This window comes from Kineococcus gurbantunggutensis, assembly GCF_050871925.1.
Taxonomy (GTDB): domain Bacteria; phylum Actinomycetota; class Actinomycetes; order Actinomycetales; family Kineococcaceae; genus Kineococcus.
On sequence record NZ_JBJLSG010000003.1, the window covers coordinates 1 to 57,671 of the forward strand.

The 57,671-nt window shown below is 72.3% G+C and carries 37 protein-coding genes and 3 pseudogenes (1 of these 40 running past the window's edge); 14 read left to right on the forward strand and 26 right to left on the reverse strand.

All coding sequences use genetic code 11. From position 1 onward, the window contains the following. The coding region (locus ACRYR7_RS00715) for a hypothetical protein (protein ID WP_432570149.1) at positions 1-188 on the forward strand (188 nt) is incomplete at its 5' end. A gap of 96 nt (positions 189-284) precedes the next feature. Here ACRYR7_RS00715 and ACRYR7_RS00720 read toward each other — a convergent pair. Together ACRYR7_RS00720 and ACRYR7_RS00725 are read right to left on the reverse strand one after the other, a co-directional pair. Next, the gene (locus ACRYR7_RS00720; RefSeq protein ID WP_432570150.1) at positions 285-2,000 is read right to left on the reverse strand and encodes a diguanylate cyclase; all 1,716 of its coding nucleotides are present in this window, start codon (positions 1,998-2,000) and stop codon (positions 285-287) included. A 387-nt stretch (positions 2,001-2,387) separates the two neighbouring features. Continuing rightward, positions 2,388-4,796 (reverse strand): EAL domain-containing protein, encoded by a 2,409-nt coding sequence (locus ACRYR7_RS00725; protein ID WP_432570151.1) that lies wholly within the window; start codon positions 4,794-4,796, stop codon positions 2,388-2,390. A 573-nt stretch (positions 4,797-5,369) separates the two neighbouring features. On the opposite strand from ACRYR7_RS00725, the gene ACRYR7_RS00730 reads away from it, so the two are divergent. The 3 genes from ACRYR7_RS00730 (at position 5,370) to ACRYR7_RS00740 (ending at position 13,388) form a co-directional block, all read left to right on the forward strand. Beyond that, a complete protein-coding gene (locus ACRYR7_RS00730) occupies positions 5,370-7,838 on the forward strand; it encodes a diguanylate cyclase domain-containing protein (RefSeq protein WP_432570152.1) in 2,469 nt (822 codons plus the stop codon). A 409-nt stretch (positions 7,839-8,247) separates the two neighbouring features. After that, positions 8,248-10,002 carry an EAL domain-containing protein gene (locus ACRYR7_RS00735; RefSeq protein ID WP_432570153.1) on the forward strand — a complete coding sequence of 585 codons (1,755 nt, stop codon included), beginning with the start codon at positions 8,248-8,250 and terminating at the stop codon, positions 10,000-10,002. 665 nt (positions 10,003-10,667) lie between these two features. Next, positions 10,668-13,388, forward strand: a complete 2,721-nt coding sequence (locus tag ACRYR7_RS00740) for an EAL domain-containing protein (protein ID WP_432570154.1) — start codon at positions 10,668-10,670, stop codon at positions 13,386-13,388. A gap of 235 nt (positions 13,389-13,623) precedes the next feature. On the opposite strand, the gene ACRYR7_RS00745 is transcribed toward ACRYR7_RS00740, so the two are convergent. The 3 genes from ACRYR7_RS00745 to ACRYR7_RS00755 all read right to left on the reverse strand — a co-directional run bounded on the left by ACRYR7_RS00745 (position 13,624) and on the right by ACRYR7_RS00755 (position 16,416). Further along, positions 13,624-14,364 (reverse strand): hypothetical protein, encoded by a 741-nt coding sequence (locus ACRYR7_RS00745; protein WP_432570155.1) that lies wholly within the window; start codon positions 14,362-14,364, stop codon positions 13,624-13,626. A gap of 153 nt (positions 14,365-14,517) precedes the next feature. Continuing rightward, on the reverse strand, positions 14,518-15,414 hold the full coding sequence (locus ACRYR7_RS00750; protein WP_432570156.1) for a GGDEF domain-containing protein: 897 nt from the start codon (positions 15,412-15,414) through the stop codon (positions 14,518-14,520). A gap of 177 nt (positions 15,415-15,591) precedes the next feature. Further along, on the reverse strand, positions 15,592-16,416 hold the full coding sequence (locus ACRYR7_RS00755; RefSeq protein ID WP_432570157.1) for an ANTAR domain-containing protein: 825 nt from the start codon (positions 16,414-16,416) through the stop codon (positions 15,592-15,594). Between the two features lie 549 nt (positions 16,417-16,965). On the opposite strand from ACRYR7_RS00755, the gene ACRYR7_RS00760 reads away from it, so the two are divergent. Together ACRYR7_RS00760 and ACRYR7_RS00765 are read left to right on the forward strand one after the other, a co-directional pair. Then, positions 16,966-17,682: a Crp/Fnr family transcriptional regulator gene (locus tag ACRYR7_RS00760; RefSeq protein WP_432570158.1), complete on the forward strand. Its 717-nt coding sequence runs from the start codon at positions 16,966-16,968 to the stop codon at positions 17,680-17,682. 344 nt (positions 17,683-18,026) lie between these two features. Then, a complete protein-coding gene (locus tag ACRYR7_RS00765) occupies positions 18,027-19,340 on the forward strand; it encodes a sensor domain-containing phosphodiesterase (protein WP_432570159.1) in 1,314 nt (437 codons plus the stop codon). Positions 19,341-19,839: 499 nt separating this feature from the next. Here ACRYR7_RS00765 and ACRYR7_RS00770 read toward each other — a convergent pair whose 3' ends face one another. Together ACRYR7_RS00770 and ACRYR7_RS00775 are read right to left on the reverse strand one after the other, a co-directional pair. Then, entirely contained in the window at positions 19,840-20,919 is a 1,080-nt protein-coding gene (locus ACRYR7_RS00770) for a tartrate dehydrogenase (RefSeq protein WP_432570160.1), read from the reverse strand. Positions 20,920-21,047: 128 nt separating this feature from the next. Then, entirely contained in the window at positions 21,048-22,013 is a 966-nt protein-coding gene (locus ACRYR7_RS00775; protein WP_432570161.1) for a LysR family transcriptional regulator, read from the reverse strand. 270 nt (positions 22,014-22,283) lie between these two features. Between ACRYR7_RS00775 and dctA the strand changes: the two genes are divergently transcribed. From dctA to ACRYR7_RS00790, 3 genes are all read left to right on the forward strand, one after another. After that, entirely contained in the window at positions 22,284-23,789 is a 1,506-nt protein-coding gene (gene dctA / locus ACRYR7_RS00780) for a C4-dicarboxylate transporter DctA (protein WP_432570162.1), read from the forward strand. Continuing rightward, complete coding sequence (locus ACRYR7_RS00785; RefSeq protein ID WP_432570163.1) at positions 23,786-24,952, forward strand: glycerate kinase; 1,167 nt, start codon at positions 23,786-23,788, stop codon at positions 24,950-24,952. Before dctA ends, ACRYR7_RS00785 begins: the two co-directional genes overlap by 4 nt. 187 nt (positions 24,953-25,139) lie before the next feature. Then, a complete protein-coding gene (locus tag ACRYR7_RS00790) occupies positions 25,140-26,645 on the forward strand; it encodes a glyceraldehyde-3-phosphate dehydrogenase (protein WP_432570164.1) in 1,506 nt (501 codons plus the stop codon). 120 nt (positions 26,646-26,765) lie between these two features. Here the strand turns inward: ACRYR7_RS00790 and ACRYR7_RS00795 are convergent, their stop codons facing one another. Together ACRYR7_RS00795 and ACRYR7_RS00800 are read right to left on the reverse strand one after the other, a co-directional pair. Next, entirely contained in the window at positions 26,766-27,755 is a 990-nt protein-coding gene (locus ACRYR7_RS00795) for a zinc-binding dehydrogenase (RefSeq protein ID WP_432570197.1), read from the reverse strand. A gap of 38 nt (positions 27,756-27,793) precedes the next feature. Beyond that, positions 27,794-28,474, reverse strand: a complete 681-nt coding sequence (locus ACRYR7_RS00800) for a TetR/AcrR family transcriptional regulator (RefSeq protein ID WP_432570165.1) — start codon at positions 28,472-28,474, stop codon at positions 27,794-27,796. 69 nt (positions 28,475-28,543) lie between these two features. On the opposite strand from ACRYR7_RS00800, the gene ACRYR7_RS00805 reads away from it, so the two are divergent. The 3 genes from ACRYR7_RS00805 to ACRYR7_RS00815 all read left to right on the forward strand — a co-directional run bounded on the left by ACRYR7_RS00805 (position 28,544) and on the right by ACRYR7_RS00815 (position 30,922). Further along, positions 28,544-28,975, forward strand: a complete 432-nt coding sequence (locus ACRYR7_RS00805; RefSeq protein WP_432570166.1) for an MmcQ/YjbR family DNA-binding protein — start codon at positions 28,544-28,546, stop codon at positions 28,973-28,975. Next, on the forward strand, positions 28,972-29,331 hold the full coding sequence (locus tag ACRYR7_RS00810) for an MmcQ/YjbR family DNA-binding protein (RefSeq protein ID WP_432570167.1): 360 nt from the start codon (positions 28,972-28,974) through the stop codon (positions 29,329-29,331). Before ACRYR7_RS00805 ends, ACRYR7_RS00810 begins: the two co-directional genes overlap by 4 nt. 154 nt (positions 29,332-29,485) lie before the next feature. Then, the gene (locus ACRYR7_RS00815; RefSeq protein WP_432570168.1) at positions 29,486-30,922 is read left to right on the forward strand and encodes a carboxylesterase family protein; all 1,437 of its coding nucleotides are present in this window, start codon (positions 29,486-29,488) and stop codon (positions 30,920-30,922) included. Between the two features lie 87 nt (positions 30,923-31,009). On the opposite strand, the pseudogene ACRYR7_RS00820 reads toward ACRYR7_RS00815, so the two are convergent. From ACRYR7_RS00820 to ACRYR7_RS00845, 6 genes and pseudogenes are all read right to left on the reverse strand, one after another. Then, positions 31,010-31,342 (reverse strand): annotated as a pseudogene (locus ACRYR7_RS00820) (transposase); the annotation flags it as partial. Between the two features lie 6 nt (positions 31,343-31,348). After that, a pseudogene (locus ACRYR7_RS00825) lies at positions 31,349-32,207 on the reverse strand (IS5 family transposase). A 135-nt stretch (positions 32,208-32,342) separates the two neighbouring features. Further along, positions 32,343-33,410, reverse strand: coding sequence for a rhamnose ABC transporter substrate-binding protein (gene rhaS / locus ACRYR7_RS00830; protein WP_432570169.1), 1,068 nt, complete (start codon positions 33,408-33,410; stop codon positions 32,343-32,345). Positions 33,411-33,486: 76 nt separating this feature from the next. Beyond that, positions 33,487-34,548, reverse strand: a complete 1,062-nt coding sequence (locus ACRYR7_RS00835) for an ABC transporter permease (protein ID WP_432570170.1) — start codon at positions 34,546-34,548, stop codon at positions 33,487-33,489. Then, positions 34,545-35,639 carry an ABC transporter permease gene (locus ACRYR7_RS00840; protein WP_432570171.1) on the reverse strand — a complete coding sequence of 365 codons (1,095 nt, stop codon included), beginning with the start codon at positions 35,637-35,639 and terminating at the stop codon, positions 34,545-34,547. Before ACRYR7_RS00840 ends, ACRYR7_RS00835 begins: the two co-directional genes overlap by 4 nt. Further along, a complete protein-coding gene (locus ACRYR7_RS00845) occupies positions 35,636-37,108 on the reverse strand; it encodes a sugar ABC transporter ATP-binding protein (RefSeq protein ID WP_432570172.1) in 1,473 nt (490 codons plus the stop codon). The genes ACRYR7_RS00840 and ACRYR7_RS00845 overlap by 4 nt, the downstream gene beginning before the upstream one ends. Positions 37,109-38,316: 1,208 nt before the next feature. Between ACRYR7_RS00845 and ACRYR7_RS00850 the strand changes: the two are divergent. After that, positions 38,317-39,325 (forward strand): annotated as a pseudogene (locus ACRYR7_RS00850) (LacI family DNA-binding transcriptional regulator). A 488-nt stretch (positions 39,326-39,813) separates the two neighbouring features. Here ACRYR7_RS00850 and ACRYR7_RS00855 read toward each other — a convergent pair. Both ACRYR7_RS00855 and ACRYR7_RS00860 read right to left on the reverse strand, forming a co-directional pair. Further along, complete coding sequence (locus tag ACRYR7_RS00855) at positions 39,814-42,849, reverse strand: glycosyl hydrolase (RefSeq protein WP_432570173.1); 3,036 nt, start codon at positions 42,847-42,849, stop codon at positions 39,814-39,816. A 326-nt stretch (positions 42,850-43,175) separates the two neighbouring features. Continuing rightward, complete coding sequence (locus ACRYR7_RS00860) at positions 43,176-44,831, reverse strand: GH39 family glycosyl hydrolase (RefSeq protein ID WP_432570174.1); 1,656 nt, start codon at positions 44,829-44,831, stop codon at positions 43,176-43,178. A gap of 315 nt (positions 44,832-45,146) precedes the next feature. On the opposite strand from ACRYR7_RS00860, the gene ACRYR7_RS00865 reads away from it, so the two are divergent. Beyond that, positions 45,147-46,322, forward strand: a complete 1,176-nt coding sequence (locus ACRYR7_RS00865; RefSeq protein ID WP_432570175.1) for an ROK family protein — start codon at positions 45,147-45,149, stop codon at positions 46,320-46,322. 221 nt (positions 46,323-46,543) lie between these two features. On the opposite strand, the gene ACRYR7_RS00870 is transcribed toward ACRYR7_RS00865, so the two are convergent. The 9 genes from ACRYR7_RS00870 to ACRYR7_RS00910 form a co-directional block, all read right to left on the reverse strand. Beyond that, complete coding sequence (locus tag ACRYR7_RS00870; protein ID WP_432570176.1) at positions 46,544-49,987, reverse strand: pyruvate carboxylase; 3,444 nt, start codon at positions 49,985-49,987, stop codon at positions 46,544-46,546. A gap of 86 nt (positions 49,988-50,073) precedes the next feature. Then, on the reverse strand, positions 50,074-50,835 hold the full coding sequence (locus ACRYR7_RS00875; protein ID WP_432570177.1) for an SDR family NAD(P)-dependent oxidoreductase: 762 nt from the start codon (positions 50,833-50,835) through the stop codon (positions 50,074-50,076). Between the two features lie 60 nt (positions 50,836-50,895). Then, positions 50,896-51,906 carry a transketolase family protein gene (locus ACRYR7_RS00880; RefSeq protein WP_432570198.1) on the reverse strand — a complete coding sequence of 337 codons (1,011 nt, stop codon included), beginning with the start codon at positions 51,904-51,906 and terminating at the stop codon, positions 50,896-50,898. 41 nt (positions 51,907-51,947) lie between these two features. Continuing rightward, positions 51,948-52,715, reverse strand: a complete 768-nt coding sequence (locus tag ACRYR7_RS00885; protein WP_432570199.1) for a transketolase — start codon at positions 52,713-52,715, stop codon at positions 51,948-51,950. Positions 52,716-52,947: 232 nt separating this feature from the next. Continuing rightward, complete coding sequence (locus ACRYR7_RS00890; RefSeq protein ID WP_432570178.1) at positions 52,948-54,324, reverse strand: MFS transporter; 1,377 nt, start codon at positions 54,322-54,324, stop codon at positions 52,948-52,950. Between the two features lie 284 nt (positions 54,325-54,608). Continuing rightward, positions 54,609-55,271 carry a GntR family transcriptional regulator gene (locus tag ACRYR7_RS00895; RefSeq protein ID WP_432570179.1) on the reverse strand — a complete coding sequence of 221 codons (663 nt, stop codon included), beginning with the start codon at positions 55,269-55,271 and terminating at the stop codon, positions 54,609-54,611. Between the two features lie 153 nt (positions 55,272-55,424). Further along, positions 55,425-56,327: a sugar phosphate isomerase/epimerase family protein gene (locus ACRYR7_RS00900; RefSeq protein WP_432570180.1), complete on the reverse strand. Its 903-nt coding sequence runs from the start codon at positions 56,325-56,327 to the stop codon at positions 55,425-55,427. 46 nt (positions 56,328-56,373) lie between these two features. Further along, positions 56,374-57,150 carry an SDR family NAD(P)-dependent oxidoreductase gene (locus tag ACRYR7_RS00905; RefSeq protein ID WP_432570181.1) on the reverse strand — a complete coding sequence of 259 codons (777 nt, stop codon included), beginning with the start codon at positions 57,148-57,150 and terminating at the stop codon, positions 56,374-56,376. A gap of 102 nt (positions 57,151-57,252) precedes the next feature. Further along, on the reverse strand, positions 57,253-57,671 hold the final stretch of the coding sequence (locus ACRYR7_RS00910) for an MFS transporter (RefSeq protein ID WP_432570182.1). The gene runs 913 nt beyond the window's last position; only the last 419 of its 1,332 coding nucleotides appear in the window; the start codon falls outside the window, past its right edge; the stop codon is at positions 57,253-57,255.

A 57,671-nucleotide genomic window follows, 5' to 3' on the forward strand; every position in this document is an offset into this window, starting at 1 on the left:
AGAACCTGCGCCTGCGCGGCCACCAGGAGATCGGCGCGCAGAACCCCTGGGCCATCGGCGACACCGCCAGCGTCGTCGACTTCATCGCCCAGAGCCTGACCCGCAGCACCGGCAGGCCCGTCCAGCCTCAGGACGTCAGCATCACCAGCGTCTTCGCGCTGGCACCACCGCGCACCGGGCGGGTCTGACCCCACGGCACGCACCCACAGCGTGCGAGGCGACCGCGCGGGCTCAAGCAGGCACTCCGGTACACCGGTACTCCGGCATCCCGGCACCCCGGCCACTCAGCGGGCGGTGACGACCCGGTCGCGCCCGCCCGCCTTGGCCGCGTACAGCGCCCGGTCAGCTGCCACCAGCAGCTCATCGCCCGTGGTACCCCGCTCCGGGCAGGTGGCCACCCCCGCGGAGAACGTCACCGCAACCGCCACCCGCCGGCGCGGGGAGGTGCCCTCCTCGCCGCACGGCAGGTCCACCCGGGTCTGCGCGCACTCCCGGCGCAGCTGCTCGACGCGCCGCACGGCCTGGGCGGCGGTGGTCGCCGGCAGCAGCAGGACGAACTCCTCCCCGCCGTAGCGGGCCAGGGTGTCCCCCTGCCGGCAGCCCCGCTGCAGCCGGGCTGCCACGGCCTGCAGCACCGCGTCCCCGCCGTGGTGGCCGTAGGTGTCGTTGACGGCCTTGAAGCGGTCCACGTCGATGAGCACCACGCTCAGCGGCTCACCGGTGCTCCGGGCGTGGTCCACGGCCTCTTGGAGGACCTGCACCAGGTGGCGGCGGTTGTGCAGGCCCGTCAGCGCATCGCGCACCGCCTCCTCGGCCAGGCGCTGCTGCAGGGCCTGCGTCAGGGCCAGTTGCTCGGCCAGGCGCTGGCTGGCGCGCTGGGCCAGCTGGCGCTGCTCGACCAGCTCGCTGACGTCGCGCAGCACCAGCACGCGCCCCAGCCCCTGCCCGCGCGCACCGCGCAGGGCGCTGACGCGGGCGTCCAGGTGCACGCCCTCGGCCAGCCGCACGTGCTCGCGCCCGGTCCCGCTGCTCAGCAGGGCGCTGAGCTGGGCGGGCAGGACCTGCACCGCCAGCTGCCCGACGACGTCGCTGGACGTCACCGGCACACCCGGCACACCCGGTGCGTCTGGCACGTCCGACGCAGTGCATGTGGAGGTGGGGATATGGGTGGTGGGGGTGGAGCTGGTGCGCGTCAGCAGCGCCATCGCCGCGGGGTTGACGTCCACGACCCGCCCGTCGGCATCCAGGACCACCACCGCGTCCTCGATGGCCTCCACCACCTGCGCCCGGGCCACCGGCACCAGGCGCAGCAGGCCGTGGCGGAAGATCGCGCGGGCGTAGATCAGCCCGGTCAGGGCCAGGAAGAGGGGGGTGTAGTCCACAGCGCGCTCACCGCGCTGGTCGTGCACCAGCGCCACGGCTAGGACCGTGAGGTTGCCGATCACTGGCACGCACGAGGCCAGCAGCAGGTGGCTGAGCTGGTGGCGGAAGACGGAGCGGGCGCGCCACCACGCGCGCAGCAGGTGCTGCACGCCCCAGCCCAGCAGCAGGTAGCAGTAGGCCATGTCGACCCAGAAGAGCGGACCGAGCTCGACCTGCAGCCGCCCCGTGGCCGAGGCGCGGGCGCTGGAGAAGAACAGCTGGTGCCAGGGGTTGGTGAACACCGCGCCCACCAGCAGGGCGGAGCTGCTCACCAGGCGCAGGGCCACGGCACGGCGCAGGCGCCAGCTGCGGTCGGTCGCCGCCCGGCTGGTGCACCACAGGCCCACCACGGTCAGGTGGACCCCGATGAAGCTGATCCTGCCGGTGACCCGCTGCAGGGTCAGCTCGACGGGCAGGTGCACGAAGACGCCCGTGGCCGACCACAGCGCGATCCCGGCCATCGCCGCGGCCAGGGCCCCGGCCGCAGGGGTGTTGGCGCGCCGGCGCCAGGCCAGCACGGCGGTCAGCGCGCACACCACGCCGGAGAAGGCGAAGGCCAACGCCAGCAGCGCCGTCACCGCACCTCCTCTCGGCGCACGACAGTCTGCACCACTCGACAAGACCTTCTTGATCGAAGTCTCGACGCCGTGCGTCCTCGGCTGAAGCACGCAGCCACCGGCCCCGCCGCCAAGAACCTGGACGGTGCAACGGGTGACGCTGCTGATCGTCAGATCCGACGGGTGCACCCGACACGCACCGGTACCACCAGTGGTGCCTCGTCATCGTGTGCTCACCACGTCGGTGCCGCAGCCGGATCCCTCGCTCGACCAGCGACGAGCACAGGTGGGCACCCGTGGGTACCGCCCGAGTCCGCGAGCGGCGTCTTGCGTGCTCGGGCCAACGACGCTGCGAGGACCGCGGCGGTGCTGCACCCACAACGTGCCGGCGACTTACCGCACGGGACTTCAGCGGTGAACGGCTCGCTGCTGGCGTGCTCGTGCCGCGGGGCCAACCGCGGTGGAATCCGCCAGCGCGTTCAAGCGCGCGCCGGCGGCGCGGGCCAGGGCACGCAGCGTCTCCTGCTGCCCGGCGCTCAACGTGCGCGGGCGCTGGTCGAAGACGCACACCGTGCCCAGCACCAACCCCGCGGCATCGGTGATCGCAGCGCCGGCGTAGAAGCGCACCCGTGGGCCGGCCACCACCAGCGGCAGGTCGCGAAAGCGCAGGTCGGCGGTGGTGTCGGGCACCTGCAGTACCCCGCTGCCCTCCAGGGCGTGCTGGCAGAAGCTGTGCTCACGCGGTCCGGTGAGGGCCGGCACGCCGATCGTGGCGCTGAGGTGCTGCCGGTCCTGGCCGATGAAGCTCACCGCGGCCGCGGGAGCGCCGGTGACGCGCGCGGCGACGGCGCTCAGCTCGCGCAGCACCGCATCGTCCATCCCGGCCGCGGCGGCGTGCCGCTCGGCGGAGCGGGCCCGGATCTGCTCCAGCGCGGGGTTCAGCTGCGCAGGCAACGGTGCGGGCACGGCGAAGTCCAGGTGCTCGACCTGCTCGGCGGGCAGCGGGCGGGCGAAGTGGTAACCCTGCAGCAGGTCGTAGCCGGCTTCGGCCAGCAGCTGCGCGGTGGCCTCGTCCTCCACGCCCTCACCGACCACCTCCAGGCCCAGGCGGTGCGCCAGCTCCACCACCGAGCGCACGATGGCCTCGTCCCCGCCGCCGCGCAGGGCACCGGCCACGAAGCGGCGGTCCACCTTCAGCTCGTCCAGGGGCAGGTCCTGCAGCAGTCCCAGGCTGGTGTAGCCGGTGCCGAAGTCGTCCAGCGCGATGCGCACCCCCAGCGCGCGCAGCTGCGCCAGGGCTTCGACCGCGCGCTGGGGCTGGGCCATCACCGCGGACTCGGTGACCTCCAGCACCAGCAGGTGCGCGGGCACACCGGTGCGCGCCACGTGCGCTCGCACCTGCTCGGCCAGGCCCTCGTGGGCCAGCAGGCGCGCGGAGAGGTTCACCGAGACGCGCAGCGGGCGCCCGGCGCGCACCCAGCTCGCGGCCTGCTCCAGGGCCTGGCCCAGGACCCAGTCCGTCAGCGCCACGATCACCGAGGTGCGCTCGGCCTGGGGCAGGAAGGCGCCGGGGGCCAGCAGTCCGCGGGTGGGGTGCTGCCAGCGCACCAGCGCCTCCACCCCGCCGATGCGCCGGCCGTGAGCGTGCACCAGCGGCTGGTAGTGCACCCGCAGCTGACCCTCGCCCACGGCGGTGCGCAGCTGCCCCTGCAGCTGCACCTCCTCGGCGGTGCGCTCCTCCAGGTCCCGGCTCCAGGAGCGCACCGGGCTGTCGGCGCGCCGGGCGGCGCGCAGGGCGCTCTCCGCGCGCTGCAGCAGCGTCGTCAGCTCACCACCGCGCTGCGGGGACAGCTCACCGCCGTGCTGAGGAGAGAGCACCACGCCGGCGGTGACGTCGAGCTCGACGGCGATGCCGTCGAGCTCGAAGGGCCCGCGGGCACCGTGCGCGAGGTCGGCGACCAGTCGCTGCAGCTCCAGCGCGTCAGCCCCGTCGCTGTCCGCGTCTTCGCGAACTGATCCTTCGCGGCCTGTTCCCTCGCGGCGCGCCGACCGCAGGTCGTGCGACATCCACACGGCGAAGTCGTCCCCGCCCAACCGCGCGAGCCGGCCCCGGCCCTGGTCCTGGCCCTGGACGCGGGCCTGCAAGGCCCGGGCCACCTGCCGCAGCAGCTCGTCGCCGCCCTCACGACCCAGCGCCTGGTTCAGCTCGCCGAAGCGGTCGATGTCCAGCAGCACCACCACTCCCGGACGCTCGGCGTCCGCCGAGGCGAGGTTGTGGGCCACCAGCTGTGCCAGACCCGCCTCGTTGAGCAACCCGGTCAGGGCGTCGGTGGTGGCCAGCAGGCGGGTGCGGCGGGTCAGCAGCCCCGCGATCACACCGGTGGAAGCGGTGATGACCACCAGCAGGACGATGTGCAGGGCCGCGGGGGCGAGGGGCTGACCCGCGCCCAGGACCAGCGAGGTGGCGGCCAGGGCCGTGGCGCTGTGCACCACCGCCTGGCGCCGGGGCAGGAAGAGCGCTCCGTAGATGACCACCCAGCCGGTGAACATCGCGATGGCCGCGCTGGGCACCCCCCCATCGCCGGCGTGCACCGCGGTGGCGATGACCGCGGTGCCGGCGCACAGCAGCACGTGCGCGAGCGGAACCGGCAAGCGCCGCACCAGCAGCAGGCCGGTGCACACCACCAGCGCCACCACGCCCAGCACCGCGATCACCGGCCGGTCCACGCCGTTCCAGACCCCGGTGGCGGCCACGGCGTGCAGCAGCGCGCTCCCCATGCCGAAGAAGACCGCCAGCGTCACCCGGTTGTCGATCACCAGCGTGTCCCCTCCGACATCGGTGCACCGGTCACCTGTTTCCAGAGGACCCTGTCCTAGGGCATCGACGCACCAGCCGCGGCCTTGACGACGGGCCACCCGTCAGGACTACGAGAACGCACACCACGGCCCCGCCGGGCACGAGCCGGCACGCTCGTCACCCACACCACCACCCCGGCAGGCGCGGTTCCACCGCGGCGCGGCCGAAGCGCTCCTCGGCACCGCGACGTGCAGGGCGCCTTCTCACAGCATTCTCCGGGAGGCGTCTGCAGTGCGCCGATCACGACCTGCTGCTTGGGCGGCCGATCCACAGGGACGACCCTGGAGGAGCGGTCGTCGCCGCACCGTCGCTGAAGCGGTGGACACGGCGGCGGGCCGGGGAAGCTGTCGACCACGCCCGCCGATCACGACGCCGCAGGGGCACGGGAGCTGGGCCCTGCTGGCACGCACCCGGCAGGAGCACCGGTGAGTGCACGAACCGTGCCACCCGAAGGCACCCTCAACCGGTGCCTGCACGGTGCCGATGACACGAAGCGCTCAGCTGCTGCTGAACGGCATCCGGGGAGAGGCGACATGGGCACTACCGCACGCGCATCGCTGCAGCGGCTGCGCACCTGGCCACCGGCGCCCACGCTGGGTTTCATCGTGCTGTACGCGCTGGCCACGGCGCTGGGACGCGCCTCGCACCTGCCCGGCGGCACGCTGGCGGTGGTGTGGCCGGCTGCTGGCGTGGGCTTCGTGTGGCTGGCACGCTGCTGGCGCTCACCCGGTGCGCGCTGGAGGGCTGCTGCGCTGCTGACCGCCTGCTCAGCGGCGGTGCAGATGGTGATCCTGCACCGACCGGCGGTCGCGCTGTCCTTCGCCGTGGCCGGCACGGTGCAGGCGCTGGTGGCCTGCGCGGTGCACCAGCGCCTGCAGCCGCGCGGTTTCCGCCTGCGCCAGCCGCGCGACCTGTGGGCGCTGCTGATCGCCTCGGGTGTCGGAGCCGGGGCCGGGGCGCTCATCGGTGCCAGCGCGGCCGTGCTGCTGCTGGACGAGCCGGTGCTGGCGACCGAGCTGGCCTGGCTGGTGCGCCACAGCACCGGAACGGTCGTGGTCGCCGCGCTGTGGCTGCGGTGGGACGACCCGCGGGCGGTGCGGGCACCGGCCGCCCGCTGGGGCGAGTACGTCCTGGTGATGATCGCCAGCGGGGTGTTCTTCACCTGGTTGCAGCGCACCGGCCAAGCGCCGCTGACCTTCCTGCTGGTGCCGTGGGCGGTGTGGTTGGGCCTGCGCGCGCCCGGCGGAGCGGCACTGGTGACGGTGGCTGCCAGCGACGTGCTGCTCATCGCGCTGACCCGTGCCGGCTCCGGTCCCTTCACCGGCGTGCCGGCCGTGGACCGGATCGTGGCGGTGCAGCTGCTGGTGCTGGTGCTGACCGCCTTGACGCTCATGCTGGTGCTGCACCGTGAAGAGCGGGGGCGTCTGGACGCGCTGGTGCAGCAGGCCCTGGCGCGGGCCAGTGCGAGCGCGCGACTGCTGGGCACGGTCTTCGAGACCACCGCCGAGGCCTTGACGGTGTACGACGCCCGAGCGCAGGTGCTCATGCGCAACCGCGCCGCCCAGGAGGTCTTCCAGGACCTGTCGGAGGGGCTGGAGACCAGCGCGTGGGACGAGTCCTTCCGGGTCAGCCACCCCGACGGCTCGCCGTGGCCGGTGCAGGACCTGCCGCTGGCGCGTGCGCTGCGCGGGCAGAGCGTCGATGGCGTCGACGTGCTCGTCACCACGGCGGCCAGCCCCGGCGGTCGCCTGCTGAACCTCAGCGCCCACCCGATGCCGGTGGACGGGCCCGGCACCGCGGACGGTGCCCGTCGTGCAGGCCAGGGCCAGGACGAGGACGAGGGAGCGTGGGGTGCACGCGGTGCGGTGCTGGCCGTGCGCGACGTGACGGCCGAACGAGCCGCTCAGGCGCGCCTGGCCGCCTCCGAGCAGCGCTTCCGCACCGCCTTCGACACCGCCCCCGTGGGCATGATGATCGTCGGGCTCACCGAGGACGACGCCGCGCAGATCCTGCAGGTCAACGCCACGATGTGCGCCTTCACCGGCCTGAGCGAGGTCGAGCTGCTCGCCCGCGACTTCCACGACCTGACCCACCCCGAGGACCGGGCCGAGTGCATCGTCTCCTTCGCGCCCTTCCTGCTGGGCGAGCTCACCCAGGCGCACGTGGAGAAGCGCTACGAGCACGCCGACGGCACCGTGCGCTTCGGCATGCTCTCGGCCACCGTCATGAGCGGTGGCACGCCCACCGGCGACGGTGGCCGGCCGCACCTGCTGTGCCTGGTCGAGGACGTCACCGCCCGCAAGGCCGCCGAGGCCGCCCGCGCGGCCGCCGAGCAGGCGCTGCGCCACCAGGCGCTGCACGACGCGCTGACCGGGCTGCCCAACCGCACCCTGCTGCACGACCGCCTGACGCACGCGCTGGCCGCGGCCGGGCGCGAGGGGCAGCGCGTGGGGGTTCTCTTCGCCGACCTGGACGGGTTCAAGGCCGTCAACGACCGCGCCGGGCACGCCGCCGGGGACGAGCTGCTGTGCGAGGTCGCCGCCCGCTTCACCGCGTGCCTGCGCCCGGGGGACACCCTGGCCCGCCTGGGCGGGGACGAGTTCGCGATCGTGTGCCCGGGCCTGGCCGAGGGCGCGGAGGGCGAGGTGGGCCTGCGGGTGATCGCCGATCGGCTGTTGAGGACGCTGCAGGCACCGGTGCTGCTGAACCGGAGCACCACCGCTCAGGGCACCTCCACCCGGGGGGACTTCCGCGTCGGCGCCAGCATCGGCATGGTCCTGGCGTCGGCACGGACCGATCCAGAGGCGGTGTTGAGTCAGGCCGATGCCGCGATGTACAGCGCCAAGCGCGCGGGCAAGAACCGCGTGCACGCACACCGGAGCACCGGGCAGGCCCAGCGTGCGGCAGGTGCCCCCGCCGCGGCCCCGCTGGCGCGCTCGGAGGTGCTCACGCACGAGCAGTCCACCCTCAGCAGCGACCGTCGTCCTGCTGCGTCGTGGTGATCAGCCAGCAGCACCAGCGGCACTCACCCCCGGTGGCGCACGTCCACCCGCGCCCACCGCACGGGCAGCACAGCCCGCTCGATGAGGACCCTCGCGGCAGCAGGACGCGCGCGGCTGTTGCCACCTGCGGGCAAGCGGTGCCTCGCAGGGCCGGTGGGTCGGGAGCGGATCGGCCCTGGCCGGCGGTTGCTGCACCTGCACCGGGTGGTCGGCTCCGCACGCGACAGCACGAGCGCTGACGCGACCGGTGATGCCGGCGCGCGAACCCAGCAGCACTACCCCGCACCGGGTGCCTCACCGGGTGCCGCACCGGGTGCCGCACCGGCTCGCGCGAACCGGCGCAGCGGCGATCGGGTGATGCGTGCGCTCGCGCCTGCAGCCGGCTCCCGGGCCGGTCGATGAGAGCAGCATGCGAACCACGGCGGCGGTGCGAGGTGTCGTCGCCTTGACGTACGCCGACTCCGAGCAGGCGGTGCTCGAGGCGCTGCTGGAGGCGCTGGTGCCCTTGTCAGGCGCCGAGCACGCCGTGGCGCTGCTGACCGGCCCCGATGCCGGCATCGCGGTGCTGGCGCACCGCGGCATGCCCGCCGGTCACCCCGACAAGATGCCGCACCTGCCCCGGCCGGTCGGGCTGCTGGGCCACGTCCTGGCGGGCAACACCGTGCGCACCGAGGACATGCGCACGCACCCGCAGGCGGTCGGCACCCCCTTCGGGCACTTCGTGATGAAGGCGCTGCTGGGCGTTCCGCTGAGCGTGCAAGGGCGGGTGCTGGGCGGGTTGTGGCTGACCAAGGGCGAGCACGCGGCGCCGTTCAGCACCGACGACCAGGTGCGCGCCGAGGCGCTGGCCCAGCAGGCCGGTGCGGTGCTCAGCGCGCTGCGCGAGCGCGCCACCGCTCAGGCGCTCATCGCGCACCTGGGCGCACCCGAGCAGCGCGAGCAGGACCCCTTCGCACCGGGTGCGCCGTCCCCGGCCGTGCGCCGGCTGGTGCACCAGGCCCGCGAGCTGCTGGGCGCGCAGGTGCTCTTCCTGGGCCGCATCCACGGAGGCCGGCAGACGTACACCGTCGTGGACGTCGACGAGCACGCCGCCCTGCCCCCGCGCATCCGCGAGGGCGAGGAGATCGCCGTGGAGCAGACGTACTGCTCGATGCTGCTGACCGGCGAGCTGCCCGCGGTCGTGGCGAACGCGCGGGTGCACCCGCTGACCTCCGCGCTGGCCATCACCGCCGAGGTGGGCATCGGCGCCTACTGCGGGGTGCCCGTGACCCTGCCGGGCGGGACGGTGTGGGGCACCCTGTGCGGGCTGAACAGCCAGGCCGGCACGCCCTGGAGCGCCTCGCAGGTGCAGGCGCTGGCCACCATCGCCACGCTCATCGGCAAGGCGTTGCACGAGAGCCGGCAGCTGAGCGCCCAGCGCGAGAGCGAGCTGGCCACCTTCGCCGGGCTGCTCTCGGGCCAGCGACGGCGCACGGTGGTGCAGCCGATCGTGGAACTGGCCAGCGGCGCCACGTGCGGGTACGAGGTGCTCTCGCGCTTCAGCGACACCACCGGCGCACCCCTTCGCCCCGATCACGTCTTCGCCACCGCCGCCCGGCTGGGCATCCAGCTGACCCTGGAGCACGCCGCGGTGACCTCGGCGCTGCAGCTGGTGCCGGACCTGCCCGCTGGCACGTACCTGTCGGTCAACCTCTCCCCGCGCACGATCGTGCACCCGGCCACCTACGACCTGCTGCGCGCGCACCCGCTGCAGCAGGTGGTGGTGGAGATGACCGAGCACGAGCAGATCACCGACTACCCCAGCATCACCAACGCCCTGGACGCGTTGCGCGCCCGCGGTGCCCGCCTGGCCATCGACGACACCGGCGCGGGTTTCGCCGGCCTGCAGCACCTGGCGCGCCTGCGCCCGGACATCGTCAAGCTGGACATGTCCTTCGTCCACGGCATCGACCAGGACCCCACGCTGCGCGCGGTGGCCCGGGCGGTGGCCTCCTTCGCCGCCGAGGTCGGTGCCGCCCTGGTCGCCGAGGGCATCGAGAAGCACGCGGAGCTGACCCAGCTGCGCGCCCTGGGCGCCACGCACGGGCAGGGCTACCTGCTCGGGCGCCCCGACTCCCCCCGCTTCCACAACGCCGTCAGGGACCGGGCAGTCCTCGCACGCTGATGCACCGCACTCAGTGACACGCTGATGCACCGCACTCAGTGGGGGGTGTCCCCTGTTGAGGACCCCGTCACCGCACGCGCGGCCGACGGGCTACGGGTCGGGTGGACCCCGTCGAGCACGAAGCGCTCCTGCCGGCCGCTGACTCCAGCGCAGACGGCTCGAGCAGGCCCGCGAGGATCCCGTAGGACGCCGTGAGCGCTTGCGCGGTGCTCCCCGCCCGGCAAGACGCGCGGCTGTGGCCTCCGCTCGACCTCCGCGTCCCGCGCCGGCACACCGCACCGGCAGGTCCAGCTCCCCCGAGCTTGCGGCAGGGCGCGCCTCGGGCGGACTGCGGGCGCTGGGCCGCGCGTGCGGTGACGGGGTCCTGCACCCAGCCGGCGCGCTGCTCAGCCGACGTCGGTCCTCGGCCCTCGGGCTGCGGGTCCGGGCGCGGGGTGGCGCGAGCAAGCGGCTGCGGCGAGCGGTGCGGGCGATCGCACGGGTGCAGCACTGCTCACCGCTGGGACCGGTGGCGGCCACCGGCCCCAGCGCCGAGCGGGTGAGGCTGGTCCAGCAGCCCTCCAGCGGTGCACCGCGCGTGCCGATCACACGGCGTGCGCTCCACCCCCCGGGCACCTCGCCGCGCGCGAGCGGCTGCCTCGCTGCAGCAGAGCCTGCTGGCGCTGGTGGCCGTACCGGTGATCGGGCTGGCCGGTGCGGCGGGCATCGCCGCCAACGAGGCCCGCGAGATCGCCGCCGCGGCCCAGCGCGCGGCCGACGAGGTGCGCGCGGCGGTGGCGCTGGACGCGGTGCGCGCCAGCGCCGCCCAGGAGGTGGTGCCGGTGCTGGCCCGGGCCGTGCTCAGCGACCCGGCCACCGCCACCTCGGTGGGCGTGGACCTGACCGGTGTGCCGGCCGGGGCCGGCGAGGCGATCGAGCAGCAGCTGCGCGCGGTGCAAGCGGCCACCGACGCCGCGGTGCGCACCGCCGTGCAGGTCAGCGAGGACACCACCGCGGGCACCACCGCGGCCGCCCAGGCCCGCGCCGCCGGCCAGCGCGTCTCGCAGCTGCGCGCGGCTGCCGCCACCGGGCAGGACGTCACGGCCGTCTTCGAGGACTACCGCGCCCTGGTGACGCAGTTGACCGGGCAGGTCGACGCGCACCTGGACACCGCCCGGGCGCAGTCCCTGGACGGTGCCGGTGCCCGCGCGGTGGGCGACCTGGACCGCGCCCAGCAGGCCTCCACCGCCGCCAGCTCGCAGGTGCCGCTGCTCTTCGGCTCGCTCTCGGCGCCGGCGGCCCAGCGCCAGCAGGCTCGCGCCGGCTTCCTGCAGGCCTGGGGCGGCTACCGCGCCGCCGAGGCCGAGCTGAGCGCCCGCGTCAGCGCCCCGGCGCGGCGGGTGTGGCAGCGCGCCACCAGTCAGGACTCCGCCGTGCAGGTCGACGCGGTCTTGGACGCCGCCGCCACCTCCGGCGCGGAGCTGTCCCTGCCGCAGTTCGCGGCACTGACCGGCGCCAACACCAGCCGCGACGCCGCGCTGCGCCAGGCGGTGCACGAGATCGGCGAGCTCGCGGTGCGCGCCACCGAGGGCCCGGCCCGGCGCGCCGAGCAGGACCTGCGCGCGCTGCTGGCAGCCGGTGGCGTGCTGCTGGCCCTGACCGCAGCCGTCATGGCCGGTGTGCACCGCTTCATCGCCCGGCCCCTGCGCCGCCTGGCCACCCAGGCCGAGGCCGTGCGCGACGGGGAGCTGCCCGACATCGGCCAGGGCGGCCCGCGCGAGGTGCGCACCGTCGCGCGCGGCCTGGGCGCCACCGTGGCCGGCCTGCGCCGGCTGCACGAGCAGGCCGGGGCCGTGGCCGGCGGCGACATCGCCTCGCAGGTCGTGCGCGAGCCGCTGCCCGGCCCGCTGGGCGCGGTGGTGCACTCCTCGATCACCCAGATGATCACCGCCGTGCACGAGCGCGAGCGCCTGCAGGTGGACCTGGCGCACCAGGCCTCGCACGATGCGCTGACCGACCTGCCCAACCGCGCCCAGGCCCTGGTGCTCCTCCAGGCCGCGCTGCACCGGGCACGACGCAACCGGTGCCGCATCGGGGTGCTGTTCGTGGACCTGGACCACTTCAAGGCCGTCAACGACTCCTTCGGCCACGCCGCCGGCGACGAGCTGCTGCGCGTGGTGGCCGCGCGGATGCAGGCGCTCGTGCGCGGCGGGGACGCGGTGTGCCGGCTGGGCGGGGACGAGTTCGTCGTGCTGGTGGAACCGGCCGGGACGCACCACGAGCTGATCGAGCTGGGCCGGCGGCTCATCGAAGCGGTCTCCGCACCGGTGCACCTGCAAGAGCACGCAGGCGGGCGCACCGCCCGGGTCGGGGCCAGCATCGGCATCACGCTCAGCGAGCCGCCGCAGCCGTCACAGCCGTCCGGGGTGTCCGGGCGGGAGCCCGCGCACCGGGCTGCCAGCACTACCGGCACCACCGGCAGCGAGGTGACGCCGGACCGCCTGCTGAGCGAGGCCGACGCCGCCGCCTACCGCGCCAAGCACGCCGGGCGCGGCGTGGTGGAGGTCTTCGACGAGCAGCTGCGCGCCGAGCTGGCCCTTCAGGCCGCCACCGAGGACGCGCTGCGCCGGGCCCTGGCCGGTGGCGAGCTGGTGCTGCACTACCAGCCGGTGCTGGACCTGCTGACCGGGCGCACGCGCAGCCTGGAGGCGCTGGTGCGCTGGAACCGCCCCGGGCACGGCCTGCTGGCTCCCGACGCCTTCATCCCGCTGGCCGAACGCTCGGACCTGGTCTGCGACATCGGGCGCTGGGCGCTGCACCAGGCGTTGCAGCAGCTGGCCGCCTGGGACGCCGAGGACCGTGCGGACGGCGAAGACGGCGCGGACGGCGCGGACGGCGAGCGCGCCGGGCTGTCCGTGGCGGTGAACATCTCCGGCCGGCACCTGGGCGCGCACTACCTGCTCGAAGACGTCACCGACGCCCTGGCCGGCTCCGGCATCGCCGCCTCCCGGCTGACGCTGGAGATCACCGAGACCGTCCTGGTGGACCAGCCCACCGCGCTGGAGCAGATGGCCGCGCTGCGCCGGCTGGGGGTGCGCATCGCCATCGACGACTTCGGCACCGGGTACACCTCCATCGGCCAGCTGCCGCACCTGCCGGTGGACGTGCTCAAGATCGACCGCAGCTTCGTCTCCTCCCCCGGGCACGGGCACGCTGACCTGGTGCGCCTGCTCATCACCGCAGCCCACAGCTTCGCCCTGGACGTCGTCGCCGAGGGCGTGGAGCAGGACGGGCAGCTGCAGACCCTGCTCGACGCCTCCTGCGACAGCGCTCAGGGCTTCTACTTCGCCCGCCCCGTGGCAGCCGGTGACCTGAGCATCCCGCGGGCCCACCTCTCGCCGACCTGAGCGGTCCACGGCCTCGCACCGGCACCCCGGCACCCCGGCACCCCGGCACCCCGGCACCCCGGGCCAGTCGACGGACGCGCGCACCGCGCGCTTGCAGCCTCGTGACTACGTAGCCACGTCGATGGGCGTGCCCTGTTCATAGAGCCGCCTGGGCAGAAGTGGTGGTTAGCGACCAGCTCGGGGTTCGTCCATCTTCCTCACGCGTCGAGCCTCACATCCACCGGACCGGTGAACGTCAGTAGAGCAGTCCTGCGCGCTGGGCCGCGATCAACGCCTCGTTCCGGCCAGCTGCTCCCAACCGGCGGTACAAGGCTGCGAGCATGCGGTACAGCTCGCGTTCGGGCCGCCCGCTGTGCGCGACGAGCTCGGCAACGGCGCCTCCCCGCGCGAGGTGGATCAACCACCCGCGTTCCTCGCTCGACACCCGGGGCGCCTGTCCCTCCTGCCCCTCTGGCAGGGGTCGGCACATCGCACGAGCCACGTGGCGGGGAACCACGGTGAAACCGCGCGCCGCGCTGGAGAGCACCGTGAGCACCTCACCCAGGGACATGCGGTCGTGCACCACGCCCAGCGCCCCGGCGTACACCACCGCCAGGTGGGCCTGCGCCGATCGATCAGGCAGCACGGCAACCACGGCTGCGGGTACAGCCCATCCACCGGCACCGTTGCCTTGCCGGTCCCCGTGAGGGCTGCCGGACCCGCCGGCGACGACGCCCGGAAGCGGGGTCAGCAGGCGGGTGACGGCCTCGAGCGCGGTGCCCGGGACGAGGAGCAGGCACGCGGCTGGCGGTGCAGCAGCGAGCTGGTGAACGCGGGTGCTCAGCTCCTGGAGGTCGCTGGCGCGCTCGATGCGCATCCCGCGCATCCCGCGCGTTCCAGGCGTGCCACGGCGATGCGCTGCGTGGACGAGCCGGTGCGCCACCCTGGAGCCACCGGGGTGCACGAGCACCCGCACCACCATCAGCACCACCTCCATCCCCCTGCCGACACTTCTCCTGCCGGCGCTTCTCCCGCCGGGCCACCTCCTGCTGGGCCGCCCTCTGCCGGCGCCCCTCGTCGAACGAGGCGGAGCGATGAGCGGGTGACTGACCGGTGTTGCGGCGCTGCGGTGCTGTCCCGAGCGGGGTGCTCACCCTCGCTTCTTGGCCCGGTACATGGCGCTGTCCGCTGCACGCAGGAGCTCCTCGCCCTGCAGGTGCTGCCCCGAGGCGTCCGGCGTGGTGGCGATGCCGATCGTGGCGCGCACGGTGATGCAGACCTCCGCTGTCGCGGTGCGCGGCGGCGGGTCCTGCGGGGGCCAGCGCACCTGGAAGCTGGCCAGCCGGGCCGCGATGTGCTGCGCCTGCTCGAGCCCGGTGTCCTCGCACACGACGGCGAACTCGTCCCCGCCCAACCGGGCCGGGGTGTCGCCGGGGCGCAGCACCGCGCGCAGGTGCGCGGCGAAGGCGCGCAGGACCGCATCGCCCGCGGCGTGCCCGTGGGTGTCGTTGACGACCTTGAAGTGCTCCAGGTCCAGGTACAGCAGGGCCACGCGGCGCTCGTGGCGCCGCGCACGGGACAGGGCCACGTGCACATCGCGCAGGAACTTCGCGCGGTTGGCCAACCCGGTCAGGGGGTCGTGCATCGCCGCGTGCAGCAGCTGGCGGTTGCGGTGCTCGTGCGCGCTGACGTCCTGCAGGTGCACGACCAGGCGTGGTTCCGACCCGCTCGCGCCCTGCAGGCGCGAGGTCGTCAGGCGCACCTCGCTGGTGCGGCCGCCGGCACAGCGCAGCCGGGTCTGGTGCACGACCGCGTCCACGGCACCGCTCGTGATCGCGGCGCAGGCGGCGGTGGCGGCCGGCAGGTGCTCAGGAGCGATGAGCCAGTACAGGTCACGACCCAGCAGCGCCGCGCGGCTGTGGCCCAGCAGCTCCACGGCGGTGTCGTTGACCTGCAGCACCACCCCGGCCGCGGTGCACACCAGCGCCCCGATCGAGGAAAAGGAGGTGGGATCGGCACTCCCCTCCTCCAGCGCGCCGGCGCTCACCGCGGGCCTCGTGCACACCGGCCGCTCCCGCCGCACCCGTTCGCGCCCCGATCGTTCGTACCCCGGTCGTTTCCGCCCCAGCCACGTGCGGGCGCACCTGGCGCACCTGGTGCACCTGGTGCACCTGGTGCATCACGGCACCAGGAGCAGTCGGGCGCGGTGGTGGTGCCCGCAGGTTCAGCGCCCACGGCGGGGCACCGCCTGCACGATCGAGGCGGCCACCACGTGCAGCTTCTTGCCGCTGCGCTGGGAGGTGCGGACCAGGCGGGCGAAGGCGCTCTCCTCGTCCACGCCCTCGCGGGCCATCACGATGCCCTTGGCGGTGCTGATGGTGTCGCGGCTGATCAGCGCCTGCTGCAGTTCCTGGCTCATCCGCCGGGCGTCCTCCAAGCTCTGCATGTTGGCGATCAGGACGCCGGCCTGCTGGGCGAAGAGGGTCAGGACGCGCTCGGCGTGGGCGCCGTAGGAACCGGGGTGCCGGCCGTAGACCTTGATCGCACCCATGCACGTGCCGGCGATCACCACGGGCACGGTGAGGCTGGCGCGCACGGGCAGCGGCAGCACCGCCTGCGACCAGCGCGGCCAGCGCTGCTCGCGCGCCACGTCGTGCACCCGCACGACGCGCTCGTGCGCCAGCGCGGTCAGGCACGGGCCCTCTTGCAGCTCGTACTGCAGGGAGTCGGCCTGCTCGGCGAGGGGGTCCGTGGCCGCAACCGACGTCCTGCGCCCGCGCTCGTCGACCAGGGTCACCGCAGCGGCACTGGTGCTGGGCAGCGTGCTGTGGGCCAAGGAGGTGACCAGCTCCAGCGCGCTGCCCACGGTCTGCTCCGAGAGCAGCAGCCCGGACATGCACAAGAAGACGTCGACGAGCTCTTCCTCCATCGGCTGGTCCACCGCCGGCTGGTCCACCGCCGGCTGGTCCACCGCCGGCTGGCCCACCACCGGCTGGCCCACCACCGGCTGGCCGATGACCGATTCATGCTCGAGACCGTCGCTGGTCACGGTGCAGCTCCCCCTCCGGAGGAGGCGGACGCCGTGCCGCCCCTCCCCACCTGAACGACGGGCCCTGACGCCGCCTGCGCCCGATCACGGGTCAGGGTGAAGCTGTGGGGCTCTGCGTCGAGCGCTGCACCGGCTCCGGGCATCCTGCGCAGTGGCTGCTCACTGCGCAGGAGGTACACGCTATCCCATGTGTTCGCTAGCGCACACACGGGCAGATGGTGCGTGCGGCTGTGGTGCACCGCTGGAGCGATCCGGCGACGCAGGCAGCGGCACGGCGCCCCGGACGGCGCCCCGGGCGGCAGCACCACCCCCGTCGGGGCGCGGCGAGGACGAGCGAAGGCGCTCGGACACAACTGGAAGAGCCGCAGCGCCCGAACGGGCACCGGCCTGCCCGGTTCGGTCGCGCTGCGTGTAGCACTGGTGTCAGATCATGCCTATGCTGTGCGCCACGCAGCGGCAGCCGGCCGGCCCAGGCGCTGCACCGCCCCCTTGCTGCACAGACACGCCAGGTGCCCTCAGCAGCTGCACGACGCCCGAGAAGGTGCCTGCATGCACGATGTCGCGGCAGTGGCGCGCAACGCCCTGCTCGAGCACCTGGACGAGCCCACCCTGGCGCGCTGGCTGCCCCACCTGCACGAGGTGCCGCTGGAGCTGGGAGACGTGCTGCACGAGGCCGGTCAGGCCGTGGGCGAGGTGTACTTCCTGCTGGCCGGGATGGTCTCCCTGGTCGTCGACCTCGACGGCGGGCAGAGCGTGGAGGTGGTCACCATCGGCCGCGAGGGCATGGTGGGCATCCCTGTCCTGCTGCACGCCGAGCGCGCCTGCGAGCGCGCCGTGGTCCAGGTCAAGGGCGCGGCGCTGCGCATGGGTGCCGAGGACTTCCAGCACCAGCTGGGCACCGCCGACGCCGGCGTGCACGCAGCGTTCAGCCGTTACACCCACGCGGTGTTCTCCCACCTGGCCCGCAACAGCGCCTGCAACCGGGTGCACAGCATCCCCCAGCGCGCGGCGCGCTGGCTGCTGCTGATCGCCGACCGCGTCGACGGCCCGACGTTCGAGCTGACCCAGGACTACCTGGCCACCATGCTCGCGGTGCGCCGCGCCTCCATCAGCCACGTCGCCAGGTCCCTCGCCGAGCAGGGGTGCATCACCTACGTGCGAGGACGCATCACCATCACCGACCGCGAGAAGCTGCGCTCGAACGCCTGCGGCTGCTACGACGTCAACCGCGACAGCGTGCTCAGCGCGCTGCAGCTGCAGGCCTGAGGGCGGTGCCCGCGGTGGTGGCAGGGCGCCCTGGCGACCGGTGTGCACGCCCCACCACCCAGCGGCGCGCGCGGCGTCGACAGTTCCGCTGCGTGATCGGGCCCTGGCGCCACCGGAGCACGCGGCGGACCCGCCCGCTCCTCGGGCGCGCCCCTGGTGTCGACGCAGGTCGATCACCCCTCGCTTCCGGCGGTCATCGGTGATGCGGCCCGAGCCCACCTCGACCACCGGTGCACGTGGTGATCGGCGGGGTGCGTCGTGCTCGGTGCAGCACAGGGCTGGCGCACCGGCGCCGGCGGGTGTGGAGTTCTGCGCGTCGGGGTCAGCGCCGCGAGGAGGTTATCGTGCCAGCAGCACCGCTGCACGCCCGCGAAGGTGAGCGGCTGGCCTCCCTGCGCAGCTACCGGGTGCTCGACACCGCCGCCGACCCCTCCCTGGACGCGGTGACGGCGGCCGCCGCCCGGGCCCTGGGCGCCCCCGCTGCCCTGATCAGCCTGGTCGACGAGGACCGGCAGTGGTTCAAGTCCGCGACCGGCCTGCAGGCGGTCGTGGGCTACGAGACGGACCAGACCCCGCGCGAGGTCTCCTTCTGCGCGCACGTGGTGGCCAGCGAGCAGGTCGTGGTGGTGCCCGACGCCACCGCCGATGCCCGCTTCGCCGACAACGTCCTGGTCACCGGCCCCGAGCACGTGCGCGCCTACGTCGGCGCCCCGGTCATCGGCCGTGACGGCCTGCCGCTGGGCACGCTGTGCGTGCTGGACCGCCAGGCGCGCCAGTTCGACGGGGCCGGGGTGCAGGTGCTCAGCGACCTGGCCGTGGCGGTGGCCGAGCTGCTCGAGCTGCGCCGCCTGGAGGTGCTGTCCGGGGTGGGCTCGCACCGGGTGCTCCTGGACTCCCGCCGCCTGCGCGCCGGCATCGACGCCGATGAGCTGCTCGTGCACTACCAGCCGGTGGTGGACCTTCCCTCGCGGCGCTGGAGCGGGGTGGAGGCGCTGGTGCGCTGGGCGCACCCGGTGCGCGGGCTGCTGGCACCGGCGGCGTTCGTGCCGCTGGCCGAGGCCAGCGGCCTGATCGTCGCGCTGGGCCGGCAGGTGCTGGTGCGAGCGTGCGAGCAGGTCGCCCGCTGGCGCCGCGAGGTGCCCGCAGCAGCGCAGCTGCGCGTGGCCGTCAACGTCTCGGGGCGTCAGCTGGGCGATCCGGGCGTGGTGCAGGTGGTCACCGACGCGCTGGCGCTGAGCGGCCTGCCCGCCGAGGCCCTGGTGCTGGAGCTGACCGAGACGGCGCTGGCGCAGGTCGGGTCCGCAGCCGACACCGCCGTGCGCGAGGTCCGGGACCTGGGGGTGGCCCTGGCCCTGGACGACTTCGGCACCGGGTACGCCAACGCCGACTACCTGCAGCGCTTCGAGCCCGACGTGGTCAAGATCGACCGCTCCTTCGTGCACGGCCTGGGGCGCAGCACGGGTGCCGACGCGCTGGCCCGCTCGCTGATCGACCTCGCGCTGCGCTCGGGGTGCAGCGTCACCGCCGAGGGGGTGCAGCGCGATGAGCAGGTGCAGGTGCTCAGACGCTGGGGGGTGCGGAGCGCGCAGGGAGAGCTGTTCTCCACTGCGCGCACCGCTGAGGACCTGCGTCAGGGTCTGCTGCTCGGTGGCGCCTGACACCACCGGCGACTCGCCTCGAGCCCGCCACCGGTCGGCCGTGACAGGTGCGCTCACCGCAGGAGCTGGCCCGGCGCCCGACCGGATCCACTGACCAACACCAAAAGAATCGGGCTGCCAGCCCTGCCAGCGCACCGGTGGGCGGACGACCGGGCCGGTGGCCGGTTCGGCGGGTCGGGCAGCACCGCGTCCGCGCTTGCGCGAAGTAGTGGATTGCTCACCCAGCAGTACGGACAGCGACTACGGTGCAGCCGGGCGACGTTGGAATCGAAGGTACGCGACCGCGGCCGATGTCGTGATGGCGACGCGATCGCGCCAAGGCTTCGCCCCTCCGGATACTTCGACGATCCAGGGGAACGCCGCAGGTCAACTGTCAAGGCCTGGGTCTGATGGACGGTGGGGCGTTTACCACCGTCCATCAGACCCAGGCCTTGACAGTCTGAGGGCGCCCGGGTGCTGCCACGTTCACAAGTAGGCGGCCCCTGACAGCCCTATGGAATCAGTCGGCGAGGTTGGCGATCAGTGCGTTGGTGACCTCGTCGGTGGTGGCCGTGCCGCCGATGTCGCGTGTGCTCACGCCCTGTGCCGTGGTGGCTTCGATGGCGCGGTTCAGGTTCTTGGCCTCGGTCTCCAGCCCGAAGTGCTCGAGCATGAGTGCGGCGCTGGCGATGGCGCCGATGGGGTTGCAGATGCCTTGCCCGGCGATGTCGGGAGCGGAGCCGTGCACGGGCTCGAACATGCTGGGGTAGCGCCGTTCGGGGTTGAGGTTGGCGCTGGAGGCCAGGCCCAGGCTGCCGGCCAGGGCGCTGCCGAGGTCGGAGAGGATGTCGGCGTTGAGGTTGGAGGCAACCACGACCGAGAGGTCTTCCGGACGCAGGACGAACTTCGCCGACATCGCGTCCACCAGCACGCTCTCGGTCTCCACGTCGGGGTAGTCGGCGGCCACGCGCTTGAAGACGTCGTCCCACAGCACCATGCCGTACTGCTGGGCGTTGGACTTGGTGACGCTGGAGACCTTGCGGCGGGCGCGGGTGCGGGCCAGGTCGAAGGCGAAGCGCATGATGCGCTCGCAGCCGACCTCGGTGAACAGCGCGGACTGGATGGCGACCTCGCCGCCGTGACCGCGGGCGGCCAGGTTGCGCCCGCCCAGGCCGGCGTACTCGCCCTCGCTGTTCTCGCGGACCACGACCCAGTCCAGCTCGACCTCGTCGGCCTTGCGCAACGGGCTGCGCACGCCGGGCAGGAAGGTGACCGGGCGCACGTTGGCCCACTGGTCGAAGCCCTGGCAGATCTTCAGCCGCAGGCCCCACAGGCTGATGTGGTCGGGCACGCTGGGCCAGCCGACAGCGCCGAAGTAGATGGCGTCGAAGTCCTTCAGCTGCTCCAGGCCGTCCTCGTCCATCATCGTGCCGGTGCGGGCGTAGAAGTCCGCGCCCCAAGGGAACTCCTGCCAGGCGAAGGCGAACTTCCCGTGCGAGGCGCCGGCGATCGCGTCCAGGACGCGGCGGCCGGCGGCGACGACTTCCTGCCCGACCCCGTCGGCGGGGATTGCGGCGATGCGGAAGGTCTGGGTGGTCATGGCGGGGGTCCTCCATCGGGATCGGCGGCGGTGCCGTGGTGCCGTGCTGCCAGTGAAGGCCCCGGGCGGCGGCTGCGTCCAAGACGCGCTGCCGATGCCGTGCATAGGCAGTGCCTATGTGTGGTGGGTCAAGTGGCTGGCCTGGTGGTCGGCCGGGTGGTCGCCCGGGCGGCCGGTCCGCTGCGCCGTGCACCGGCGACCGGCGCCTGCGCCGTGGCCACGGTGGTCAGGAACGCATTCGCGGCCGGCGTCAGGTCGTCGGCGCGGTGCAGCAAGGCGATGTGCAGGTGCGTGAGGGGGTGGATGGCGTGCACCTGCGCTCCGGCGCGCTCGGCCAGCAGGGTCCACGAGGAGGGCATGACGGCGTGACCGACGCCGGCGAGCACCAACGGCAGGATGGAGGTGCGGTGCGCCAGCTCCACGGCGATGTGCGCGCTGGCGCCGTGGGCCAGGGTGTCGTCGACCAGGCGGCGCATGAGGCTGCCGCGCTGGGAGACGATCAGGCGAAGGTCCGGCAGGTCGACCAGGCGCACCTGTGCGCCGTCGTGGCGCGCCGTGGGCAGCTCGGCCTCCGGCGGGGAGATCAGCACCAGCGGCTGGGCCTCCAGGGGCACCACCTGCAGGCCGGGCACGCGCGGCGGCTCGGCGGTGCCCAGCAGGCCGATCTCCGCCGACCCCGAGCGCACGGCCTCGATGACCTCCTCGGGCCCGAAGGCGCCGTCGACGGAGAGCACGATGGCCGGGTGCGCCCGCGCAAACTTAGCGATCATGGAGGTCAGCGGCTCCAGACCGGGTGAGGGCATCGTGGACAGGTGCACGGTGCCCTGCCGCAGGCCGGTCACCGAGCGTGCCGCCGCCTTGGCCGCTTCCAGATCGCGCAGCACCCGCCGGGCCGGGGCGATCAGCTCGGTGCCGGCGTCGCTGAGCACGGCCCCGCGCCCGACGCGGTGGAAGAGCTTGACGCCCAGCTCGCGCTCGAGCGCGGCGATGGACTGCGAGAGCGAGGGCTGGGCCACGTGCAGGTGCTCCGCGGCCCGCCCGAAGCCGCCGTGCTCGACGATGGCCAGGAAGTACGTCAGCTGTCGCGGTTCCACACCGACCTCCTCGTCCTCACCCCGTCCCCGCGCCTGCCGGATCTGGTGAGCACCCGTCCGGCGAGCACCTGCGGCACGAGCAGCGCCGGGCACAGGCACCAGCGCGGTCGGCGCCTGCCCAGTGCTGCGGTCTGCGCCCAGGACCGATAGGGGCAGCCTATAGGGGTCCTCGGTAGCAGGTCTTGGACGGGTCCGGTGTCCCTCGGCCATCGTGGGGGCACCCGAGGAGATCGCCAACGTCGGCGCTCCGCGACCAGAGCGAGGTTGCTCATGGCACAGCCCTCCGCGACCGGCCAGCACGCCGTGGCCGCACCGCGCCGGCCCTGGTACCGGCAGCTGTACTTCCACGTCATCGTCGCCATCGTCCTGGGCATCGCGCTGGGGGCCTGGGCGCCGGAGACCGGCAAGGCGATGGAGCCCATCGGCACCACCTTCATCTCCGCGATGAAGATGCTCATCGGCCCGGTCGTCTTCTTGACCATCGTGGCCGGCATCGCCGGGGTCGCGGACCTGAAGTCGGTGGGCGTCACCGGCCTGAAGGCGCTGGGCTACTTCCAGATCGGCACCCTGCTGGCGATGCTCTTCGGCCTGGTCGCCATCAACCTCTTCCGCCTCGGCGACGGGGTCAACGCCGACGTCTCCACGATCGCGGTCAACGACAACGTCAGCGGCTACATCGAAGCCGGCGAGGAGCGCGCCTGGTGGGAGGTGCTCGTGCACATCGTGCCCGAGAGCGCCATCGCCCCCTTCGTCGAGGTCGACATCCTGCAGATCATCTTCATGGCCGTGTTGGCCGGCATCGCCTTGAACGCCGTGGGCCGCACCGGCAAACCGGTCCTGGACATGGTCGAGCGCCTCATCAAGGTGATCTTCAAGGTCCTCGGCTTCATCATGAAGGCCGCACCGCTGGGCGCCTTCGGCGCCATGGCCTACGCCATCGGGCAGTTCGGGCTGCAGACCCTGACCAGCCTGGGCAGCCTGGTGGCCCTGTTCTACATCACCTCCGCCCTCTTCGTCGTCGTCGTCCTGGGCGGGGCGCTGGCGGCCTTCTTGCGGGTGAACATCTTCAAGCTGCTGCGCTACCTACGCGATGAACTGGTGCTGGTGCTGGGCACCTCCACCGCCGAGCCGGCCCTGCCGCTGCTGATGAAGAAGCTCGAGCACGCCGGGGTGAAGAAGTCCACCGTCGGTCTGGTGGTGCCCACCGGCTACAGCTTCAACCTCGACGGCGCGGCCATCTACCTGTCCCTGGCCGCGGTCTACATCGCCCAGGCCACCAACACCGACCTGAGCCTCACCGACCAGCTGGGCTTGCTGGCGGTGATGCTGCTGACCTCCAAGGGCGCCGCAGGCGTGGCCGGAGGCGGCTTCATCGCCCTGACCGCCACGCTGAGCACCGTGGGCACCGTGCCGGCGGTGGGCATCATGCTCATCTTCGGCATCGACAAGTTCATGTCCGAGTGCCGGGCCCTGGTGAACTTCTGCGGCAACGCCGTGGCCACCCTCATCATCGCCCGCTGGGACCGCACCCTGGACCTGCAGCGCCTGCGCGCGGTGCTCAACCGCGAGGACGTGCCGGCCCTGCAGCTCGAGGACGCCGAGCTGGACGCGGAGCTGGACCAGGAGCTGCAGGACCGGGACGGGCAGCGGGGCGCCACCGCCGGCAACGCCGCCGGCAACGCCGCCGGCAACACCGCCGCTGGCAGCACGCCGGCCTCCACCGTGCTCTCCCCGCCCAGCGTCGCGGTGGAGCCGACGCTGGGCAGCCGGGTGTGAGCGGGGTGCATGCTCAGGACGAGCCCGTGCGGGTGCTCATCGCCCCGGACAAGTTCAAGGGCAGCCTGTCCGCAGCCCGCGTCGCCCGCGCGATCGGCGCAGGCCTGGCGGCAGCGGGAGCGCACGTGCACGAGCTGCCGCTGGCCGACGGCGGGGACGGCAGCATCGAGGCGGCCGTGGCCGCCGGCTTCGAACGGGTGGCGATCCAGCTGACGGGCGGACGCAGCGCCGACCTGGCGCTGCAGCGCTCCAGCGCCACCGCGGTGGTCGAGGTCGCCGGCACCTGCGGGCTGTCCACCCCCGAAGCCGGCCTGCCGGCGCTGCGGCGCTCGAGCCAAGCGGTGGGCACCGCCGTGCTGCGTGCGCAGGAGCTGGGGGCGCGCCGCATCGTGCTGGCGCTGGGCGGCAGCAGCACCACCGACGGCGGCATCGGCTTCCTGCACGCCCTGGGAGCCCGCTTCCTCGACGAGCGCGGCGTGGTGCTGGCGCCCACCGCCGCCTCCCTGCCGCTGGTGCGCGAGGTGGACCCCTGCGGGATGGTGCAGCTGCGCGGCAGCGAGCTGGTGCTGGCCACCGACGTGGACAACCCGTTGTGCGGCCCGCGCGGCGCCGCGGCCGTCTTCGGTCCGCAGAAGGGCCTGAGCGGCCAGCAGCTGAGCAGCACCGAGGCCGGGTTGCGCCACTTCGTGCACACCCTCACCGGCGCCGGGTGGGCCCGCGCCGCGGACCTGGCCGCCTTCCCCGGCGCGGGTGCCGCCGGCGGGCTGGGCTGGGCCGGGATGCTGCTGGGTGGCCGGCAGACCTCCGGCGCGCAGTACTTCCTGGACCTGCTCGGCTTCGAGGAGGCCGTGGCCGGCTGCGACGTGGTCATCACCGGCGAAGGACGACTGGATGCCCAGACCGCCGGTGGCAAGCTGCCGCAAGCCGTCGCCGCCCGCTCCGCTCCCCGCCCGGTCATCGCGGTCGTGGGCCGCTGCGACGTGCCTGTCGAGGACCTGCACCGCCTGGGCATCAGCCAGGTGCACAGCATCAGCCAGCTCGCCGGACGCGACACCGCCACGGAGCCGGTCATCACCCTGCAGGTGCTGCACGAGGTCGGCGCACGCCTGGCGCAGGACCTCGCCCACCCGAGCGCCAGCGCGCAGCCGGTGCTCACCTCCTGAGCACCGCCCCCGCGCACCGACCACCCGACCCGTGCGGGTGAGGTCGGACGAGCGGAGCCGGACGAGCAGAGCCAGTAGCACCAGCGTGCGCGGCCCGCGACCGGAACGCACCACCGAGCGCACCCGGCCACCGACGCCCCGAGGAACCGATGCCCCGAGGAACCGAGGAACCGATGAGGAGAGCGACGTGAGCACCCAGAACTGGTCGACGAAGCTGGCGCTGGCCGAGGCGATGGTGCCCCTCATCGGGCGCCTGTACCGCGACCACGGCGTCGTGGCCACCGTCCACGGCCGTTCCCTGGTGGGCAAGTCGGTCACCGGGATCGTCAAGGCCCACCGCTTCGCCCGCCGCGTGGACGACGTCGAGCTGCCCTTGGAGACCAGTCTGGAGCTGCTGCGCACCGTGTGCCGGCTTGCTCCCGGCCCGGCCGCGGTGGACCTGGCACGCCTGGGTGCACCCGCGCTCAGGGGTGACGGTGCCGATTACAGCCGGCGCAGCCGTGCCGACGATCTGGAGCAGCGCGTGCGCACCGCGCTGGCACCGGTGCTGACCGACCCGGCGCCCGGCTCCGGGAGGTCACCAGGTGGGCAGGACGTGGTGCTCTACGGCTTCGGGCGCATCGGCCGGCTGGTGGCGCGGATCCTGCTCGAGCGCGGCGACGACCCGCACGGGCTGCGCCTGCGCGCGATCGTGGTGCGCCGCGGTTCGGCCGACGACCTCGTCAAGCGCGCCGCCCTGCTGCGCCGCGACTCCGTGCACGGCGCGTTCGCCGGCACCATCACCGTCGACGAGCAGGGCCGACGGATCGTCGCCAACGGCACGGCGATCCAGGTGATCCACTCCGACGACCCCGCGGGCGTGGACTACGCCCGCCACGGCATCCGCGACGCCCTGGTCATCGACAACACCGGCACCTGGCGCGACGAGGAGGGCCTGTCCCGGCACCTGCGCAGCCCCGGCGCGGCGCGGGTGCTGCTGACCGCCCCGGGCAAGGGCGCGGTGAAGAACGTCGTGCACGGCATCAACGAGGGCACGATCACCGAGCGGGACCGGGTCGTCTCGGCGGCCTCGTGCACCACCAACGCCATCACCCCCGTGCTCAAGGCCGTCAACGACCGCTTCGGGGTGGTGCACGGGCACGTGGAGACGGTGCACTCCTTCACCAACGACCAGAACCTCATCGACAACTTCCACCGCGGCGACCGGCGCGGGCGCTCGGCGGTGCTGAACATGGTGCTCACCGAGACCGGAGCGGCCAGTGCCGTGGCCAAGGCGCTGCCCGAACTGGCCGGCAAGCTCACCGGGAACTCCATCCGGGTGCCCACCCCGGACGTCTCCCTGGCGATCCTGAACCTCACCCTGGCGCAGGAGGTGAGCAGGGCGCAGCTCAACGAGCACCTGCGGGCGATGTCGCTGGAGTCGGCGCTGCAGGACCAGATCGACTACGTGGACTCCCCCGAGGTGGTCTCCACCGACTTCGTGGGCACCCGCAAGACCGGGGTGGTCGACGCGCTGGCCACCATCGCCGGCGCCGACGGGGCCGCGAGCGCGAACGTCGTGCTCTACGTCTGGTACGACAACGAGCGCGGGTACTCCGAGCAGGTCGTACGGGTGGCGGAGTCGCTGCTGGGCGTCGTCAAGCCCGTCGTCCCGCCGCTGCGCACGGCGGCGCTGCAGCCCGTGCGCGCCTGAGTGCATCCGCTACCCAGGCGGTGCGGGGTGGTTGATCGGCACGAACGTACCCGGCGCGCTGTGGCGGCATCGAGTCGTCACGACTCACACCAGCAGCGTGCCGGGCGTTCAGGCAGCAAGTCACCTGGGTCGATGGTCGAGAACAACGACGTGCTTGCCGGTGCCCGTGCCCGACTCCAGGCCTGCATGGGCAGCATGGACCTGCTCCAGTCCGCGGTAGACCTTCGCGATCGCCACCGTGAGCTCGCCCCCGGCGATGGCCCGCAGGTGGCGCTGGAGCGCCTGGGGCGGCAGGTCGGTCGCGTCGCCTGCGTAGCTGGTCAGCCGTACGCCCTTGGGGATCATGAAGGGGCTGAAGTCGCGGACGCTCCAGCCCCCGGCAAGGGCACCGGTGAAGCACGCCGTGCCGTGCACGCGCACGCACGCCAGCGTGTCCGCCAGAGAGGTGCAGCCCACCAGCTCCAGCGCAGCATCCACGCCGTCCGGGACGAGGGCTCGGACGGCGTGGGTGATCGCGCCGTCGTCGGTGATCGGGTGGTCGACGCCGACCGCGCGCAGGTCGTCGGCGCGGCGGGCGTGACGCGTGGTGGCGATGACCGTGGCACCGACCTGCTTGGCCAGCGCGGCGGCGGTCAACCCCACGGTGGAGGTGCCTCCGCGGATCAACAGGGTCTGACCCGCTCGGAGGTTCAGGCCGGTGCTCAGCGACCCGGCGGCGGTCTGGACCATCTCGGGCAGCGCGCCGATGACTTCCCACGGAAGGGCGCTTTCGAAGGGGATGACTTGCGTTTCGGGAACCGTGACGTACTGGGCGTAGGACCCGTCGAACGATCGGCCCATCCCGCCCATCATGGTCGCCACCTGCTGGCCCGGGCGCAGGGCGCTGTCCTGGTCCGCGTCGTCGACCACCCCGACGGCCTCGATGCCAGGGATCCGTGGGTAGGTGACCTCGGCGTCCGACTCGCCCCGGCGGGTGCTCACTTCGGACTCGTTGACACCGAACGCCTTTACGGCGATGCGGACCCAGCCCGGCCCGCGCGCCGGGATCGGTACGTCGCGGACCTCCAGCGCCTCCACCCCGCCCGGTCGGGTGACGACGACCGCTCGCATCACCGCCGGGGTCTTGTCCTGGGTTGTCATAGGAATGGTCATGTCGCTCTCCTCGACGGGTTCCTCGATCGGGGCGGCCCTTGTGCTGTGTCCTCAGGTTCCTCGCTCGCTCCGGGTCGCGCTCCGTGCTGGGCGGCCGTAGGCCGTGCGCTGCCGACGCCCGTGTCGTCGGCCAGGTCGGTGACGAGGGCCCAGAAGGCGCGGTGGACCATCCCCTCGTCCAACGGCGTGTCGTGGAACGAGCGGTAGGTCCACCACCCCCAGATGAGGGCGTCGACGGCCCGGGCCGCCGAATCGGAGAAGCGGTGCCGCAAGACCTCCAGCGACTCCTCCTGCAAGCTGCGGACGAGCTCGGCCACGCGCGGGCTGCGCCCTGCGTAGTGGTACATCTCCGTGTACAGGCGAATGGCGTGCCGGCTCGGGCTGCTCGCCCCGCACGTTGCCGCCACGAGCGCCTCGATCGCCTCGTTCTGGGTGCGCGCCTCGTGCAGCGGGGTCGCGTACAGCGGCTGCAGCCCGGCGCGCAGGGTCTCGAAGGCGGTGACGATCAGCGTCTCGAGGTCAGCGAAGTAGTACGTCATCGACCCCAGCGGGACCTCTGCTCGGGCCGCGACGCGCCGGTGGGAGGTCGCATGCACACCCTCCTCGCCGATCACGGCGAGCGTGGCGTGCAAGATGCGGGCCCGGCGTTGCGGGTCGTTCGGCTTGCCCTTGCGCACGGTCCTCCTGTCAGCGTAAGTACGTACCAGGGTACATACTTCTGGTGCGGTGTGGAGCAAGGAGGGGTGATGCAGGAGAAGATGGCGCAAGACGAGACCGCGCAGGACGCAACGGTGTTCGACGAGAGGGTGCAGCAACAAGCACGCGCACGCGCCCAGGAGCTCCCCGGGGCCGGTGTGGGGCACTCCTTCGGCCCGGAGTGGGACGTCTACAAGGTCAAGGGCAAGGTCTTCATGCTCATGACCGCGGTGACCGGTGAGCCGATCGTGATCCTCAAGGCCGATCCGCAAGACGCCAAGGCCTTGCGCAGCGAGCACGAGGACATCACTGCGGGCTACCACATGAACAAGCAGCACTGGATCACCGTGCACCCCGGCGGATCCATCGACCCGTCCCTGATCGACGACCTGGTCACCGAGTCCTACCTGCTGGTCGTGGAAAAGCTCCCCCGCCCACAGCGACCAGTCGATCCTGCGGCCTTCGGCCGGGGTGAGCGGTGAGCCTGTCGGGTTCGCAGCTGCAGCAGGTTGCCCGCGAGACCGCTCAGGCGCTGGCCGATGTCAGCAACGGACGCCCGTTCACCGCCCACCTGGAGGTGTGGAAGGCTGGGGGCAAGGTGTTCCTCATCGTGACCGACGACGACCCGGATGCGCAGATCATCACGGTGAAGGCCGACCCGCACCGAGCGGACGGGCTGCGGCGCGAGCACGACTCGATCACCCGAGGGCGCTACCTGGACAAGCAGCACTGGATCTCCGTCGGTGCCGGCCGCGGGGTCACCCGGCAACTGGTCAAGGAGCTCGTGCAGGACTCCTACGACCTCGTCACCGACCGGTTGCCGAAGAGGTCGGCGTGAGCCAGGGCTCATCACCGCTGCCAGAGCTCACCAGCCACGGACAGGGGGCGCCGCACCACCGAACGGCCACGCCACGCAGCTGCGGCACGCCACAACCGATAGCGACCCAATCGCCCGCACGGCGACCGAACCACCACCGGAAGGGAACCCACACATGACCAAGACCGCCACGAGGCGCCCCGTGCGCTCCTGGCTGGGCATCCCCTACGCGACGGCCGGACGCTTCCGCCGCCCCACCCTGCTGCCGTTCGACCCCGACCAGCCCTACGACCAGCAGGGACCGGCGCCACTGCAAGCCGGTGACACGAGCTGGCTGGGAGCCGAGAACGGGTTCAGCGAGGACTGCCTGAACCTCAACGTCTGGGCGCCCGAAGAACCCCAGATCCCTGCCGACGGGCCGCTCCCCGTGGTCGTCTACATCTTCGGCGGTGGGTTCGAGCTCGGCTCCAACACCCAGACCACCTCGAACGCCGCCGGTCTGGCAGCGACCGGGCAGGCGGTCGGCGTTTCCTTGAACTACCGCCTCGGCCCGTTCGGGTGGCTCTCGCTGTCGCAGTACGGCGGCGCGCTGGAGGAAGCGACCAACCTCGGCCTGCAGGACATGATCACCGCGCTCCGGTGGGTGCAGGAGAACATCGCCCGCTTCGGCGGCGACCCCGCCAACGTCACGGTCACCGGCCACAGCGCCGGCGCCTTCTCCGCCGCCGCCCTCCTCGCTGCTCCCAGCGCCGACGGCCTGTACTCCCGCCTGGCAGCGTTCTCTGGTGGCGCCTCGCGCATCGTGCCGGCCTGGTGGGCTGAAGAGCTTGCCGTGAAGTTCTTGACGGAACTGGGCATCAGCAACGACCCCGAACGGCTGCTCACCCTCGACGCCCACCTGCTCGCCGAGACGCTCACCAAGGTCGGCCCCCGCGACATCGGCGACCGAAACGGCGCCGACAACACCACCCTCGGCGTCGTCGACGACCGCACCCAGCCCGGTGCGGTCCTTCAAGACACCCCGTTGCACGTGCTGGCGTCAGGTCGCCACCGCGACATCGACATCCTGTTCAGCACCGCGACCCACGAAGGGGACTGGTGGGTCATCAACAAGACGGCCGACTTCGATCCTGGCAGCCTCGACAACCTCGTCGAGGAACTCGTGATCACTTCGCGCATTCCCCGCAGCCGCGCCCACCAGATCGTCGAGGCCTACAACACCGGGGGCCGCTCTCCCGTCGAGGTCCGCGGGGCGCTGCTCACCGATTACCTCTACACCCTGCCTGCGGCTCGGGCCGCGCTCACCCACGCCGCCGCCGGCGGTAACGCCTACCTGCTCGCCGTCGGCCCGGTCGAAGGTTCGCACGCCGTGCACGGTACCGAGATGTACGGGATCGTGGGCCAAGAACGCCCCGGCCGCAGCGGTGAGCAGGCCGTGCGTGACACGTCCGTCCGTGACGCCCTTCTGGCGCTGGCGGCCGGCAACACCGGCGAGCTGTGGGAGCCGGTGACCAGCACGCCCATCACACGGAGCATCGGCAACCCTCCCTATGACCCGACTGCCCATGCGCTCGAGGTCCTGCGCACTTTTGAGGGGATCCAGCGGCCGTAAACGGATACTCTTCCCCGTGCGGCCACCCCACCCGGCTATCCCCGCACGGCCGGGACTGTCCGATCTTCGGTGTAACTGGCCGGGCGGTTAGTGGGTGATGCGGCCTTCGAAGGTGATGGCGAAGGCGTTGAGGGCGGGCTTCCATTGGGCAGCCCAGCGTGTCGGACGGCGTCCGCTGGGGTCCAGCGCCCGAGTCGCCAGGTACAGGCACTTGATCGCCGCCTGCTCGGTCGGGAAGTGCCCACGGGCGCGGACCGCCCGACGGTAGCGGGCGTTGAGGGACTCGATCGCGTTGGTGGAGCAGATGACGCGGCGGATCTCCACGTCGTAGGCCAGGAACGGGATGGACTCGTTCCAGGCATTGCGCCACAACCGCACGATGGCCGGGTACTTGGCGCCCCAGGTCTCGGCGAACGACTTGTTTCATTATGAATTCGGGAGCTTGCGGTAGCAGATGAGGGCGCACGCCAGCTGCAGCAACCCCAGATGCAGATCGGCGCGCACCTCGTAGCGGATGCGCAACCGCTTGAACTGGTGCAGCCAAGCGAACGTCCGCTCGACCACCCAGCGGGTCCGCCCGAGGCCGGAGCCGTGCCCGGCGCCCCTGCGGGCGATGCGCGGCACGATGCTGCGCGCCCGCAGGGCGCGGCGGTAGACGCCGTAGTCGTAGCCGCGGTCGGCGAAGAGGTAGTGCGGGCGCAAGCGGGGACGACCGCGGATGCCGCGCAGTACCGGGAAGGCGTCAACGAGGGGCAGCAGCTGGGTCACGTCGTGCCGGTTGCCGCCGGGCAAGGCCACGACCAGCGGGACGCCGTTCGCATCGGTCAACAGGTGGTGCTTGGAGCCGTTGCGGGAGCGGTCTACCGGTGAAGGAACGGTGTGAGCCCCCCTTTGAGGGCCCGCACGTGCGAGCCAGCCACCACCGCCGTCTCCAGCTCCAGCTTCCCCGCTGCGCGCAGCTCCTGCAGCAGCACCTGGTGCAGGCGCGGCCACACCCCGGCCTCGGTCCAGTCCCGCAGCCGGCGCCAGCACGTGACCCCTGAGCAGCCGAACTGCTCGGTGGGCACCTGTCCCCACGTGCAGCCGGTGATCAGCACGTGGACGATCTCGGCCAGGGCGGCGCGGTCATCGCGCGGCAGGCGCCCTGGGTTGGGGGTACCTCCCACGCTCAGCGTGGGGGACGGTGCCGGCGCGGCGGACGCTGGGGCAGCAGCGGCTGCACCCGCTCCCACAACCCTTTCGGCACCAGCTCCACGACCCGCTCGGGCAGTACCTCCTCGGCCATGCCTCCAGGCTGCGACGACCTCAGCAGACCCGCAACTCATAGTGAAACGAGTTATTGCTGCGAGGGCATCGGCAGCACCACGTGATGAAGGGCGTGACGACGGATCGCCACGCCCCTCGCGGACCGGATCGGAGGTCAGAAGTCGAACTGGTCGATGTTGTCGGCGGAGAACACGAACGGCTTGCCCAACGTGATGACGCCGTCGTCGCCGACCTCGAAGTCGGTCTCGTTGCTGGACAAGCCCTCGGCGGCGAAGGAATCACCCTCCTCGCCGGTGATGTCCTCGTCGATCATCGCCTTGGCCGCGTAGGAGGCCAGGATGCCGAGGTCGGCCGGGTTCCACAGGGCGAAGGAAGTGACCGTGCCATCCTTGACGTACTGGCGCATGTCGTTCGGCGTCCCCAGACCGGTGAGCGCCACGTTGCCTTTGTACTGCGAGGTGCTGAGGTAGCGCGCCGCCGCCGCGATCCCAACCGTGGTGGGGGAGATGATGCCCTTGAGGTTGGGGTGTGTGGACAGCAGCGCTTCGGTCTTGTCGAACGAGGTCTGGTCGTCGTCGTCGCCGTAGACGGTATCGACGATCTGGATGTTGGGGTACTTCTGCGCTGCATAGGACTTCATCGACTCGATCCAGGCGTTCTGATTGGTGGCGTTCGCGCTGGCTGACAAGATGGCGACCTCGCCGGCCTCCCCGATCTGCTGGGCGACCAGGTCCACCTGGCTCTGGGCGATGAGGTCGGTGCTGGAAGCGGAGACGTAGGCGTCGCGACAGGACGGGTCGACGTCGGAGTCGAAGGTAATGACCTTGATGTCGGCGTCTTGTGCTTCCTTCAACGCGTCGCACAGGGCGTTGACGTCATTGGCGGACAGGACGATCGCGTTGACCCCCTGCTGGGTCAGGGTGTTGATGTAGGAGACCTGACCGTCGGCAGTGGCTTCTGACGGGCCGACCTCCTTGAACTCACCGCCGAACTCCTCGACGGCCTTCTTCGCGGCCTGGTCGGAGGTCTCGAAGTACGGGTTTCCCAGGTTCTTCGGCAGGAAGGCGATGGAGTAGTCACCAGAGCTCCCGGAATCGCCACCGGAGCCGGTGGCGGAGTCGGACGAGCACGCCGTGACACCCAGACCCAGCAAGGCCACCACGCCGATGCCGGCGAAGGCGCGACGCGGGTTCACAGAGTTCAAGGAGGGAAGGAACGTCATCGTTGGTCCCTTTCAGGAGCGAGGTCGAAAAGGTTTCCGGTGGTTGATAGCGGTGGTGGAGCGGGAGGGGGATGAGTCAGAAGCTCGCGGTGCGCACGGTGGGCCGGCGGCGTCGGTGACGGAGCGCTGACCCGGCCGCCGGGACAAGGACCGACAGGACGAGCAGGACGCCGGTGGCCACGTTGATGACGTCGGAGGAGACGTCGGCCAAACGCAGGGCGCCGCGCAGCGTGCCGATCACCAACACCCCGGCGATCACACCGGGCAGCGCGCCACGGCCACCGAAGATCGACACCCCGCCGACCAGGACGGCGGCCACGACGGACAGCTCCAAGCCTGTGGCGTTGTCCCCGCGGGCGGAGTCGTAACGCAGCGTCCAGTAGATCCCCGCCAGGGAGGACACCAACCCGGTGACGACGAACAGCCAGAACTTGACTCGCCCCACACTGATCCCGGAAAAAATCGACGCCTCAGTGTTCAGGCCCATGGCATAGATGGCGCGCCCCACCGTGGTGAAGTGCAGCACGACGGCGAAAATTACGGCCAGGGCGACGAACATGAGGATGATACCGGGAACGGCGGTTCCGCGTCCGAACAACCGGTCGCTCACCAGGTCCCTCCACTGCTCGGGGAAGCCGGTGATGGCAGTCGTCCCGAGAAGACCGACGGCCAGTCCCCGGTACAGCGCCAGGGTGCCGACGGTGACCGCCAGGGAAGGCAGGCCGACGGCGGTGACGAGAAACCCGTTGAGGGCACCACCGGCCAGGCCGATGATCAGCGCGACGACGATGGCCAGCGAAATGCCGACGCCGTGTTCGTGCAGGACGCCGACAACGACGCTGGACAGGCCCATCATGCTCGCCACGGACAGGTCGATCTCGCCGGTGACGATGACCATCGTCATGGGCAGCGCGATGAGCAGAACGGGAAAGACGTCCAGTAGGAGGTAGTAGACGGTCTGCGGACTGTCGAAGTTCTGCACCGACCGCGAGGCCACGAGCCAGACGATCACGAGCAGGGCGATGATGGCGGTGTCCCGACCGAGCAGCGCCTTGCGCAACCGGGTGCCCGGGCGCGGGGCGCGGGGGGTTGGCGGCCGCTGGGCCTCGTCCTGCTGCTGCACTGTGGAGGAGATCACCGGGTCACCTTCTTTGCTCGCTGGGGATCGGGGTTGCTCGCCGGGGTCGGTGCAGATCGGGTGTCGTGCCGTGCGCCGATCAGACGCCGAGCGGTGCGTAGCACTAGCAACCGGTCCAAGACGATCGCTCCGATGATCAGTGTTCCTACCACCGCCTGCTGCCAGAAGTCGGCGATGCCGACGGTCGGCAGCGCCCGGTTGATGGTCGTGAGCAGGACCGCACCCAAGGCGGCGCCGACCACCGTGCCCGAACCGCCCGTGATGGCCACGCCGCCGATGACCGCGGCGGCCACGGCGTTCAATTCCAGGCCAGCCCCGGCGTTGGAGCTGATGGTCGCGTAGCGCGCGGCGTATAGGATACCTGCCAGCCCCGCCAGGGCTCCGGAGGCGATGAAGGCGGCCAGGACGCGGCGGGCGACCGGCAGGCCGTACAGGACCGCCGCCTGCGGGTCCGAGCCGATGGCGTACAGCTCCCGGCCGCTGCGGGTGGAGTGCAGGACGTAGGCCAGGCCCGCGAGCACCAGCACCGCGACGAGCGTGATGTAGGGGATGCCGAGGACCGTGCCGGTGCCGAAGGACACGAACGAGCCGGGCATGTCGGAGGCGTTGATGCGGTCGGCCCCGGCCCAGGCCACCAGCACACCGCGAAACGCGTAGAGAGTCCCCAGCGTGATTACCAGGGAGGGGACCCGGGCGATGCTGACCAGCACGCCGTTCAGCAGACCAAGGACCGCCCCCATCACCAAGGCGATGGCGAGGACTGCGACCAGCGGCAGGGAGGTGTTGGCGAACATCCACCCGGTGGCGTAGGAGGTCAGGCCCAGCACCGCGCTCACCGACAGGTCGATGTTCTTCGTGACGATGACCAGGGCTTGACCTACGGCCAGCAGGAGCAGCAGGGCCGGCGTCAGCAGCAGGTTGCGGAAGCCGTCCGAGCCGGTCGCAAAGCTGGGGCTGGCGGTGGTCGCGACGACGACCACCAGGACGACGGCGACCGCGACGCTCGTCTCGCGCCGCCGCCCCAGCTGGCCGAGCCACCCGCTGCGGTGGGCCACGGTCCCGGCGGAGGGCGGGACGGCTGCCGTGCTCATGCCGCCACCTCCATCCGGGTGGCGGCGGTCATGACCGACTCGCTGGTGGCGTCGGCGCGGTCGAGTTCGGCGGTGACCGCCCCTTCGCGCATGACGTAGACCCGGTCACTCATGCCAAGGACCTCCGGTAGCTCGCTAGAGATCATGAGGATGGCCAGTCCCTGGTGGGCCAGTTCGTCGAGGAGGCGGTGCACCTCGGCCTTGGTGCCGACGTCGATCCCGCGGGTGGGCTCGTCGATGATGAGCAGCTTGGGGTTCATGGCCATCCACTTGGCGATGACGACCTTCTGCTGGTTGCCGCCGGACAAGGTGCTGGCCATGCTGTCGAGGTCGGCGGCTTTAACCTGCAGGCGCGCGGCCCAGTGGGTGGCGCTGCGGTACTCGACGTCGGAGGTCAGCAGACCGGCCTTAGCCAGGGAGCGGCGCAGGACGAGCGTGATGTTACGGGCCACCGACATGTCCAGCAGCAGCCCCTGCTTGCGGCGGTCCTCGGGGACAAAGGCGATGCCGGCCGAGATGGCGGCCCGGGGGTTGCCAGCCGGAAGGCGCCGGCCGTCGAAGGTCACCGAGCCCGTGCGGTACCGGTCGACGCCGAACACTGCGCGGGCCACCTCGCTGCGTCCGGCTCCCACGAGTCCGGCGAGCCCGACGATCTCACCGGCCCGCACGGTGAAGGACACGTCCTCGAAGACGCCGGGGCTGGTGAGAGCGTCGGCCTGGAGCACCACGTCACCCCGGCGACTGCCCTCGGTCTTGGGGAACAAGGAGGCGACCTCACGGCCGACCATAGCTCGCACGATGGCAGCCGGTGTCGTCTCGGCCGTCCTCGCAGTCGAGACGTACTGCCCGTCCCGCATCACGGTGATGGTGTCGCACAGGTCGAAGACCTCATCTAAGCGGTGGGAGATGAAGACCAGGGCTCGGCCCTCGTCCCGCAGCGCCCGGGCGATGGTGAACAGCCGTGCCACCTCGGTCCCGGACAAAGCAGCCGTCGGCTCGTCCATGATCAGGACGCGGGCGTCCAGGGAGACGGCCTTGGCGATCTCCACCAGTTGCTGGTCGGCGATGGATAACCCCAGCGTACGACCTTCGGGGTCGATCGAGACGCCGAGGCGCTCGAAGAGCGCGGTGGCCTCACGGTGCATCACCCGCCGGTCCAGCTTGCGCCACCGGTTGGTGGGCTGGCGGCCCATGAAAATGTTCTCGGTAACCGACAGGTCCGGAAACAACGTAGGCTCCTGGTATATGACCGCGATGCCGGCGGCCTTGGACTCTGTCGTGGAGCTGAAGTCGACAAGCTCGCCGCCGAGCCGAAACTCGCCCGCGTCCCGGCGGTGAACACCGGCGATGATCTTGACCAGGGTGGATTTGCCGGCCCCGTTCTCGCCCATGAGCGCGTGGAGGGAGCCGGGCTGGACGGACAGGTCGGCGCTGATGAGTGCCTTGACGGCACCGAACGACTTGGACACTCCGGCAAGCTGCAGAGCTGCAGCGGCGCTGGGCGCTGTCTGGGGTTTCACGAGGTCTGTACCTCCGCGGTGAGGCAGCCTTGCCGACGCGAGGCTGGTGAGTGGGTTTGGGCCAGTGGCGGAGACGAGGCGCCGCAAGACGAGTGACTGCAGCTGGGCGACATAGTGGGTGCGAAGTCCGTGAAGCTGTCGCAGTAGTCCTCGTTGGCGTGAGGGGCATAGCGCGCCTGGTAGTTGCTGCGTTACTGCTCGAGCGACTTCTTCGGCCGACCAATCGACCCCTGCGGCGGGGCGGTGCCGGCAGGTGCAGGGCCGTGTCCGTGTCGGCGAAGTATTCGGCCTGCGACTCTCCGTGAGAGGCGACGACGCACGACGGGGCCGTCCCGCGGCGCTGGACTGCGTAATGGGCGCTGAGACGGTCCCGTTCGGCATGTCGAGCGTCCTCACAGAGGGCACGCGGGCGGTGTGTTTGGGACGGGAACTTTCTCCCGGGCCCGGTCGAGGAGGACGGCGACCGCGCGATCAGGCGCCCCGGCAGAAGTGCCTGACCGCCCACGAGAAGCTTCGGATGTTTTGGATTTACATCACGGACGACAAGCACGTTCGTGCTGGCGACTGCGATGGTTCACTCATGCGGGGCCAACTCCATCACTCCACTTCGTCGGGGCTGGCCGCATCGTACGCAAGCCTTGACACGTTTCACAAGCGATACGACGAAATACCCGTTGGGGGGTAGACGAGGTGCTACCGTGCCGACGGGTCCTGCTGAACCGTGTCACGGTTCCGCGCCGTGCAGTCCGGACGCCTGGTCGACGTCGGCCGGTGACCAACCTCGGTCGAACGCCTCCTCGTTGCTCGTACAAGAGAATGTGATGTCGAATCGTCAGTCAGCTCACGCTTGGAGCTGGTCCCAAGGGCCCTCGTCCTTCGCAGGCACCGGGCGATGAGCGTGCCGACTCCTCCGGAACGACCGCGACGAACTCGTCGCCGCGGTGTCGCAGAGGGCGACGCCTGATCGACGACCGACCACCGAGGACGTGAACTCTTCAGTTCCTGCACGCTGCCGAGGCGTGCTCGCTCCCCCGTCGGCACATGGCGGGGGTGAGGACGGCCCCGCGGGAACTGGTGGAGGACCACCGTCCACACCGGCAGCGAGCAGCACCCGTAAGCACAGACGTGCCGATGCACTCCTAACCAACGGGGCCGACGTGCCGACCGTCAAGGAAGTCGCCCAGCGCGCCGGGGTATCCGTAGGGACCGTCAGCAACGTCCTGAACCGCCCCGAGGTGGTTTCCCGCGCCCTGCGTCAGCGGGTTCTCGATGCGATCGCCGAACTCGGGTTCGTGCGCAACGAGACTGCCCGGCAGTTGCGCGCCGGAGTCAACCGGACCATCGCGATGGTGGTGCTGGACGTGGGAAACCCGTTCTTCAACGGCGTCATCGCCGGCGCCGAGGAGCTCGCCGAGCAGCACGACTGCCTCGTGGTGATGTGCAACAGCGCCAACTCCGCAGCGCGAGAGGCCAGGCACCTGCATCGGCTGGAACAGCAACGCGTCCTAGGTGTCCTGGTGACTCCCGTCCACGACACGCCCAGCGCTGCGCTGGTCGAAGTACGCGCCCATGGAACGCCGGTCGTGCTTGTCGACCGAGGCGCAGGCTCGGTCGAGCAGTCCTCGGTCGCCGTCGACGACGTTCTCGGCGGCCGGCTCGCCGGCGCGCACCTGGTGGGCACCGGGCACCGGGCACCGGGACATCGTGTACGTGGGGGTCGCGGCGCTGCTGCGCCAGGTGCAGGACCGCCTGCGCGGGGTGCGGGAGGCCGTCGGGGGCGTGGGGACCGTGGGGGTCGTGGAGGCGGCGGAGCTGTCGGTGCGGGCCGGGTCGCAGGCCGCGGCGCGGGTCCTGGCCTCACCGGCGCACGAACGTCCCACTGCGGTGTTCTGCGCCAACGACCTGCTGGCCCTGGGGGTCCTCAACGAGTGCGTCCGCCGGGGGGTGCGGGTGCCCGAGGAGCTGGCCGTTGTGGGCTACGACGACATCGGGTTCGCCGCGACGGCCACCGTGCCGCTGACATCGGTGCGCCAGCCGCGGGAGATGCTGGGGCACACGGCGGTGGAACTGCTGCTCGCCCAGGTCGAAGGGCGCGTACCGCAGCAGATCGTCTTCGAGCCCGACCTCGTCGTGCGGCGCTCGACGGGGCGGCGCGTCAGCTCCTGAGCTCATCGGGGTGGTCGACGGCCCACACGGCCAGCGTCGACGACGGTAACGACGGCGACGACGAGCACTTCAAAGTCGGTCGATCCTCGCCGCCGTTCGCTGAGCGCGGTGTTGATGCGCCCACCGACTCGAAGACCTGCCCAACCACCACGACGCGCATGCCCCTCGGCCGCCCTGCCGAGCCGATACCTGGCCGTCAGTGCGTAGCCTGCGGCCGCGAACCGGTCAGCGCCCCGGAGGAGTGGCTCGTCCCGGCCCGAGCCGCTGCCGGGCACTGCAGGTGGACCGGGCTGGCGAGCGCCGCATCACGGCTTCGCCCGCTCCCCCGTTAGCCGTCCCCCGCGCCGCGCACGGTCACCCGCCCAGCGCAGCGCGGCGCGCCGGCCGACGCGGCAGCGGATGAGCTCCCGAAGCTGCGTCGACCTCTGTCATGGTGGCGCTTTCGTCATTCCGCTTAGTTCGCATCGCCTCCGGTCACTGGCTCAACCTCAGTCGAGATGCACGTCAACGTAGGGGTGCAGGACGATGGGCCCCAGCAGGCCGACGCGCTGAGCGGGGAGCCGGTAGGTGGAACCACCGGTGACCTCGACGGCATTGTAGAGCGTGGTCGCGACGGTGACGACAACCTCGTTGCGGCCTGCACGCAGATGCGGGCCCAGGTCGATGCGGCTGAGGTCGCTCTGGTTGAGCCCGGCCACGTCATGCCCGTTGACACGGACCCGCACGGTGTCCACCGCGGACCCCAGGTCCAGATACGCGCCGTCGGCCGGGGACCACGTCGTCGGTAGGTCGATGCTCGTCGCGTACCGGCCGATGCCGGAGACCGCGGCCAGTTCCGGGTGACCCGGGACCTCGTTCCACGCCGGCAGGCTCCCGTCCGCCCGAGGGGTGAGGGTGATCGGGGCGAGGGTCCGCGCGGACGTCTCACCCGAACGGGCACCGGGGGTCCAGGACTCGATCGAGAGGGTCCACGAGGTGGGGGCTGGGACGGGGGCGACTTGGTCCACCGACACGCGGTGAGGGGTGCCGTCGTCGAGGACGACCTCCGTCGCACCGGCGTGGGTGGCGCGCCACAGCAGCGCACCGTCCTGCCCGTACCGCGCCTCGCCCTGCTCGGCCCGGGTGTCCGCCAGGACGTGGCGCTCGCCGCGCCCGGCACCGGTTCGTTTACCCCGCACCAGCGTCAGGACGGTGACGTCGTAGGGCGCCAGCTGCAAGGGGGTGCTGAGCGTGCTCTGCCCGCGGTCGTCGGCCCGGTAGGTAGCCAGCGGGGCGAGAGTGCCACCCCAGGTGTCCACCCGATGAGGGCGACCGCGCCCGGTCACGGTGACGGTGGTGTCCAGGCGCTCGCGGGAGCGGTTGTAGAGGAAGTAGTAGTCGGCCTCCTCGGTGCGGCGGCGCACGGTCTCCAGCGCCGTGGTCGGTTCGGGCAGGCGGACGGCAGGGATCAGGCCGGCGGCACGCAGCGCGCGGGGCAGGTCCGCCTCCGCGCCGACGCGGCGGGCGCTGCGCTGGGCCAGGAGTCGGGTGAGCAGCGACCGGACGCGGGCGTCCTGACGCCGGTCACCGGTTCCCGCTACCGCGGCCGGGACGTTGCCGACGACGAAAACGGGCAGGCCGCGCCGGGCGAGGTCCACGACCTGCTCCAGCGCCTCGACGGGCATCGTCGTCTGGTCGTTCAGGACCAAGGCGTCGTAGTGCGCACCGCCGGGCAGGCGCAGCCCGTCACGTCCATCGGCCCTGCCCAGCGCCTCGGGGGGCAGGTACTCGTAGGTGTACCCGGCTGCGGCGGTCGCGGACTCCAGCCCCAGCATGTGCTGGGGCTGGTCCTGCGGGCTCACCGCGTGCCCGGCCAGGCCCAGGTCCTGGTAGTAGACGGCCAGGTCGAAGCGCGGAGTTCCCTGCTTCAGGACCAGCTGCAGGCGCGAGAGGTGGTCGTTGACGGAGCGGTGGTCCTCCCACTGCGGCAGGCGGGGCCCGAGCAGTTCACTGACGTTGAGGTAGCCGCGGATGTTCCAGGGGTCGTACCCTGGCCAGGCGCCCCCGGCGCCGCTGTTGGGGGTGGCCAGCCCGGCGGGGGCATCGCGGTAGGCGAAGCCGTGCCAGACCAGCTGGGTGGCTCCCCCGGCGTAGGCCTTGTAGGTGGTGTCGAGCTGGCCGCTCTGGGCGTCGCCGTTGACGTAGGCAGGGCCGGTGATGTCCTGGTTGAGGTCACGGCCGGCCACGGTGGAGCGGTAGGCGCCGTTGAAGATCCCCGAGCACTCCGCGGAGATGCGCGTGGTCCCGACGCTGTGGGCCCCGCCGGCGACGACCTTGTAGTCTTGCTCGGCGCCCAGGGGATTGGGGCTGCCGAAGTTGATGGACTCACCTTCGGGGACGCCCACCACCCGGGAGGCGGCTCCGGTCCGGATCGGGTTGCCGTAGGGCTGGGCCCGGTAGTTCATGCCGTGCCCGGCGGCCCAGCGCTGCAGGTGGGCGACGTAGCAGTCGATGTAGAGGTCGCTCCAGGTCTGGCGGTAGTCCTGCCGGTACCTCGCGCCGCTGCCGTCGCTGAAGTCGAAGGCCGGGACCGCGGTTCCCTGAGCGCCGATCCCGGTCAGGGCGGGCAGGGCGGCGGTGACGGGGTAGCCGCGCAGGGCGGCGAAACGCTGGGAGAAGTCCCAGGTCCACGCCTGGTTCGAGCCCAACTCCAGGGAGTCCTCAAAGATCGCCCCGGGCGATGGCAGCCGGCCGATGAGCCGGCGGGTCTGCGGGGTCAGGACGTGCTCGTCCCAGAAGTCGGTGAGTGCTCGAGCGCCGGTGCTGCTGAGGTGGTCCACGACGTAGTTGGGCGTCGTGGCGGTGTAGCCGCTCTTGGCCAGGCCGTCGGCGGTCTGGTGGAAGGCCAGGATGACCCACGTTCCCCGCCCGCGCGGCGCGGTCCAGGTCAGGCGGCCGCCGACGACGCGGGCGGTGAGGTCGACCAGGGAGCTGCGCTCCAGCAGCCGGGAGGTGCCCTCGGCGGGGAGGACTGTTCCGTTCACCGCCCGGACCGCCAGGACGGCGACGAGGATGGTCTTCGCCCCGGCCGGGACGGCCGCGGCGGCCGGCGCGGGCACCGGCTGGTCGTAGCGGGCGCCGGCGCCGACGTCGGCCGCGGCGTGCAGGAGCTGCTGGGCCGCAGCAGGGTGGTTCACGTCGGCCACCGATGGGACGGTCGGGGGGTAGTTCGGGCCGAGGTTCTGATCGACGCTCAGCCCGTGCTCGGCGGCAGCGGCCAGGACCACCTGCAGCTTGTGCCTCCACAGCGCTGTTCCCCAGCCGTAGGTGCTCAAGAAGGCAGCGTCGCGGTTCCCCTCCCCGGGCACGGCGAAGGGCGCGACCTCCACCCCGCCGGCACCGGCGGCGGCCATTTGCGCCACCTCCGCCCGCAACTCCTCGTCCTCGACGTGGGCGAGCGGGACCCACCAGCGGTACTTGGGGCGCACCGTCGACGGCGGAGCCGCCAGCGATGTGCCGTCCAGGGCCGGGACGGGGTCAGGCACGACCGGTACGGGCCTCAGCTGGGTGGCCAGAGACGCCTGGTTCCCCATGGAAGTCGCGGTGGAGGTTGTGGTGGCGGCACCGGCCGGGGCCGCAGACAGCAAGGCGGCCCCGGCGGCGGCGCCACCGAGCACGATGCTGCGACGGGTGAGCTGCGCTGGGCCCTGTGGCGCGGAACCGTGAGGTGCGGAACGGTGGGGCGCGGGGTGGTGGGGAGCAGGACCGCGGGGTGCGGCAGGTGGTTGGGAGTCGTTCATCGTTCTTCCTCAACGGGCGCGGGTAGCGCAGGTGGGATTCGAGAGGCGGGTCGCGGTGCGGCGTCGCCGGGTCAGGGGATGTGGATTGCCGCGACCCCCTCGGCCGGCACGGTGAGGGTGAAGCTCGCCGATCGCCGGTCCCAGCCGGCGGTCAGCTCCAGCCGCGAGGACTCGACCTGGCTGGCGCGGTCCAGTTCGCGCAGCTGACGGCGGGTGGGGTATTCCGGGGAGCCCATCTCCAGCCAGGCGCGGTAGGGGTTGGTGTGCTCGGCATCGATGCGCCGCAGCTGCGCCCGGGAGGCCGGGGACACCCCGTGGAGGGTGACGGTGACCGTCGCCGCCTCGGCTCGGGGCTGATCCGGCCCGGCGAGGATGTGGTTGTAGAGCAGCACGTCGGTGCCGCCGTCGCGGGCACCTGTGACGGCGATCGCCCCAACCGTGGCCGGTGCTCCCGTCATGGTCAGAGGCAGGCGCCGGCTCCCCACCCCGTGCAGGATCTGCATCAGCCGGTAGATCGGCTTCTTGATACCGTGGATAGTCTGCAGCCCGAAACCCCCGTGGAAGGGGTTGTCGGCCTGCGTCAGTTCCTCGTAGATGTCGCTGAAGGTCCACACCGCGAGGCCGTCGACGACGCCGTCGCTTTCGATGACGGTGCGCAGCAGGCTGGCCGCAGCGTCGGAGCTGTCCAGGGCGGGTGTGCTGGAGGAGGAGACGTTGACCTCGGTGATGTACAGCGGTAGACCGGCGGGGGTGTCGGCGCGGTTGGTCTTGAAGAAGCTGGCCGGGCCTTCGGGGCCGATGCCCCTGTCGGTCTCGTAGGCGTGTGAGGTCGCAAAGTCGAGGGGGACGTCGTTCGTGCTCGCCCACTGCATGAACTCGCGGTAGTACTGTGGGCCGGGAGCGCGAACCGGCCCGAAGCCGAACTGCCCGGAGGAGGTGGCCGGTCCACCGACCTGCAAGGAGTCGTCGACGTCCTTGATCGCTTCGGCGGCCGCACGGTAGAGCTTGAAGTAGGCCGCCTGATCGCCATCGAAGAAGTTGTAGAGGTTGGGTTCGTTCCACACCTCGAACGGCCAGTTGCGTACTTCCTTGATGCCGTAGCGGTCGACGACGTGCTTGGCGAAGGCGCCGACGAGCCGGCCCCAGGCGGCGTAGTCCTTGGGTTCCATCTGGTTGAAGTCGTACAGCAGCCCACGGAAGGGTGGGGGTCCGACCTGGAGGGCCTCGGGCATGCTGCTGAGTTCGATGAAGGGGTGCATGCCCTGCTCGACGAGGGCGTCGTAGATCTGGTCGACGTTGAAGAAGGAGAAGTCGTCCTGGGTGTAGACGGGATTTCGTTCGCGCCCGCCGTTGTAGGTGGGGGCGTATGTGCTCATGGAGGTGTTGAAGATGCCGTGCACCCGCAGAGACCGCACGCCCAATTCGTCGTGGCAGGTGAACAACTGGTCTTGGTAGTCGCGGCGCAGGGCCTGCTTGGCCCAGTCGCCGGCGATGACCTCTTCCCAGGTGTGGGGGAAGTGCGAACCCCGCTGACGCAGGTCCACCGTCAGCGAAGCCTTGGCCCCGGAGACAGCCACCGCGCCGAGGGTGGCGGCCTGGGCATTGGCGGTGGGGGGTGCGGCGTGGGCGCTGGAGGCGGCCGCAACCATCCCGACTGCTCCTAGCATCCCTCCGGTGACGACTCCGCGTCGACTGACCTGGCCGGTTTCGTCGTTGTCTCGACTCATGGCGCGATCCTTCCTCCAGGTCACCGCGTCGTTGGTGACCCCGCTTGACAGGTACGTTCCACGGCATCGGTGCAGTGGGGCGCAGGGCGTCTGGTCCTGACGCTGGTCGTGCCTCGACTTCGAGGCGGGAGCGGACGCTGCAGGATGTGGTTGGGGTGTTCTTCGTCGAAGTGTCGGCCCTGGTTCAGCACTCCGGCCCAGGGCAGTGTCCAGGTGGCCCGAAGGTAGTGCAGCGTCCTCCTCATAACAACGTTTCAATCGTCACGCTTTGGCCTATTTTCAACGAAAAATGGCCGAAACCGCTACGCTGGTTCGATGAGCAGCGCTAGCCGCCTGACTGGCCTACGGGGCGCTGAGCGCCTGCTCGCAGACCTGCTGGCCACCAACGGCCCATCGACCCGCACCGAGCTGGCCCGGCTAGCTGAGCTACCGGTGAGCACCGTGACGTCTGCGACCGGGCGGATGCTGGCGCGCGGCGATCTCGAAGAGGTGCCCCAGATCCCCGGGTCCCTCCCCCGCCGCGGACGACCCGCCGCCAGGCTGCGGCTGAGCCCTCGCGCCCACCTGACCGGGGTCGTCGTCTTGACCCCGCGCACGATCCGCACGGCCCTTGTCGGCGACGACGGATCGGTGGCCGGGCGAGAGGAGGTTGCCTTCGACTGGTTGCAGTGCTCGGACGTCGTCGCAGAGTGCATCCAGCGGCTGGGAGCCGCTCGGCGGCGCTCCGGCCTCGACGCTGCGATCGACCATGTCGTCCTGGGCCGGCCAGGGCCGCATCAGCAAGGGGTGGGCATGCCGCTGCTCACTCCGCACCCGGAACCGTCCGGGGCCGCCTCACCTCCGGCTGCGGCCTGGCTACTGGACGACGTGCAACCCGCGCTTGAGGAGGCCTTCGATGCGCCCGCGACAGTAGAGAACGACGCCAACCTGGCCGCGTTGGGTGAAGCCGGCTTCGGCGTCGCCGCCGGCCTGCAGCACGTCGTCCACCTCAAGCTCGTCACCGGCATGGGTGCAGGTGTGATTGTCAACGGGCAACTGGTCCGCGGCGCCCACGGGCTGGCAGGTCAGTTGTCCCACCTGACCGTCGATTTAGGCGGACCGTTGTGCGCCTGCGGCTCGCGCGGCTGCCTGGGCAAGGTCGCCACCGCCGATCAGCTCCTCGACAGCGCCCGCTCGGCTTTCGGCCTCGGCATCGACATGTTCGATCTGCTCGGTTTGTCCGCTCAAGGTGATCATGGTGTGCGTCGCATCCTGGAAGACCTCGGCGAGCTGGTCGGCCGACACCTGGCGCCCTTCTGCGTCATGCTCGACCCGCAAATGCTCGTCATCGACGGCACCCTGGGTCCGGCAGCCGCTCCCGTCATCACTGGCCTGCGCAACGGGCTGCGCAGATCCGTGCCTCCTGTCATGTCCCGATCGCTGCAGATCACCACGGGCACCTTGGGAACGGACGCCGAACTACTCGGCGCCGCCCGCCTCACTCGAGTCTGAGCGAGCACGGTGCGGTTGCAGTGGACCTTGCGCTCACGCATGCCAGGAAGTCCAGCTCACCACAAACGGCCCGATTTCCCATGCCGCATCGTTGAGCACTTCACTCTGTGCCACGTCAAGCAGTGAAGCGTGCCGTTATGTGATCCACCAGCCAGGGCCTGGAGGTGCTCGTGACCGAGGCGCGCCCACCAGCACTCCCGTCCTGCTGTTCCGGCAGCCGGTCAGCGCGGTTGCAGCCGCAGCAGCAGATCGCCTGCGTCCACCGGCTGCACCGGGTTGATCGCGACCTGCAGGACCGTGCCGGCGCGCGGAGCGGTGATCGCGGCCTCCATCTTCATCGCCTCGATGGTGGCGAGCACCTGACCGGTCTGCACCGAATCGCCGGTGGCCACGGCCAGGGTGACGGTGCCCGCGTAGGGGGCCGCGAGGTGCGTGGGATCGCCCGGGTCGGCCTTCTGCGCGCTGCGCACCTGCACGTCCACCGAGCGGTCGCGCACCTGCACCGGGCGCACCTGCCCGTTGAGGCTGGCCAGCACGGTGCGCACGCCGCGCTCGTCGGGGTCGGAGACGGCCTCCAGGGCGACGATGAGCTGCACGCCCGGCTCCAGGGCCACGACGTGCTCGACGCCGGGGCGCAGGCCGTACAGGGCGTCCAGGGTCTCCAGCACGGAGGTGTCGCCGTAGGCGGCGCGGTGCTCGGCGTACGCCTTGCTGGGGGCGGGGAAGAGCAGGCGGTCCAGGGCCCGGCGCCGCCCGGGCCCCGGGCGGGCCAGGCGCTCGGCCTCCTGCGCGGGCACTTCCGCGACCACCGGCCGCACGGTGCGCCCGGCCAGCGCCCTGGTCCGGAAGGGCTCGGGCCAGCCGCCGGGCGGGGTGCCCAGCTCCCCGGCGAGGAAACCGATCACGGAGTCGGGAAGGTCGAAGGAGGCGGGGTCCTCGGCGAAGCGCGCCACGGCCTCGGGGGTGTCCACGCCGGCGGCGACCAGCTGCAGCGCTAGGTCACCGACGACCTTGCTGGAGGGAGTGACCTTCACCAGCCGGCCCAGGAGGCGGTCGACCGCGGCGTACGTCACCTCCACCGCCTCGAACCGCTCCCCCAGGCCCAGCGCGATGGCCTGCTGGCGCAGGTTGGACAGCTGCCCGCCGGGGATCTCGTGCTCGTACACGCGCCCCGTCGGGCCGGGCAGGCCGGACTCGAAGGGCGCGTACACCCGGCGCACCGCCTCCCAGTACGGCTCCAGGTCGCTGGCCGCGCGCAGGTGCAGCGGCGTCTCGCGCTCGGTGTGCTGCGTGGCGGCGATCAGAGCCGACATCGACGGCTGGCTGGTCGTGCCCGCCATCGAGGCCACCGCCACGTCCACGGCGTCCACGCCGGCCTCGACGGCGGCCAGCAGCGTGGCGAGCTGCCCGCCGGCGGTGTCGTGGGTGTGCAGGTGCACCGGCAGGTCGAACTCGCGGCGCAGCGCGGCCACCAGGGTGCGGGCGGCGGCCGGGCGCAGCAGCCCGGCCATGTCCTTGACCGCCAGGACGTGCGCGCCGGCGGCGGCGAACCGCTCGGCCAGGCGCAGGTAGTACTCCAGCGTGTACAGCCGCTCGCCGGGATCGGCGAGGTCGCCGGTGTAGCAGAGCGCGGCCTCGGCCAGCGCCCCACCGGCCTCGCGCACCGCGCGGATCGCCGGGGTGACCTGCTCGGCGTCGTTCAGGGCGTCGAAGATGCGGAAGACGTCCACGCCGGTGGCCACCGCCTCGGCGACGAACGCGTCGGTCACCGCCAGCGGGTAGGGGGTGTAGCCGACGGTGTTGCGCCCGCGCAGCAGCATCTGCAGGCAGACGTTGGGCACCGCCTCGCGCAGCGCGGCCAAGCGGGCCCAGGGGTCCTCGCCCAGGAAGCGCAGCGCGACGTCGTAGGTCGCCCCGCCCCAGCACTCCAGGGACAGCAGGTCCGGCAGGGTGCGGGCCACGGTGGGCGCCACCGCCAGCAGGTCGGCGGTGCGCACCCGGGTCGCCAGCAGCGACTGGTGCGCGTCGCGGAAGGTGGTGTCGGTGACGTGCACGCGGCTCTCGGCGCGCAGCCACGCGGCGAAGCCCTGCGGACCCAGCTCGTCCAGGCGCTGCTTGGACCCCGGCGGCGGTGCGGCCGCGGCCGCGTCCGCATCCAGCCGGGGCAGCTTCTCGCGCGGGTTCACGCTGACCGGCGCCGTGCCGTTGGGCTGGTTGACCGTGACGTCCGCCAGGTAGGTCAGCAGCCGGGTGCCGCGGTCGGCGGGCGTGCGCGAGGCCGCCAGCTCGGGGTGCTCGGCGATGAAGGAGGTGTCCACCTTCCCGGCGGCGAAGTCGGGGTGGTCCAGGACCGCCTGCAGGAAGGAGATGTTCGTGGCCACCCCGCGGATGCGGAACTCCGCCAGCGCCCGGCGCGCCCGCGCGATCGCCGTGGGGAAGTCGCGCCCGCGGCAGGTGAGCTTGACCAGCAGGGAGTCGAAGTGCGGGGAGACCTCCGCGCCGGCGTTGACGGTGCCGCCGTCCAGGCGCACGCCCGCGCCGCCGGCGGAGCGGTAGGCGGAGATCCGCCCGGTGTCCGGGCGGAAGCCGTCGGCGGGGTCCTCGGTGGTGATGCGGCACTGCAGCGCCGCCCCGCGCACGCGCACCCCGTCCTGGCTGATGCCCAGCTCGGCCAGCGACTCACCCGCGGCGATGCGCAGCTGCGCCTGCACCAGGTCCACGTCGGTGACCTCCTCGGTCACCGTGTGCTCGACCTGGATGCGCGGGTTCATCTCGATGAACGCGTGCTCCCCGGCGCGCTCGCCGGCGGTGGCGACCAGGAACTCCACGGTGCCGGCGCCCACGTAGCCGATCTCGCGGGCGAAGCGCACGGCGTCGGCGTGCAGCGCGGAGCGGATCGACTCCTGCAGGTTCGGCGCGGGCGCGATCTCGACGACCTTCTGGTGCCGGCGCTGCAGGGAGCAGTCCCGCTCGAACAGGTGCACGACCCCGTCGAGGTTCCCGGCGGCGTTGGTGGCGTCGGCCAGGACCTGCACCTCCACGTGCCGCGGGCGCTCCACGGCGCGCTCGAGGAACACGGTGGGGTCGCCGAACGCGCCGTCGGCCTCGCGCATCGCCGCAGCCAGCGCCTCGGGCAGCTCGGCGGCGCTGCGCACCAGCCGCATGCCGCGCCCACCGCCGCCGGCCACCGCCTTGACGAACACCGGGAAACCGACCTGCCCGGCGGCGGCGATCAGCTCCTCGCGGTCGGCCGAGGGGTCGCTGGACTCCAGCGTGGCGATGCCCGCGGCACGGGCGGCGGCCACCGCGCAGACCTTGTTGCCGGCCAGCTCCAGCACCCCAGGCGGCGGGCCGACGAACGCGATGCCCGCCGCCTCGCAGGCGCGCGCCAGCTGCGGGTTCTCCGAGAGGAACCCGTACCCGGGGTAGACGGCGTCCGCGCCGGACTCGCGCGCGACGCGGACGACCTCGGCGACGTCGAGGTAGGCGCGCACCGGGTGCCCGCGCTGGCCGATGAGGTAGGACTCATCGGCCTTGGAGCGGTGGATGGAGTTTCGGTCCTCGTGGGCGAAGACCGCCACGGTGCGCGCGCCCAGCTCGTAGGCGGCCCGGAAACCGCGCACGGCGATCTCCCCGCGGTTGGCGACCAGGACCTTGCGGAACACGGGCATCTCCTCCATCGGTCGGTCGGGCTCGGGGCGATCCCGGCGCGCGGCCGCACCGGCGCCCGGATCCGGGGCCGGGTCCGGGCTCAGTGGATGTGGGAACCGCCGTTGATGTCGTACGTGGCACCGGTGACGTAGGAGGTCTCCTCCCGGCACAGGTAGGCGATGAGGTCGGCCACGTCGCGGGTGCGCCCCTTGCGCCCGACCGGCACCGCGGCGAGCAGCTCCTGCTCGCGCTCGCCGGTCAGCTTGCCGGCGGTGATGTCGGTGTCGATCAGGCCCGGGGCCACGGAGTTGACGGTGACGCCGTGCGGGCCGACCTCGCGGGCCAGGGCCCGGGCGAAGCCGAGCTGGGCGGCCTTGGCCGCCGAGTACGCCACGCCGCCGAAGACGCCGCCGCCGCGCTCGGCGGAGACGGAGGACAAGAACACCACGCGACCGAAGCCGCGCTCGGCCATGCCGGGCACCAGGGCGCGGGTGATGTTGTAGGCACCGCGCACGTTGACGGCGAAGACGCGGTCCCACTGCTCGCCGCTGACTTCCAGGAACGGCACCGGGGAGGTGATGCCGGCGTTGTTGACCAGCGCGCCGACCGGGGGCAGGGCACCGGCCAGCACGGCCAGGGCCGCCTCGACGGAGGACTCCTCGGTGACGTCGCAGGCGATGCCGGCGGTGCGCACGCCGGTGCGCTCGCCGACCTCGTGGGCGGCGTCCTTGGCGGCCGCCTCGTCCAGGTCGAGCACGGCCACGTTCCACCCCGAGCTCGCCAGGGCGTGGGCGGTGGCGCGGCCGATGCCGCGCACGGATCCTCCGCCGGTGACGACGGCGGTCTTGTCCGAAACGGTCACGGGGTCCTCCAGGGACACGAGGCGGGTCGTGGGACGGCTCAGGGGTGGGTCAGGGGTGGGTCAGGCGGTGGGCGGGGTGCTGGGCTGCGCAGCGGCCGGCGTCGTCGGGCGCGGGCGCCCGCCGAGCTCGGCGCGCACGCGCTGGACCACGGCGTCCGTCGACAACCCGTAGCGCTGGTGCAGGGTGGGCAGCGCGCCGGCGGCGAGGAACTGATCGGGCAGCGCGATCGGCACCACGCGGGTGCCCACCCCGGCGAAGGCGAGGGTGGAGGCGACCGCCTCGGCCAGGCCACCGACGACGGTGTGGTTCTCCAGCGTCACCAGCAGGCGGTCGGTGCCCGCGGCGGCCAGGATCGCCTCGCGGTCCAGCGGCTTGACGGTGGGCACGTGCAGCACGGCGACGTCGACGTGGTCGGCCTCCAGGCGCTGGGCTGCCTGCAGGGCGCGCATCGTCATCAGGCCGGTGGAGATCAGCACGACGTCGCGCCCGGTGCGCAGCTCGGCGGCCCTGCCCAGCTCGAAGCGGTAGTCGTACTCGTCCAGGACGGTGGGCACCTTGCCGCGCAGCAGCCGCAGGTAGGTCGGGCCGGGGTGGTCGGCGAGCTGGGGCACGGCCTGCTCGATGTCGAGGGAGTCGCAGGGGTCCACGATCGTCAGGTTGGGGCAGCCGCGCAGGATCGCCAGGTCCTCGGTGGCCTGGTGGCTGGGGCCGTAGCCGGTGGTCAGCCCCGGCAGGGCGCCGACGACGTTGACGTTCAGGTTCGGCTCGGCGATGTCCAGGCACAGGAAGTCGTAGGCGCGGCGGGTGGCGAAGACGGAGTACGTCGAGGCGAAGGGCACCAGGCCCACCTCGGCCATGCCGGCGGCGGCGCCCAGCATCGTCTGCTCGGCCATGCCCATCTGGAAGAAGCGCTGCGGGTGGGCATCGCGGAAGACGTGCATGTCGGTGTACTTGGCCAGGTCGGCCGACAGGCCGACGATCTCGGGGCGCTGCTCGGCCAGGCGCGCCAGGGCGTGCCCGAAGGGGGCGCTGGTGGTGCGCTGACCGGGGTCGGCGAACGAGGCGATCATCGCCGAGGTCTTCAGGGCGGGCTTGCCCGTGGTGGTGGCGCTCACGACGCCCTCCCTTCGTCCAGCTGGGTTCGGGCCAGGTCCCACTCGTGCTCCTCCACGCGCAGGAAGTGCGCCTTCTCGCGCTGCTCGAACATGGGCACCCCGCGCCCGACGCGGGTGTCGCAGATGAGCACCTTGGGCGAGCCGCGGTGGGCGGCCAGCTCGTCGAAGGCGTCGATGAGGGCACCGACGTCGTTGCCGTCCACGCGCAGCACGTGCCAGCCGAAGGCGCGCCACTTGTCGGTGACGGGTTCGGTGCGCAGCACCCCGGCGGTGGGGCCGTCGGCCTGCAGGGCGTTGACGTCGACGATGGCGGTGACGTTGTCCAGGCCGTGGTGGGCGCAGGACATCGCCGCCTCCCAGGTGGAGCCCTCGTCCAGCTCGCCGTCGGAGAGGAGGTTGAACACCCGGGCGGGGTTGCCCTGCAGGCGCAGGCCCAGCGCCATGCCGGTGGCCACGCCCAGGCCGTGGCCCAGGGAGCCGCCGGAGATCTCCATGCCGGGGGTGTACGAGGCCATCGCGGACATCGGCAGTCGGGAGTCGTCGGAGCCGTAGGTCTCCAGCTCGCTGACGTCGATGGTCCCGGCCTCGGCGAGCGCGGCGTACAGGGCGATGGCGTAGTGGCCGATGGAAAGCAGGAAGCGGTCGCGCCCGGGCCAGTGCGGCTCCTCGGGGCGGTGGCGCAGCTGGTCGCGGTAGGCGACCGCCAGGACGTCGGCGATGCCCAGGGCCTGCCCGATGTAGCCCTGCCCCTGCACCTGCCCCATGTCCAGGGCGTGGCGGCGGATGCGGTGCGCCGCCTGCTGCAGCCGCTCGACACGAGCGGTCTGCTCGGTGCCGGGGCGCGTGCCGGGGCGCGGTGGCGCCTGGTGCGTGGTGCTCATGCTTCTCCTTCGGTGGTGCGGAAAGCGTGGGGGGTCGGTGACCCGGGCGGGCGGGCACCGGCGCGCAGGTGCCTCCCGGGTGCTGCGCGGGTGCTGCCCGGGTGCTCGCCGGCGTTCACACGCGCGAGCCGGCGCGGGCGGCGGCCCGGGCGCCGGCCTCGGCGGCGGCGGCGTGCTCGCGCTGGGCCGGCCCCCACGTCTCGCGGGTGAGCAGGGCCGCCAGCAGCCCGCACAGGCCGTAGGCGCTGAACAGCAGCGCGGGTCCGACCCAGCCGGTGGAGGCGTACAGCGCGGTGACGATCAGGGGGGTGAAGCCGGAGACGACCGCGGAGAGCTGGTACGCCAGCGAGGCGCCGGAGGTGCGGGTGCGCGTGGCGAACAGCTCGGAGAACCAGGCACCCTGCACACCGGCGAGGCAGTTCTGGCACACGGCGTAGCTGACGACGAAGGCCAGCACGATCGCCACGGCGGCGCCGGTGTTGAGCAGCAGGAACAGCGGGACGCCCCACAGCAGCGTGATGGCGGTGCCGAGCAGGTAGACCGGGCGGCGCCCGACGCGGTCGGTCAGCGCGCCCCAGGCGGTGGTGGCGATGATGCCCAGGGCGGCGGCGGTCATCAGGGCGGTCAGGCTCAGCGTGCGGTCGGCGAGCTCCTCGCGGCTGAGGTAGGTCAGCACGAAGGTCACCGAGACCGCGTAGCCGGCCGTCTCGGCCACGCGCAGGAAGAAGGCGCGCACCACGTTGCGCCAGTCCTCGCGCAGCACGTCCTTGAGGGGGTTCTTGGCGACCTGCCCCTCCTCCTTCAGCTCGGTGAACTCCGGGGACTCCTCGACCTTCAGGCGGATGACGATGCCCACGACGATCAGCACCGCGCTGAGCAGGAACGGCACCCGCCAGGCCCAGGAGCCGGGCAGGGGCACGCTGAGCAGGAAGGCGGCGTTGGCCAGCAGCAGCCCCAGCGGGAAGCCGGCCTGGGTGATGCCGGTGTACAGGCCCTTCCTTCGCCAGGGGGCGTGCTCGAAGGTCATCAGGATCGCCCCGCCCCACTCGGCCCCGAACGCCAGGCCCTGCACGATGCGCACGGCGACCAGCAGCACGCCGGCCCACACGCCCACCTGCGCGTAGGTGGGCAGCAGGCCGATGCAGACGGTGGCGATGCCCATCAGCAGCAAGGAGGCGACCAGGACGGGTTTGCGCCCGATGCGATCGCCCAAGTACCCGCCCACCACGCCCCCCAGCGGGCGCACCGCGAAGCCGATGCCCAAGGTGGCGAAGGAGAGCAGGGTGCCCGAGAGCGGATCGCTGGAGGGGAAGAAGGCGTCGTTGAAGTACAGCGCCGCGGCGGTGCCGAAGCCGATGAAGTCGTAGGTCTCGATCGTCGCCCCGATCGAGGAGCCGACCGCGACGCGCTTTCGCGCCTCGGTGCCCTGCACGGGGTGCCGGGCGCTGCCCGAGCGGTCGGCGCCTGCGGCCGGCGCGTGCTGTTCCGTCATGGTGATCTCCATCGATCGATCCTGCGGTCGCAATGTCGAGTGTTAACACTCAACATCAGTTGATGATGCGGGACCCGCCTCGGGCTGTCAACGGCGCCGACCCCTCACCTCCAGGGGATCGCGCTCCACCACCCCGCGCTTGGCCACCCCGCGCCCGCCGGCCGGTAGCGGGCGCCACCGGCGCGGGCGTCGGCCGCGGACAGCTCGGCGGGAGGACGGACCAGGGGGAGCAGGGGTCAGCGGGAGCAGGGGTCAGCGGGAGCAGGGGTCAGCGGGAGCAGGGGTCAGCGGGAGTGCACGTCGGCGTACTGCTCGGCAGCGCGCCGCATGTGCTCGTGCACCACGGCGACGGCGGCGCTGACGTCTGCGCGCTCGAGGGCGTCGACGATGGGGGCGTGCCGGTCCTCGGAGGTCATCGCGCCCCAGCTGGGCGGGTCCAGGCTCATCACCGTCACCTGCATGCGTCCTTCGAGGTGGCGCCAGCTGTCCACGAGCATCGAGTTGCCCGAGAGCTGGCACAGCAGCAGGTGGAAACCCAGGTCCGCCCGCAGCCGGGTGCCGAAGTCGTCGCCGGCACCGGCCAGCGCGGCCAGCGCCGCGCGCAGCTGCTGCACCGCCACCTGCCGGTCGGGCCGGGCGATGATCTCCGCGACGGCCAGGCCCTCGAGCGCTGCGCGCACGCGGAACAGCTCGGCGACCTCGGTCACCGACAGCGCCCGCACGCGCAGCATCCCCCGCGCGCCGGGGCTGACCAGCCCCTCCTGCTGCAGGTGGCGCAGCGCCTCGCGGACGGTCCCGCGGCTGACACCGAGCCGTTCGGCCAGGTCCACCTCACCCAGGTGGTCACCGGGGCGGTACTGCCCGGAGGTCACCGCCGAGCGCAGCGCGGCCAGCGCCCGCTCGCGCAGCGTGCTGCGATCCAGGCTGGACAGCTGCTCGAGCGACATGCGGACCTCCGGGGCGGGAGCTTCGATCGTACGAGAGCGCCCCCACGCCCTCACCCCACGCCCTCACCCCACGCCCTCGCCCTCACCGGGCTCCAGGTCTGCACCCGCGCTCGTCGCGGTGCCGTGCGGGCGCGGGTGGGGTCAGGGCCTCGCTCAGCCCGGGGCGACCTCGGCCAGCAGGGCGACGACCTCGTCGAAGGAGCGCTGCGCGTCGGCCTCGCGCTCCTCCTCCGCGATGTCGTGGGTCTCCAGCTCCAGCACGTAGGTGCCGCTGAAGCCGCCGGCCTCCAGCGCGGTGAGCACGCCGCGGAAGTCCACCCGCCCGCGCCCGATGCCGAGGTTGAGGTCGCCGGGCACCGCATCGCGCAGGTGCACCCGCTCCACGCGGTGGACCTGCCGCGCCGCCCAGGCGACCACGTCGTCACCGGAGGCGACCACGTGCGAGGTGTCCAGCAGCAGACCGATCTCCTGCGGGCCCAGGGCCTGCAGGACGCGGTCGGCGCGGGCCACGTCGTGCACCCAGCGGCGGTGGTGCAGCACCTCCACCAGCAGGCGCACCCCCTGCTGCGCGCACAGGCGCGAGATCAGGCGCAGGTTGGCCACGGTGCGGTCCAGGTCCACCTCCTCGTCCACGTACGCCTGCCACGACGGGCCGCCGCAGGGCACGATCAGCGCGCCGCCGGTCGCCGCGGCCAGCGCCACCAGCGGGCGCACCGTGGCCGTCAGCGCCGCCTGGCCCAGCGCGGGGTCGTTCAGCGGGCCGACGTCGGCGTTGACCGCCCCGGCGCGCAGGCCGTGCCGCGCCAGGGCGGCGAGGTAGGCCTGCGCATCGCCGGTGAAGGGCACCGGCACGTGGTCGGTCACGGCCGGGATGGCGCCCAGGTCCACCTCCACCGCACCCGTGGCCGCGATCAGGGCCAGCGCCTCGTGCAGGGGGCGGAAGCGGAAGGTGATGGTGGAGATGCCCACGCGCCGGGCCGCCCCCTGCTCGGGGGTGCTCATGCTCAGCGCCGGTGCCGCCGGTGCCGCTGCTACCGCCGAGGTCGTCTCGTTCATGGGTGCTCCGTCCGGAACGCTCGTGCAGGTGGGTGGGGCGGGCCGCTCAGGCGATGTAGGAGCCGCCGTTGATGTTCTGCGTGGTGCCCGTCAGGTAGGCGGCGTCCTTGCTGCTCAGGAAGACGATCAGGGCGGCCATGTCCTCGGGGGTGCCCTGCCGGCCCAGCGGCACCGCCGCGGCCAGGCGCGCCTCGTTGGCCGCGTCGGTGGCGCCGGCGCGGATGTCGGTGTCCACCACGCCGGGGCTGAGGGCGTTGACGGTGATGCCGTGCGGGGCCACCTCCCGCGCCAGCGAGCGCGTCAGGCCCAGCACCCCGGCCTTGGCCGCGGAGTAGGGGGTCTTGGAGAACACTCCCCCGCCCTGCTGGGCGGAGACGGAGGACATGTTCACGATGCGCCCGTAGCCGCCGTCGATCATCTGCGGCAGGAAGGCCTGGCAGGCCAGGAAGGTCCCGGTGAGGTTCACGCCGATCACGCGGTTCCACTCCGCGATGTCCACCTCCAGGAACGGCACCGGGGAGGCGACGCCGGCGATGTTGGCCAGCGCACCCACCACGGGCAGCTGCGAGGCGGCGATGGCGTGCACGCAGCGGGCCAGGGAGTCGGCGTCGGTGACGTCGGCGCCCAGGCCGAGGGCGGGGGTGCCGAACTCGCTGGCGATCTTGTCGGCGGCCGCTTCCGCGCCGGCGGCGTCGACGTCGAGCAGGGCCACGGCCCAGCCCTCGGCGGCGAAGCGGTGGGCGGTGGCGAAGCCGATGCCGCGCGGGGAGGCCGCGCCGGTGACCACGGCGGTGCGCTGGCCGATGCCGGTCTGGTAGCTCATGTCGATCCTCTTCTGGGGCCGGGGTGGGGTGCGGGTGGTGCGCGAGAACAGCGGGTGGTGCGCGAGGACAGGAGGTGGTGCGTCAGAGCGGCGGGCGCTGCCTCACAGCGCGGGGACCGCGGTGGAGGCGGCGGCGACGCGCTCGACCTCGGCGCGGCGGGCGGTGCCGTGGGTCTCCGGCGTGAGCACCGTGGCGGCCAGGCCGATGGCGCCGTAGACCATGAACAGCACCGCCGGGCCCATCCAGCCGTAGGCCTCGTGCAGCGCCACGGCCCAGAAGGCGGTGAACCCGGAGACCACCGCGGCCAGCTGGTAGGCCAGCGAGGCGCCCGAGGAGCGCGTGGCGGTAGAGAACAGCTCGGCGAACCACGCGCCCTGCGCACCGGCCAGGGAGTTCTGGCAGAGCACGAAGGCGATGACGAACACCGCGATGATGAGGCCGAACCGGCCGGTGTTGAGCATGAGGAACATCGGGATGCCGAACAGGAGCATCAGCGTGGTGCCGAAGGCGTACACCGGCT

Coding starts and splice junctions, on each gene's coding strand:
- ACRYR7_RS00735 (WP_432570153.1), top strand. CDS start 8,248: ATGCGAACCACGGCGGCGGTGCGAGGTGTCGTCGCCTTGACGTACGCC.
- ACRYR7_RS00795 (WP_432570197.1), bottom strand. CDS start 27,755: ATGCGAGCGGTCGTCGTCACCCGACCGGGCGGGGTGGAGGCGCTGGAG.
- ACRYR7_RS00900 (WP_432570180.1), bottom strand. CDS start 56,327: ATGAACGAGACGACCTCGGCGGTAGCAGCGGCACCGGCGGCACCGGCG.
- dctA (WP_432570162.1), top strand. CDS start 22,284: ATGGCACAGCCCTCCGCGACCGGCCAGCACGCCGTGGCCGCACCGCGC.
- ACRYR7_RS00805 (WP_432570166.1), top strand. CDS start 28,544: ATGCAGGAGAAGATGGCGCAAGACGAGACCGCGCAGGACGCAACGGTG.
- ACRYR7_RS00840 (WP_432570171.1), bottom strand. CDS start 35,639: ATGAGCACGGCAGCCGTCCCGCCCTCCGCCGGGACCGTGGCCCACCGC.
- ACRYR7_RS00890 (WP_432570178.1), bottom strand. CDS start 54,324: ATGACGGAACAGCACGCGCCGGCCGCAGGCGCCGACCGCTCGGGCAGC.
- ACRYR7_RS00880 (WP_432570198.1), bottom strand. CDS start 51,906: ATGATCGCCTCGTTCGCCGACCCCGGTCAGCGCACCACCAGCGCCCCC.
- rhaS (WP_432570169.1), bottom strand. CDS start 33,410: ATGACGTTCCTTCCCTCCTTGAACTCTGTGAACCCGCGTCGCGCCTTC.
- ACRYR7_RS00745 (WP_432570155.1), bottom strand. CDS start 14,364: ATGGAGGTGGTGCTGATGGTGGTGCGGGTGCTCGTGCACCCCGGTGGC.
- ACRYR7_RS00895 (WP_432570179.1), bottom strand. CDS start 55,271: ATGTCGCTCGAGCAGCTGTCCAGCCTGGATCGCAGCACGCTGCGCGAG.
- ACRYR7_RS00815 (WP_432570168.1), top strand. CDS start 29,486: ATGACCAAGACCGCCACGAGGCGCCCCGTGCGCTCCTGGCTGGGCATC.
- ACRYR7_RS00770 (WP_432570160.1), bottom strand. CDS start 20,919: ATGACCACCCAGACCTTCCGCATCGCCGCAATCCCCGCCGACGGGGTC.
- ACRYR7_RS00730 (WP_432570152.1), top strand. CDS start 5,370: ATGGGCACTACCGCACGCGCATCGCTGCAGCGGCTGCGCACCTGGCCA.
- ACRYR7_RS00865 (WP_432570175.1), top strand. CDS start 45,147: ATGAGCAGCGCTAGCCGCCTGACTGGCCTACGGGGCGCTGAGCGCCTG.
- ACRYR7_RS00885 (WP_432570199.1), bottom strand. CDS start 52,715: ATGGGGCAGGTGCAGGGGCAGGGCTACATCGGGCAGGCCCTGGGCATC.
- ACRYR7_RS00860 (WP_432570174.1), bottom strand. CDS start 44,831: ATGAGTCGAGACAACGACGAAACCGGCCAGGTCAGTCGACGCGGAGTC.
- ACRYR7_RS00905 (WP_432570181.1), bottom strand. CDS start 57,150: ATGAGCTACCAGACCGGCATCGGCCAGCGCACCGCCGTGGTCACCGGC.
- ACRYR7_RS00760 (WP_432570158.1), top strand. CDS start 16,966: ATGCACGATGTCGCGGCAGTGGCGCGCAACGCCCTGCTCGAGCACCTG.